49 protein-coding genes (2 of these 49 running past the window's edge) are annotated in these 57,414 nt (G+C 69.4%); 32 read left to right on the plus strand and 17 right to left on the minus strand.

The window, feature by feature from the left end:
- Positions 1-2,522 carry the final stretch of a GEVED domain-containing protein gene (locus ACIQF0_RS29790; RefSeq protein WP_401034670.1) on the plus strand. 4,978 nt of this gene lie to the left of the window's left edge, so 2,522 of the gene's 7,500 nt are visible here — the last part of the coding sequence; the start codon falls outside the window, past its left edge; its stop codon occupies positions 2,520-2,522.
- On the opposite strand, the gene ACIQF0_RS29795 is transcribed toward ACIQF0_RS29790, so the two are convergent.
- A complete protein-coding gene (locus ACIQF0_RS29795) occupies positions 2,519-2,827 on the minus strand; it encodes a DUF4873 domain-containing protein (protein WP_360037555.1) in 309 nt (102 codons plus the stop codon). The genes ACIQF0_RS29790 and ACIQF0_RS29795 overlap by 4 nt on opposite strands.
- Positions 2,827-3,510: a TetR/AcrR family transcriptional regulator gene (locus tag ACIQF0_RS29800; protein ID WP_360037552.1), complete on the minus strand. Its 684-nt coding sequence runs from the start codon at positions 3,508-3,510 to the stop codon at positions 2,827-2,829. Before ACIQF0_RS29800 ends, ACIQF0_RS29795 begins: the two co-directional genes overlap by 1 nt.
- A gap of 61 nt (positions 3,511-3,571) precedes the next feature.
- On the opposite strand from ACIQF0_RS29800, the gene ACIQF0_RS29805 reads away from it, so the two are divergent.
- Positions 3,572-4,459: a diiron oxygenase gene (locus ACIQF0_RS29805; protein ID WP_360037549.1), complete on the plus strand. Its 888-nt coding sequence runs from the start codon at positions 3,572-3,574 to the stop codon at positions 4,457-4,459.
- On the plus strand, positions 4,432-5,217 hold the full coding sequence (locus ACIQF0_RS29810) for an alpha/beta fold hydrolase (RefSeq protein ID WP_401034675.1): 786 nt from the start codon (positions 4,432-4,434) through the stop codon (positions 5,215-5,217). The genes ACIQF0_RS29805 and ACIQF0_RS29810 overlap by 28 nt, the downstream gene beginning before the upstream one ends.
- Before the next feature lie 37 nt (positions 5,218-5,254).
- Here the strand turns inward: ACIQF0_RS29810 and ACIQF0_RS29815 are convergent, their stop codons facing one another.
- Positions 5,255-5,884, minus strand: a complete 630-nt coding sequence (locus ACIQF0_RS29815; RefSeq protein WP_330270896.1) for a TetR/AcrR family transcriptional regulator — start codon at positions 5,882-5,884, stop codon at positions 5,255-5,257.
- A 126-nt stretch (positions 5,885-6,010) separates the two neighbouring features.
- On the opposite strand from ACIQF0_RS29815, the gene ACIQF0_RS29820 reads away from it, so the two are divergent.
- The 11 genes from ACIQF0_RS29820 (at position 6,011) to ACIQF0_RS29870 (ending at position 19,579) form a co-directional block, all read left to right on the plus strand.
- Positions 6,011-6,964: an alpha/beta fold hydrolase gene (locus ACIQF0_RS29820; protein ID WP_360037543.1), complete on the plus strand. Its 954-nt coding sequence runs from the start codon at positions 6,011-6,013 to the stop codon at positions 6,962-6,964.
- Between the two features lie 40 nt (positions 6,965-7,004).
- The gene (locus ACIQF0_RS29825; RefSeq protein WP_360037540.1) at positions 7,005-8,000 is read left to right on the plus strand and encodes a DUF3152 domain-containing protein; all 996 of its coding nucleotides are present in this window, start codon (positions 7,005-7,007) and stop codon (positions 7,998-8,000) included.
- A gap of 79 nt (positions 8,001-8,079) precedes the next feature.
- Positions 8,080-9,252, plus strand: coding sequence for an adenylyltransferase/sulfurtransferase MoeZ (gene moeZ / locus ACIQF0_RS29830; protein ID WP_093602300.1), 1,173 nt, complete (start codon positions 8,080-8,082; stop codon positions 9,250-9,252).
- Between the two features lie 88 nt (positions 9,253-9,340).
- Entirely contained in the window at positions 9,341-10,138 is a 798-nt protein-coding gene (locus ACIQF0_RS29835; RefSeq protein WP_360037537.1) for a TIGR02569 family protein, read from the plus strand.
- A 105-nt stretch (positions 10,139-10,243) separates the two neighbouring features.
- Positions 10,244-12,163 carry a molybdopterin oxidoreductase family protein gene (locus ACIQF0_RS29840; protein WP_401034919.1) on the plus strand — a complete coding sequence of 640 codons (1,920 nt, stop codon included), beginning with the start codon at positions 10,244-10,246 and terminating at the stop codon, positions 12,161-12,163.
- Complete coding sequence (locus ACIQF0_RS29845; protein ID WP_401034680.1) at positions 12,160-13,575, plus strand: FAD-dependent oxidoreductase; 1,416 nt, start codon at positions 12,160-12,162, stop codon at positions 13,573-13,575. Before ACIQF0_RS29840 ends, ACIQF0_RS29845 begins: the two co-directional genes overlap by 4 nt.
- Positions 13,576-13,672: 97 nt before the next feature.
- Positions 13,673-14,977 carry an MFS transporter gene (locus tag ACIQF0_RS29850; protein WP_401034683.1) on the plus strand — a complete coding sequence of 435 codons (1,305 nt, stop codon included), beginning with the start codon at positions 13,673-13,675 and terminating at the stop codon, positions 14,975-14,977.
- Positions 14,978-15,088: 111 nt separating this feature from the next.
- Entirely contained in the window at positions 15,089-17,545 is a 2,457-nt protein-coding gene (nirB, locus tag ACIQF0_RS29855) for a nitrite reductase large subunit NirB (RefSeq protein WP_401034686.1), read from the plus strand.
- Positions 17,542-17,853 (plus strand): nitrite reductase small subunit NirD, encoded by a 312-nt coding sequence (gene nirD, locus ACIQF0_RS29860; protein WP_319980150.1) that lies wholly within the window; start codon positions 17,542-17,544, stop codon positions 17,851-17,853. The genes nirB and nirD overlap by 4 nt, the downstream gene beginning before the upstream one ends.
- Entirely contained in the window at positions 17,850-18,941 is a 1,092-nt protein-coding gene (locus ACIQF0_RS29865; RefSeq protein WP_401034688.1) for a uroporphyrinogen-III synthase, read from the plus strand. Before nirD ends, ACIQF0_RS29865 begins: the two co-directional genes overlap by 4 nt.
- Positions 18,938-19,579 carry a sirohydrochlorin chelatase gene (locus tag ACIQF0_RS29870; RefSeq protein WP_401034691.1) on the plus strand — a complete coding sequence of 214 codons (642 nt, stop codon included), beginning with the start codon at positions 18,938-18,940 and terminating at the stop codon, positions 19,577-19,579. The genes ACIQF0_RS29865 and ACIQF0_RS29870 overlap by 4 nt, the downstream gene beginning before the upstream one ends.
- Positions 19,580-20,198: 619 nt before the next feature.
- Here the strand turns inward: ACIQF0_RS29870 and ACIQF0_RS29875 are convergent.
- Genes ACIQF0_RS29875 through ACIQF0_RS29885 form a run of 3 tightly spaced genes read right to left on the minus strand, consistent with a single transcriptional unit; the run spans position 20,199 to position 22,854 of the window.
- Positions 20,199-20,522, minus strand: coding sequence for an MGMT family protein (locus tag ACIQF0_RS29875; protein WP_319980147.1), 324 nt, complete (start codon positions 20,520-20,522; stop codon positions 20,199-20,201).
- A gap of 13 nt (positions 20,523-20,535) precedes the next feature.
- The gene (locus ACIQF0_RS29880; protein WP_401034694.1) at positions 20,536-21,525 is read right to left on the minus strand and encodes an alpha/beta hydrolase; all 990 of its coding nucleotides are present in this window, start codon (positions 21,523-21,525) and stop codon (positions 20,536-20,538) included.
- A gap of 18 nt (positions 21,526-21,543) precedes the next feature.
- Positions 21,544-22,854, minus strand: coding sequence for a cytochrome P450 (locus ACIQF0_RS29885; protein ID WP_401034696.1), 1,311 nt, complete (start codon positions 22,852-22,854; stop codon positions 21,544-21,546).
- A gap of 181 nt (positions 22,855-23,035) precedes the next feature.
- Here ACIQF0_RS29885 and ACIQF0_RS29890 point away from each other — a divergent pair, with 181 nt between their 5' ends.
- Both ACIQF0_RS29890 and ACIQF0_RS29895 read left to right on the plus strand, forming a co-directional pair.
- Positions 23,036-23,854: an SAM-dependent methyltransferase gene (locus ACIQF0_RS29890; protein ID WP_401034699.1), complete on the plus strand. Its 819-nt coding sequence runs from the start codon at positions 23,036-23,038 to the stop codon at positions 23,852-23,854.
- A 174-nt stretch (positions 23,855-24,028) separates the two neighbouring features.
- A complete protein-coding gene (locus tag ACIQF0_RS29895) occupies positions 24,029-26,041 on the plus strand; it encodes a putative bifunctional diguanylate cyclase/phosphodiesterase (protein ID WP_401034702.1) in 2,013 nt (670 codons plus the stop codon).
- Here the strand turns inward: ACIQF0_RS29895 and ACIQF0_RS29900 are convergent.
- Positions 26,038-27,036 (minus strand): alpha/beta hydrolase, encoded by a 999-nt coding sequence (locus ACIQF0_RS29900; protein WP_401034705.1) that lies wholly within the window; start codon positions 27,034-27,036, stop codon positions 26,038-26,040. The genes ACIQF0_RS29895 and ACIQF0_RS29900 overlap by 4 nt on opposite strands.
- A gap of 17 nt (positions 27,037-27,053) precedes the next feature.
- Complete coding sequence (locus ACIQF0_RS29905) at positions 27,054-28,367, minus strand: cytochrome P450 (protein WP_401034708.1); 1,314 nt, start codon at positions 28,365-28,367, stop codon at positions 27,054-27,056.
- 163 nt (positions 28,368-28,530) lie between these two features.
- On the opposite strand from ACIQF0_RS29905, the gene ACIQF0_RS29910 reads away from it, so the two are divergent.
- Both ACIQF0_RS29910 and ACIQF0_RS29915 read left to right on the plus strand, forming a co-directional pair.
- Positions 28,531-29,346: an SAM-dependent methyltransferase gene (locus ACIQF0_RS29910; RefSeq protein WP_360037497.1), complete on the plus strand. Its 816-nt coding sequence runs from the start codon at positions 28,531-28,533 to the stop codon at positions 29,344-29,346.
- Positions 29,347-29,557: 211 nt separating this feature from the next.
- Positions 29,558-31,567 (plus strand): putative bifunctional diguanylate cyclase/phosphodiesterase, encoded by a 2,010-nt coding sequence (locus ACIQF0_RS29915; RefSeq protein ID WP_401034711.1) that lies wholly within the window; start codon positions 29,558-29,560, stop codon positions 31,565-31,567.
- 42 nt (positions 31,568-31,609) lie between these two features.
- On the opposite strand, the gene ACIQF0_RS29920 is transcribed toward ACIQF0_RS29915, so the two are convergent.
- Positions 31,610-32,557: a chitinase gene (locus tag ACIQF0_RS29920; RefSeq protein WP_401034714.1), complete on the minus strand. Its 948-nt coding sequence runs from the start codon at positions 32,555-32,557 to the stop codon at positions 31,610-31,612.
- A gap of 174 nt (positions 32,558-32,731) precedes the next feature.
- On the opposite strand from ACIQF0_RS29920, the gene ACIQF0_RS29925 reads away from it, so the two are divergent.
- Both ACIQF0_RS29925 and ACIQF0_RS29930 read left to right on the plus strand, forming a co-directional pair.
- Positions 32,732-35,869, plus strand: coding sequence for an ATP-dependent helicase (locus ACIQF0_RS29925; RefSeq protein WP_401034716.1), 3,138 nt, complete (start codon positions 32,732-32,734; stop codon positions 35,867-35,869).
- A 97-nt stretch (positions 35,870-35,966) separates the two neighbouring features.
- The gene (locus tag ACIQF0_RS29930) at positions 35,967-39,326 is read left to right on the plus strand and encodes an ATP-dependent helicase (protein WP_401034719.1); all 3,360 of its coding nucleotides are present in this window, start codon (positions 35,967-35,969) and stop codon (positions 39,324-39,326) included.
- Here ACIQF0_RS29930 and ACIQF0_RS29935 read toward each other — a convergent pair whose 3' ends face one another.
- Complete coding sequence (locus tag ACIQF0_RS29935; RefSeq protein ID WP_177320709.1) at positions 39,327-39,866, minus strand: hypothetical protein; 540 nt, start codon at positions 39,864-39,866, stop codon at positions 39,327-39,329. It lies immediately after the preceding gene.
- A gap of 76 nt (positions 39,867-39,942) precedes the next feature.
- Positions 39,943-40,323: a MauE/DoxX family redox-associated membrane protein gene (locus ACIQF0_RS29940; RefSeq protein ID WP_401034722.1), complete on the minus strand. Its 381-nt coding sequence runs from the start codon at positions 40,321-40,323 to the stop codon at positions 39,943-39,945.
- Positions 40,324-40,385: 62 nt separating this feature from the next.
- Between ACIQF0_RS29940 and ACIQF0_RS29945 the strand changes: the two genes are divergently transcribed.
- From ACIQF0_RS29945 to ACIQF0_RS29955, 3 genes are all read left to right on the plus strand, one after another.
- Positions 40,386-41,810 (plus strand): M20/M25/M40 family metallo-hydrolase, encoded by a 1,425-nt coding sequence (locus ACIQF0_RS29945; protein ID WP_401034724.1) that lies wholly within the window; start codon positions 40,386-40,388, stop codon positions 41,808-41,810.
- Positions 41,807-42,850 carry a potassium channel family protein gene (locus tag ACIQF0_RS29950; protein ID WP_360037474.1) on the plus strand — a complete coding sequence of 348 codons (1,044 nt, stop codon included), beginning with the start codon at positions 41,807-41,809 and terminating at the stop codon, positions 42,848-42,850. The genes ACIQF0_RS29945 and ACIQF0_RS29950 overlap by 4 nt, the downstream gene beginning before the upstream one ends.
- Positions 42,851-42,919: 69 nt before the next feature.
- Positions 42,920-43,567 (plus strand): hypothetical protein, encoded by a 648-nt coding sequence (locus tag ACIQF0_RS29955; protein WP_401034728.1) that lies wholly within the window; start codon positions 42,920-42,922, stop codon positions 43,565-43,567.
- A 54-nt stretch (positions 43,568-43,621) separates the two neighbouring features.
- Here ACIQF0_RS29955 and ACIQF0_RS29960 read toward each other — a convergent pair whose 3' ends face one another.
- The 3 genes from ACIQF0_RS29960 to ACIQF0_RS29970 form a co-directional block, all read right to left on the minus strand.
- Positions 43,622-44,128, minus strand: coding sequence for an RICIN domain-containing protein (locus ACIQF0_RS29960; RefSeq protein WP_401034731.1), 507 nt, complete (start codon positions 44,126-44,128; stop codon positions 43,622-43,624).
- Positions 44,129-44,359: 231 nt separating this feature from the next.
- Entirely contained in the window at positions 44,360-44,815 is a 456-nt protein-coding gene (locus tag ACIQF0_RS29965) for a hypothetical protein (protein WP_401034733.1), read from the minus strand.
- Positions 44,816-44,858: 43 nt separating this feature from the next.
- Positions 44,859-45,437, minus strand: coding sequence for a hypothetical protein (locus ACIQF0_RS29970; protein WP_401034736.1), 579 nt, complete (start codon positions 45,435-45,437; stop codon positions 44,859-44,861).
- Between the two features lie 80 nt (positions 45,438-45,517).
- Between ACIQF0_RS29970 and ACIQF0_RS29975 the strand changes: the two genes are divergently transcribed.
- The 3 genes from ACIQF0_RS29975 to ACIQF0_RS29985 are packed head-to-tail and all read left to right on the plus strand — an operon-like array spanning position 45,518 to position 47,952.
- Positions 45,518-46,186: a response regulator transcription factor gene (locus ACIQF0_RS29975; RefSeq protein ID WP_093602248.1), complete on the plus strand. Its 669-nt coding sequence runs from the start codon at positions 45,518-45,520 to the stop codon at positions 46,184-46,186.
- Positions 46,183-47,460, plus strand: coding sequence for a sensor histidine kinase (locus ACIQF0_RS29980; protein ID WP_401034739.1), 1,278 nt, complete (start codon positions 46,183-46,185; stop codon positions 47,458-47,460). Before ACIQF0_RS29975 ends, ACIQF0_RS29980 begins: the two co-directional genes overlap by 4 nt.
- Positions 47,461-47,472: 12 nt before the next feature.
- Entirely contained in the window at positions 47,473-47,952 is a 480-nt protein-coding gene (locus tag ACIQF0_RS29985) for a hypothetical protein (RefSeq protein WP_401034742.1), read from the plus strand.
- Here ACIQF0_RS29985 and ACIQF0_RS29990 read toward each other — a convergent pair.
- The 3 genes from ACIQF0_RS29990 to ACIQF0_RS30000 all read right to left on the minus strand — a co-directional run bounded on the left by ACIQF0_RS29990 (position 47,949) and on the right by ACIQF0_RS30000 (position 51,303).
- Complete coding sequence (locus ACIQF0_RS29990) at positions 47,949-48,842, minus strand: neutral zinc metallopeptidase (protein WP_401034745.1); 894 nt, start codon at positions 48,840-48,842, stop codon at positions 47,949-47,951. The two genes, ACIQF0_RS29985 and ACIQF0_RS29990, sit on opposite strands and share 4 nt — an antisense overlap.
- A 12-nt stretch (positions 48,843-48,854) precedes the next feature.
- Positions 48,855-50,063 carry a neutral zinc metallopeptidase gene (locus ACIQF0_RS29995; RefSeq protein WP_401034748.1) on the minus strand — a complete coding sequence of 403 codons (1,209 nt, stop codon included), beginning with the start codon at positions 50,061-50,063 and terminating at the stop codon, positions 48,855-48,857.
- Between the two features lie 127 nt (positions 50,064-50,190).
- Positions 50,191-51,303 (minus strand): neutral zinc metallopeptidase, encoded by a 1,113-nt coding sequence (locus ACIQF0_RS30000; protein WP_401034750.1) that lies wholly within the window; start codon positions 51,301-51,303, stop codon positions 50,191-50,193.
- Positions 51,304-51,507: 204 nt separating this feature from the next.
- Here ACIQF0_RS30000 and ACIQF0_RS30005 point away from each other — a divergent pair, with 204 nt between their 5' ends.
- The 6 genes in view from ACIQF0_RS30005 to ACIQF0_RS30030 are tightly spaced (at most 40 nt apart) and all read left to right on the plus strand, a layout consistent with a single transcriptional unit that may run on beyond the window.
- Positions 51,508-53,121: a DUF2207 domain-containing protein gene (locus ACIQF0_RS30005; RefSeq protein WP_401034753.1), complete on the plus strand. Its 1,614-nt coding sequence runs from the start codon at positions 51,508-51,510 to the stop codon at positions 53,119-53,121.
- Between the two features lie 9 nt (positions 53,122-53,130).
- Positions 53,131-54,414: a M16 family metallopeptidase gene (locus ACIQF0_RS30010; protein ID WP_401034756.1), complete on the plus strand. Its 1,284-nt coding sequence runs from the start codon at positions 53,131-53,133 to the stop codon at positions 54,412-54,414.
- A complete protein-coding gene (locus ACIQF0_RS30015) occupies positions 54,411-55,799 on the plus strand; it encodes a M16 family metallopeptidase (protein WP_401034759.1) in 1,389 nt (462 codons plus the stop codon). Before ACIQF0_RS30010 ends, ACIQF0_RS30015 begins: the two co-directional genes overlap by 4 nt.
- The gene (gene nudC, locus ACIQF0_RS30020; RefSeq protein ID WP_401034761.1) at positions 55,796-56,743 is read left to right on the plus strand and encodes an NAD(+) diphosphatase; all 948 of its coding nucleotides are present in this window, start codon (positions 55,796-55,798) and stop codon (positions 56,741-56,743) included. Before ACIQF0_RS30015 ends, nudC begins: the two co-directional genes overlap by 4 nt.
- Positions 56,744-56,783: 40 nt before the next feature.
- Positions 56,784-57,263 carry a YbaB/EbfC family nucleoid-associated protein gene (locus ACIQF0_RS30025; RefSeq protein ID WP_360037436.1) on the plus strand — a complete coding sequence of 160 codons (480 nt, stop codon included), beginning with the start codon at positions 56,784-56,786 and terminating at the stop codon, positions 57,261-57,263.
- Positions 57,260-57,414: the 5' portion of a WXG100 family type VII secretion target gene (locus ACIQF0_RS30030; RefSeq protein WP_401034765.1), read on the plus strand. Its footprint extends 154 nt past the window's final position; 155 of the gene's 309 nt are visible here — the first part of the coding sequence; its start codon is at positions 57,260-57,262; its stop codon lies beyond the right edge, outside the window. Before ACIQF0_RS30025 ends, ACIQF0_RS30030 begins: the two co-directional genes overlap by 4 nt.

The following is a 57,414-nucleotide window of genomic DNA, read 5'->3' on the forward strand; positions in this document are numbered from 1 at the left end:
AGACCGTCCACAGTGGAATCTCGGTCGCCGATGACCTGACCGGGGTGCTGGACGACGCGACCTGGAACGGTGATCAGGCTGCTTCGGCTGGTGCGGTCGCCTTTGCGGCGCCGAAGCTGACGTGGACCGGTGATCTGGCCGTCGGTGCCTCGGTGACGGTCACGTACTCGGTGAAGGTCACGGGTGCGGGGGACAAGCGGCTCAAGAACGTGGTGTCGTCGGAGACTCCCGGCACCGACTGCTCGGAGGGCTGCACGACCGACACCCCGGTCGCGGGCCTGGAGATCGTGAAGAAGGCCGCGCCGGAGAAGCCGGTGCCGGGCGACGTCGTGACGTACACGGTGACGGTCCGCAACACGGGCCAGACGCCGCAGAACGCCTCGTTCGGCGACGACCTGACGGGCGTGCTTGACGACGCGACCTGGAGCGGTGACGAGCAGGCTTCCGTGGGCGAGGTGGCCTACGCGGCGCCGAAGCTGAGTTGGAGCGGTGCTCTGCCGATCGGGTCGCAGGCCGTCATCACGTACTCGGTGAAGGTGACCGCCGCTGGCGACCACCGCCTGAACAACGTCGTCACCTCGGACAACCCCGGCGGCAACTGCCCGCCGGGATCGACGGACCCGAAGTGCTCGACGTCGACTCCGTTGCCGGGAATGGAGGTCAGCAAGTCGGTCGACGTGCAGTCGGCCAAGCCCGGCGACACCGTCACGTACACGGTCAAGGTCGTGAACACCGGCCAGACCGACCTCGCGGGCGCGTCGTTCGTCGACGACCTGAGCAAGGTGCTGGACGACGCGACCTGGGCCGGTACGAGTGCGGGCACGTTCACGTCGCCGAAGCTGACCTGGACCGGTGACCTGCCGGTCGGCGCGACGGTGACCGTGACCTACTCGGTCAAGGTGACCAACCCGGTGCGGGGCGACTTCAGCCTCGACAACGTCGTGACGACCGAGACGCCGGGTGGCAAGTGCGTCGAGTGCGCGACGACCACGCCGATCGCCGGGCTGAAGCTGGTGAAGACAGCGGAGCCGAAGTCGGCCAAGCCGGGCGACGAGGTCAGGTACACGGTGACGATCACCAACACCGGCAAGACGGTCCACAGTGGAATCACGGTCACCGACGATCTGAGCGGTGTGCTGGACGACGCGACCTGGATCGGCACGAGCGCGGGCACCTTCACGTCGCCGAAGCTGACGTGGACCGGTGATCTGGCGGTCGGTGACTCGGTGACCATCACGTACTCGGTGAAGGTGACCGGCGACGGCGACAAGCGGCTGAAGAACGCGGTGTCGTCGGACGTCCCGGACACGGACTGCTCGGAGGGCTGCACCACGGACACCCCGATCGCCGGCTTCCAGATCGTGAAGAAGGCGGACCGGGCCGAGGCCAAGCCGGGCGAGAAGGTCACCTACACGGTCGTCGTCACGAACACCGGCGCCACGATGCTGCGCGACGCCGCGTTCGTCGACGACATGACCGAGGTGCTCGACGACGCCACGTACAACGGCGACGCCGCGTCGACCTCGGGCCTCGCGACCTACGCGGCACCGAAGCTGACGTGGAAGGGCGATCTGGCGGTCGGTGCGTCCGAGACGGTCAGGTACTCGGTGACCGTCACGAGCAAGGGCGACCTGCGGCTCAAGAACGTCGTCACGTCCGACACCCCCGGCTCGAACTGCCGCGACGGCTGCGCGGTCGAGGTGCTGGTGCCGCGGCTGGAGATCCTGAAGAAGGCCGACCGGACCTCCGCTCAGCCCGGCGATCTGGTCGCCTACACCGTGACGGTCACGAACACCGGCCAGACCACCTTGCCGGCGGCGAGCTTCGTCGACGACCTGAGTGGAGTGCTCGACGACGCGTCCTTCGTGGACACGAACGCCGGTGCGTTCGCCAAGCCGAAGCTGACGTGGACCGGCGAGCTGGCGATCGGGGCCACGAAGACGGTGACGTACCGGGTGCGCGTGAACGACCCGCCGACCGGCGACTTCAACCTGCGCAACGTGGTCACGTCGGACACGCCGTCGAACTGCCCCGGCTCGAACTGCGGTACCGAGACCCCGGTGTCGGGCCTGGAGATCGTGAAGAAGGCGGACCGGGCGGACGCCAAGCCGGGCGACCGGATCACCTACACGGTGACCGTCCGGAACACCGGCCAGACGCCGGTCACCGGCTCCTTCACCGACTCGCTGGCCGACGTGCTGAAGGCCGCGACGTGGGGTGGCACCGACGCGGGCACGTTCGCGTCACCGGTGCTGACCTGGTCCGGCGGACTGGCGGTCGGGGCCTCGGCCACCGTGACGTACTGGGTGACCGCGAGCGGCCCCGGTGAGCTGCGGAACGTGGTGACCTCGGACGTGCCGGGCTCGAACTGCCGGCCCGGCGGCTCCGACCCGAGGTGTTCCGCGACCGTGAAGGTGCGGCAGGACCCGCCGATCGCGTGGACCGGTTTCCCGGCCCTGCCACTGGCGGCGTTCGGCCTGGTCCTGCTGCTCGCGGGTGTGCTGATCAGGCGAAGGGCCTAGGCCGGCTCTTCGATCTTGTAAGGCGGAGTGGAGACGCCACCGACCCGGTAACGGCCCCACGGGTCGGGGTCGGTGAGCGTCCCCTCCGCCTCACCGGTGGGGGTGCGCAGCAGTGCGGTCCGCGCGCCTCCTTCGACGCGGCTGGTGACGTCGTCGTGCTTCTTGATCCGCCCGTACCAGTGGTAGCGGCCGTCGATCGGCTGGAAGTAGCCCCGCAGATCGACCTCGACCGCGACTTCTTCTTCTCCGAAGACGAGGGTGGCGGTGCCGGTGTAGCCCTCTTCGTCGTGCTCGTGCTCGCTCATCAGTCCACCAATCTCAGCGGGGTGAGGGGCTTTGCCGGGTCTGCCTGGACGCCCGCCGACCGCAGCAGCCCGTCGATGGCGTGCCAGATCAGCGTCGTGAGGTACTCGCTGAGGTTCGTGCGGGACATGGTCTGGCGGTCGAGCCACCAGTCGCCCGCGTTCTGCACCATGCCGACGAGCGCGTGCGCCCACGGCTCGGCGCCGCCGGAGTCCATCTCGAAGGAACGCAGGTAGTCGCCGAGGATCCTGGCCAGCGTCGACGCGATGAGGTTCTTGTCCTCGGCGACGACGTCCTTCTCGACCGGGCGGTCCACGAAGGACCCCTTGACGACGAACCGGTAGAGGTTCGGGTTCTCCTCGATGACCGACAGGTAGGCGTCGACGATCCCGAGGATGCGGCCGCGGATCGGGCCGTCGGCGATCAGTGCGGGGCCCATCCGGTCCATCAGCAGTTCGGTGGCCTTCTGACCCACTGCCAGGTACAGGTCGGACTTGTCGGTGAAGTGCCGGTACAGCACGGGCTTGCTGACGCCCGCCTCCGCGGCCACGTCCTCCATGCCGACGTCGGGACCCTTCTTGGCCACGGCGGCGATCGTGGCCTCCACGAACTCCGCCCTGCGCTGCTCGCGATGACCCTTCCACCGCTCACGTCGCGCGTCCGGCCCCTTGACAGTGCGTGCCATGTGACGCACGCTACCAGAAGTAACCGTTACCTCAAGTAACACCTACCGGGGAGGGCAACCGATGAGGGTCGCCGATCGGGAGAAGACAGCGGAACGGCTGCTCAAGTCGTCCGCCGAGAAGTTCTACGACCCCGAGGTGGACATCGACTGGTCCGCACCTCTGGTCGACGGTCTCTTCTACATCCCTGAGCAGCGCATTTCGCTCTACGGAACCCCGCTGTACGACACGCTGAGCCAGGAGCAGCGCATCGAGCTGTCGAAGCACGAGCTGGCGTCGATCGCGTCCGTCGGCCTGTGGTTCGAGCTGCTGCTCATGCAGATGCTGGTCAAGATGGTCTACAACACCGACCCGACCACGCGGCACGCCCAGTACGCGCTGACCGAGGTCGCCGACGAATGCCGTCACTCGACGATGTTCGCGCGCCTGGTCGAGCGGATCGGCTGCCCGGCCTACGGGCCCACCAAGCACACGCACCGCATGGGCAAGCTGCTGCCGATCATCGGCTACGGCCCCGCGATGTACGGCTCGATCCTGGTCGCGGAGGAGATCCTCGACCGGTTGCAGCGCGAGGCGATGACCGACGACACCATCCAGCCGCTCGTGCGCATGGTGAACCGGATCCACGTGCTGGAAGAGGCGCGGCACGTGCGGTTTGCGCGCGAGGAGCTGCAGCGCGGCATGTCGGAGCTCAAGGGCTACGAGCTGCCGTACCAGAAGTGGCTGGTCGGGTACGTGTCGATGATGATCACGCGCGCGATCATCAACCCCGCCGCGTACGCCGCCGTCGGGCTGGACGTCCGCGAGGCCCACCGGGTCGCGCTGGGCAACGAGCGCTTCCAGGAGACCATCCGCTGGTCCGGCGAGCGGATCATGACGTTCCTCGACGAGGCCGGACTCGTGGGAAGGCCGGGGATGCGCTCATGGCGTCGCTCGTTCTTGATCGGCTGAACGTCGTCACGTCGGGGACTTCGCCCTCCGACGTGACCGCCGTGCTGCTGCACGGCTGGACCATGGACCTGACCACCTGGGACCGCGTCGCCGCCGCACTGCCAGGCCGGGTGGTGCGCTACGACGTGCGCGGGCACGGGAGGTCCGCCGGAACGGGCACCGGGACCATCTCGGAGCTCGCCGACGACCTGGCCGCCGTGCTGGAGAAGCACGTGCCGACCGGGCGGATCGTGCTCGCCGGCCACTCGCTGGGCGGCATGACGATCATGGCGCTGGCCGAGCAACGGCCAGAGCTGTTCGCGCGCGTGTCGGGGGTGGCGTTGATCGCCACGTCGTGCGGGGATCTTCCCGGGCAGAGCGGCATCGAACGACTTGCTGGGAAGTGGCTGGTCAAGCGGCCCAAGGTCGGGTTCGGGCGGGTGATCACGCCGGGGTTGCGGGTGACGTTCGGGCGGCGTCCGCGCTGGGCCGACGTCCGGGCCGCGGCGGCGATGGCGGGCAACACCACCGGCGAGGCGTTCGTCGGGATCCGGGGCGAGCTCACCCGGCACCAGCGGCGGGAAGCGCTTGCCGTGCTGGCGGACATCCCCGCGGTCGTGATGGCCGGGTCCTGGGACGTGCTCACGCCGATGCGGCACTCGCGGGTGCTGGCCGAGGCGTTGCCGAGCGCGCAGTTCGTGATCTATCCGAAGACCGGGCACATGTTGCCGTTGGAACGGTCGGAGGACGTGGCGAGACGGATAGCCGCGCTGATGTAGAAAAAGGGCCCGCACTCGCGGGCCCTTTTTCATGTCGTCAGTGCTGGAGCGGGAAACCGCCGCCGATGCCGCGCCACGCCAGGTTCGAGATCAGCGCGACCGCGTCTTCCTTCGGCACCCGGCGGTTGTCCGCGAGCCACGAGCGAGCGGTGACCTGGGACAGGCCCACCAGCCCGACGGCCAGCAGGCGGGCGCGTTCGGCGTCCAGGCCCGCGTCCGCGGTGATGGTGTCGGTGATGGCGTCCACCGAGTCGGTGGTGGCGCGCTCGACGGCCGACTGCACGGACGGCTCGGAGCGCAGGTCCGACTCGAACACCATCCGGAACGCCTGGCCCTCGCCGTCCACGAAGTCGTAGAAGGCGGCCACGGCGGCGCGCACGCGGAGCTTGTTGTCCGTGGTGGAGCCGATGGCGGTGCGGACACGGCCGACCAGCTCGTCCACATGGGACTCGAGGAGCGCCATGTAGAGCTCCAGCTTGCCGGGGAAGTGTTGGTACAGCACCGGCTTGGACACGCCCGCGCGCTCGGCGATCTCGTCCATCGCCGCGGCGTGGTAGCCGTTGGCGACGAACACGTCCTGCGCCGCTGCCAGCAGTTGCGCGCGGCGGGCGGTGCGCGGCAGTCGAACGCCCCTGCCTGCGGGTGCGCTCTGCGCCGTCTCCGTCATGGTGCCTCCAGCACGAGTGATCCGGCCGTCGGAGAGGGGTTGCCAGACCGAGGCTGAGCGCAACCTTACTCGCTGGTAGCCCACATCCGGGAACCATCTGAGCGTTCTTTCCCGCATCCTGGTCCGGTGAGCGCCATCATTCCCGCCCCGTTGTCCACGGTCGCGCTGCCGCCGCTGGACAAGACCCAGACGCCGTGGCCCGGCGAGTTTCACCAGGTAGACGACCACGAAGTGCACGTGCGAGTCACTCCTGGCGACGGGCCGCCGGCCGTGTACGTGCACGGACTTGGCGGGTCCGCGACGAACTGGACAGATCTCGCGGCGCAGCTGAAGGACCACGTGAGCGGCTACTCGATCGACCTGCCCGGGTTCGGGCGGTCGGAGCCGATTCCCGGGTACGACTTCAGCCTCGCGACGCACGCCCGCACGGTGATCAAGTACCTGGAAACGCTCTCACAGCCCGTGCACCTGCTCGGCAACTCCATGGGTGGCGCGATCTCGGTCATCACCGCCGCCAGCAGGCCGGATCTCGTGAAGACGCTCACCCTGGTCTCGCCGGCCGTGCCCGACCTCAGGCCGCGCCTCGACCGCATGTCCGATCCGCGGATGGCGCTCGCCGTCCTGCCGATCGTCGGGTCGAAGGTGCGCCGCGAACTCGCGAAGCTGACCGCGCACCAGCGCACGAAGCAGATGCTCGAACTGTGCTTCGCCGACCCGAGCGTGGTGCCCGACCACCGCATCGAGGAGTCGATCGCGGAGAACGAGGAGCGCGCCCGGCAGAAGTGGGCGGGGCAGGCGCTCAACCGCAGCACGTTCGGACTGATGCAGAGCTGGCTCACGCCCGGTCCGAGGTCGCTGTGGCGGCTGCTGCCGTTGGTCAAGGCGCCGACGCTGGTGCTCTGGGGCGAGAACGACCGGCTCGTCAGCGTGCGGAAGGGGCCGCGAACGGCGCGGTCGCTGCCCAAGGGGCGACTGCTGGTGCTTCCCAAGACCGGCCATGTCGCCCAGATGGAGCGGCCCGCCACCGTGGCGAGGGCTGTGCTGGGCATGTGGGAGGCGGTCGACCGACACTCATGGTGATGAACGACGGCCATACGGGGGATGTGGGACCCTGGAACACGTGAATCGCGCCCCCGAGCGAGGACGTACTGCTCCGCCCGCTGACCGCTACCGCCGTGGCGAGCGCCGGACCAGCGCGGAACCGCTCGCGGCCGCCTGGGAACCGGAGGGCACGCAGGCCCTGCGGAGGCCCCCCAGACGCCGCGGCGTGAAGAAGCTCGTCGCCAACTACGGGTGGCGGATCTACGCGATCCCGGTGCTTCTCGTGCTGACCGCGCTGGTGGTGCTCGACACGGTCCAGCCGAAGGCGCCGGGGGCCGCTGACGGCGGCAGCACGAACGCCGCCGAGACCCCGGCCAGCACGCCTGAGGTGCCCGCCACCGAGTTGCCGGCCAAGAAGCCCGACCTGAAGATCCCGACCGCCGAGTTGCCGGCCGGTCCTGACTTCTCGCAGGACGGCGTCGGCACGTTCAAGGTGATCGCCGGCAGCGGTCCGCGCGTCGGCGAGGCGAACGCGCCGAAGTTCCGCAAGTACGCGATCGCCGTCGAGGACGGCGTGAAGCCCGCCGACTTCAACGACGACCCGGCCGCGTTCGCCCGCACGATCGACGGAATCCTGTCCGATCCGCGCAGCTGGGTCGGCACCAAGCAGGTCGCGTTGCAGCGGGTCGAGGCGAACCAGAACCCGGACTTCTTCGTGGCGCTGACCACGACGAAGACGACGCACACGCTCTGCGGCAAGGAGATCCCGTTCGAGACCTCCTGCTGGAACCCGGGAACCAAGCGCGTGATCATCAACGTCGCCCGCTGGGTGCGCGGCGCCATGGTCTACGGCCCTGACCTGGCCGGATACCGCACCTACGTGATCAATCACGAGGTCGGTCACGCCCTGGGCAACGGCCACGCGGCCTGCGGGGAGAACGGCGCGCCCGCCCCCGTGATGATGCAGCAGACCTTCGGAGTCTCGAACGACTTCGTGTCACAGCTCAACGCGGGTCAGGACGTTGTTCCCGCTGATGGCAAGGTCTGCACGCCGAACGCGTTTCCCGCAGGCTGAGACAGCTTTCCAACGGGGAAGAGTCGAGGCAGGGTAGACGTTGTCTCGGACACGGAGACATTCGTCGAGGAGGACCAGCATGGCGCTTCCGCCGCTCGTTGAGCCAGCCGCGGAGCTGACCAAGGAAGAAGTCGCGCGCTACAGCCGGCACCTGATCATCCCGGACGTCGGGGTGGACGGGCAGAAGCGGCTGAAGAACGCGAAGGTGCTCGTCGTCGGCGCGGGCGGCCTGGGCAGCCCGGCACTGCTGTACCTGGCCGCGGCCGGGGTCGGCACGCTCGGCGTCGTCGACTTCGACGTCGTGGACGAGTCGAACCTGCAACGCCAGGTGATTCACGGCCAGTCCGATGTCGGCCGCCCCAAGGCGGAGTCGGCACGCGACTCGGTCGCCGAGATCAACCCGTTCGTCAAGGTGATCCTGCACCAGACGCACCTCAACTCCGAGAACGCGCTGGAGATCTTCCGCGACTACGACCTGATCCTCGACGGCACCGACAACTTCGCCACCAGGTACCTGGTGAACGACGCCGCGGTGCTGCTGGGCAAGCCGTACGTGTGGGGTTCGATCTTCCGGTTCGAGGGCCAGGTCAGCGTCTTCTGGGAGGACGCCCCGGACGGCCAGGGCCTCAACTACCGCGACCTCTACCCGGAGCCGCCGCCCCCCGGCATGGTCCCGTCGTGCGCCGAGGGCGGCGTGCTGGGCGTGCTGTGCGCGTCGATCGGCTCGATCATGGTGACCGAGGCGATCAAGCTGCTCACGGGCATCGGCGACCCGCTGCTGGGCCGCCTGATGGTCTACGACGCGCTGGAGATGAGCTACCGGACCATCAAGATCCGCAAGGACCCGGAGTCGCCGAAGATCACCGAGCTGATCGACTACGAGGCGTTCTGCGGTGTCGTGTCCACGGACGCGCAGCAGGCGGCCGCGGGCAACACGATCACGCCTCTGGAGCTCAAGCACAAGCAGGAGTCCGGCGAGGACTTCCTGCTGGTGGACGTGCGTGAGCCGCACGAGTTCGAGATCGTGCGGATCCCCGGTTCGGTGCTGATCCCGAAGGACAAGATCCTGTCCGGGGAGGCGTTCTCCGAGCTGCCGCAGGACAAGCCGCTGGTGCTGCACTGCAAGTCCGGTGCTCGTTCGGCGGAGGCGCTCGCGGCGCTGCACAAGGCGGGCTTCAAGGACGCCGTGCACGTCGGTGGCGGTGTGCTGGCCTGGGCTCGCGAGGTCGACCCCAGCCTGCCAACGTACTAACGGCTATGGGCTGTTCGGGTGGTGGCGCGACATCACGGCGTGTCGGGGTCCACCACCCGGACGGTCTATGCAGGTAGCGTGCCCGACCGTGACCCGGTCCCCCGAACCGCCCCCAGCGCACGTGCGTGCGGCGTTCGGGGCACGTGACGCCGAGCCAGAGCTCATCGACGGCGGCCCCGCCTGGCGCTGCGGCGACGCCACGATCAGGCCCGCGCCCAGGCCCGCCGAGGCCACCTGGATCGCCAAGACCCTCGACGGTCTGGACGTCCACCACCTGCGCATCGGCAGACCCCTGCGTTCCACGGACGGCAGGTACGTCGTCGGTGGCTGGTCCGCCACCAAGTTCCTGGCCGGCCGGGCAGAGGCGCGTCACGACGAGGTCATCGCCGTCGCCCAGCGCCTGCACCAGGCCACGGCCGAACTGCCCAAGCCCCGCTTCCTCGACGCGCGCACCGACGTGTTCGCCGTCGCCGACCGCAAGGCGTGGGGCGAGGAGGACGTGCCGCTCGACGCCGACCTCGGCGGCAGGCTGTTCGACCTGCTCAAGGACGCGCAGAAGCCCCTCAACCTCAAATCGCAGGTCGTGCACGGCGACCTGTTCGGCAACGTGCTGTTCGCGGGCAACGCGCCGCCGGCCGTCATCGACTTCACCGCCTACTGGCGTCCTGCCGAGTGGGCCGCCGCCGTGATCGCGGTGGACGCCGTCGCCTGGGGTGGCGCGGACTCCGGCCTGTTCCACCGGTGGAGTCACCAGGCCGAGTGGGAACAGGCGCTCGTGCGCGCGATGCTGTTCCGGCTGGCCGTGCACGCGCTGCACCCGTTGTCAACGCCACAGTCGTTTGCGGGCTTGGAACGAGCTGCTCACCAGGTGACGGCACTGCTCTGAGCGGGCCATTTTCCACCGACGAAACATTGGGGAGCATCGGGTTAACGCGGGCTTCTTAGCGTCAGCGGCGTGACCCATTGCCCCTACTGCGCGCTGCAGTGCTCCATGAGCGTCATCGACGGCCAGGTGGCACCTGGTCCCGGTGGGCTGTGCCAGAAGGGCTGGACGGCGGGGGAACTGCTGCGCCATCCCGGCCGGCTCACCACGCCTCTTCTGCACGGTCAGCCGGTGTCCTGGGACGAGGCGCTGGACTTCGTCGCGGCGCGGATCTCCGGCTACGAACCCGACGAGGTCGCCGTGTTCGGTGGCGGCGGGCTGACGAACGAGAAGGCGTACGCGCTCGGGAAGTTCGCGCGCGTCGCGTTGAAGACCTCGCAGATCGACTACAACGGCCGGTTCTGCATGTCGTCGGCCGCCGCCGCGGGCAACAGGGCGTTCGGGCTGGACCGAGGCCTGCCGTTCCCCATGACCGACCTGCGCGGCGCGGACACGGTGTTGCTGGCGGGCTCGAACCCGGCCGAGACCATGCCGCCGTTCCTGCGACACCTGGAGGGCGCGCGGCTGATCGTCATCGACCCGCGCCGCACACCGACCGCGGAGCGCGCGACGTTGCACCTGCAGCCCGCGCCGGGCACGGACTTGGCGCTGGCACTGGGATTGCTGCACACGGCGGTCATCGAGGGCGTGATTGACAAGGAGTACATCACCTCCAGGACCTCGGGTTTCGACGAAGCCTGGCGGGTGGCGGCGGGGTGGTGGCCCGAGCGCGTCGAACGCGTGACGGGTGTTTCGGCCGCTGACCAACGCGCCGCCGTGCACATGCTGGCAGGGCGGTCGTACGTGCTGACCGGGCGCGGCACCGAGCAGCACGCGTCCGGCACCGACACCGTCTCGGCGTGGATCAACCTGGCGCTGGCGCTGGGACTTCCCGGCCGCGCCGGCTCCGGGTACGGCTGCCTGACCGGGCAGGGCAACGGCCAGGGCGGGCGCGAGCACGGGCAGAAGGCCGACCAGCTGCCCGGCTACCGCAAGATCGACGATCCCGTTGCACGGCAGCACATCATGGACGTCTGGGACGTGTCGTGGCTGCCCGGTCCCGGGCGCAGCGCGTACGAACTGCTGGTGGCGGACGACATCAGGGCGATGCTGGTGTTCGGCAGCAACCCGGTGGTGTCGGCACCGCGCGCGTCCGGTGTCGTCGATCGCTTCAAGGCTCTGGACCTGTTGGTGGTGGCGGACTTCGTGATGTCGGAGACCGCCGCGATGGCGGACGTCGTGTTCCCGGTGACGCAGTGGGCAGAGGAAGACGGCACGATGACCAACCTCGAAGGCCGGATCATCAGGCGCCGCAAGGCACTCGACCCACCTCCCGGCGTCCGCAGCGACCTGGAGCTGTTGCACGGACTGGCTTCGCGGCTCGGCGTCGGGTCGAAGTTCCCCGTCGCGCCCGTCGAGGTCTTCGAAGAACTGCGACGGGCGTCCGCCGGCGGTCTGTCCGACTACTCCGGCATCACCTACGAGCGGCTGGAGTCCGAGCAGCTGCACTGGCCGGTGCCGTCGGCGGATCATCCTGGTACGCCAAGGCTCTTCCTCGACGAGTTCGCGCATCCCGACGGGCTGGCGCGGTTCATCCCCGTCGACCACCGCGGCCCCGCAGAGCCGCCGGACGCGGAGTTCCCGTTGCAGGCCACCACCGGACGGGTGTTGCAGCACTACCAGTCGGGAGCGCAGACGCGGCTGATCGGCGAGCTGCTCGCGGCCGTTCCCGAGATGTACGTGGAAGTGCATCCCGACACGGCGTCGCGGGCGGGGCTTGCCGCTGGCGAGTCCGCGCACGTCGTGTCCCGGCGGGGAACGGTGACGGCGGTCGTCCGGTGCGTGCCGAGCATGCGTGCCGACGCGGTGTTCCTGCCGTTCCACTTTCCCGGTGACGGCCGGGCGAACCTGCTCACCAACCCCGCGCTCGATCCCACGAGCCGGATGCCCGAGTTCAAGGTCTGCGCTGTGCGATTGGAGCCGGCATGAGGCGAGTGGTGATCGTCGGGTACGGCATGGCAGGGGCGCGGCTGGCGGACGAGTTGCGCCGGCGGGACTCCGAGATCTCCATCACGGTCGTGGGTGCGGAACCGCACGCCGCGTACAACCGGGTGCTGCTGTCGACCGTCGTGGCGGGCTCGATGACGCCGCAGTCGACGCGGCTGCACGACGACAGGTGGGCCGCGGAGCACGACATCGACCTGCGGCTGGGGACCCAGGTCCGCGAGATCGACCGCGTCGGCCGGACGGTCGACGGAATTCCTTACGACTCACTGGTCATCGCCACCGGCAGCGTGCCCTGGGTGCCGCCCGCCGAGGGTTTGGTGGAGGACGGCAAGCTCGCTCCCGGTGTCGTCGCCTTCCGCACCCTCGACGACTGCGCCGAGATCGAGGCCAAGGCCCACAAGGGCGCTCCCGTCGCGGTGCTCGGCGGCGGCCTGCTCGGCATCGAGGCCGCGCGTGGCCTGGCCGGACGTGGTTGCCTGGTCACCGTCGTGCATCCCGTCGGCCATCTGATGGAACGCCAGCTCGACCCCGGTGCCGGCAGCGTTCTCGCCCGCACGCTCGGCAAGCTCGGCATCGAGTTCCGGCTGAACGCGATGGCCGCCAAGTACCTTCCCGGCGACGGCCTGATCCTCGACGACGGCACCCACGTTCCCGCCGAACTCGTCGTGGTGTCGGCGGGAGTGCGCGCCGAGACGTCGTTGGCGGTGAAGGCGGGACTGACCGTCGATCGCGGCATCGTCGTGGACGACGCGTTGCGCACCAGTGACCCGCGGATCCACGCGATCGGGGACTGCGCCCAGCACCCCGGCACGGTGTCGGGGCTGGTGCAGCCCGCGTGGGACCAGGCTGCCGTGCTGGCGGACCGGCTGACCGGCGCGAACCCGGCCGCTCGTTACCGGGGGACTTCCGTTGTCACGCGGTTGAAAGCGCGCGACGTCGACCTGGCAGCATTGGGCGAAGTACACACCGACATCGATTGCCCGGACTCCGAAGTACTGTGCTTCCAGGAACCCTCGCGCGGCCGGTACGCGAAGCTCGTGCTGCGCGACGACCGGGTGGCGGGCGCGATCGTGCTCGGCGCACCGGACGCGGCCGCCACGATCACCCAGCTCTACGACCGCGGCATCCCCGCGCCGACCGACCGTCTGGCGTTGTTGCTGGGCAGGGCGCTGCCCGCCGAGGCCGCGTCACCCGCCGATCTGCCGTCCAGCGCGGTGATCTGCCGGTGCAACACCGTCTCCAAAGGACAGATCGTGTCGGCCTGGCGGGCAGGCGCGGAGTCGTTGCCGCAGCTCGCGGAGGCCACTCGCGCGACGACCGGCTGCGGTGGGTGCAAGGACGCGGTGTGCGGGTTGATCGACTGGCTCGGGGCCTCACAGCCCGCCCCGGCGTGATGTGCGGTGGAGTTGCCGCCGCCGTCATCGGCCAGAACCCCCTGGTAATGAGCGGTTCCTAGGTTTCCCGGCAACGCCGACCCCGCGGAGGACTTCAATGAGCTGGATCGACCACTGGGAGCCGGAGAAGCCCGAGTTCTGGGAGAGCAAGGGGAAGCGGATCGCCCGCAAGAACCTCGCGTTCTCCATTCTCGCGGAGAACCTCGGTTTCAGCGTCTGGGTGCTGATGAGCATCGTCGTCGTGAGCCTCGGCTCCGTCGGCTTCACCTTCAGCGTCGGCCAGCAGTTCTGGCTGCTGATCGTGCCGAACCTGGTCGGTGCCGCGCTGCGGGTGCCGTACACGTTCGCGGTGCCGCGCTTCGGCGGCCGGGTGTGGACGACCATCAGCGCCGGGTTGCTGCTGATCCCGTGCGCGATGCTCGCCTACGCGGTGTCGACGCCGGGCACGCCCTACTGGTTCTTCCTTCTCACCTCGGCCGCGATGGGGCTCGGTGGCGGCAACTTCTCGTCGTCGATGGCGAACATCTCGTTCTTCTACCCCGAAGGCAAGAAGGGCCTGGCGCTCGGCCTGAACGCGGCCGGCGGCAACCTCGGTGTCGCGATCACGCAGCTCATCGTGCCGATCGTGATCACCATCGGGACCGGGATCCACCTCGCCTACGCGGCGCTGATCTGGATGCCGTTCATCGTGCTGGCCACGGCGTGCGCGTGGTTCTTCATGGACAGCCTCACCCAGGCCAAGCCGGACGGGCAGTCGTACAAACTCGCCCTGTCGAACCCGCACACCTGGGTGATGTCGTTCCTCTACATCGGCACCTTCGGGTCCTTCATCGGGTTCTCGTTCGCGTTCCCGTCGCTGATCAAGATCAGTTTCGTGGACTACAAGGGCTGGGTGGCGCTCGCGTTCCTCGGCGCGTTGATCGGCTCGGTGGCCCGGCCGCTCGGCGGCTGGCTCGCGGACCGGATCGGCGGCGCGAAGGTGACGCTCGGGACGTTCGTCGGGCTCGGGGTGGGCACGGTCGGTGTGATCCTCAGCGTCGACCTGCGGAACTTCGCGCTGTTCTTCGGTTCGTTCATCGCGCTGTTCGTGCTGGCCGGGGTGGGCAACGGCTCGACCTACCGGATGATCCCGGCGATCTTCCGCACCCAGTCGGACTGCGACAAGTCGGCCAAGCGGCAGGCCGCCGCCGTCGTCGGCATCGCGGGGGCGATCGGCGCGGCCGGTGGGGTGCTGGTGAACCTCGTCTTCAAGTTCTCGCTCGAGGGGGCTTCGAAGAGCCTGACGCCCGCGCTGACCGCTTTCCTGGTCTTCTACGGGCTCTGCGTCGGCACCACGTGGTGGTTCTACCTGCGGCGCAACGTGTTCGCGGCACGTCCTTCGCTCGCCTACGCCGGCGTGTGACGCACAACGCTCTGAACTGCGAAGAGAGTTTCCTTTAACACCCGCGAAATGTCGCGGACCTTGGGATGACACGCCGCCCGGTGAGCATACCGGGCGAAGGAGGGATGCCCGATGACCCAGACCCTGGTCGTGATCGGCAACGGCATGGTCGGCCACCGGCTCGTTGAGATCCTCCGTGACTCGTCGTGGCGGATCGTGGTCTTCGGTGAGGAGACCCGCCCCGCCTACGACCGGGTCGCACTGTCGTCCTATGTGGACAGCTGGAACTTCGCCGATCTGGAGCTCACGCCGCTGAGCGGCTGCGAGATCCGGCTCGGCGAGAAGGTCGTGTCCGTCGACCGGGAACGTCGTGTCGTGGTCGGTGCGTCCGGTGTCGAGGTCACGTACGACGCGCTGGTGCTGGCCACCGGTTCGGTGCCGTTCGTGCCGCCCGTTCCGGGTCGCGACCTGCCCGGTTGCCACGTGTACCGGACGGTGGACGACCTGGACGACATCCGGGCGACGATCGAGGCCGCCGACCGGCCTGGACGGCACTCCGGCATGGTGCTCGGCGGTGGCCTGCTCGGGCTCGAAGCGGCCAACGCGTTGCGCGGCATGGGAGTCTCGCCGCACGTCGTGGAGATGGCGCCGCGACTGATGCCGATCCAGGTCGACGAGGGCGGTGCCGGGCTGCTGAAGCGGCTGGTCGAGAAGCTCGACCTGACCGTGCACACCGGCACTTCGGCTTCCTCGATCGAACGCGACGGTACGCGGTTGATCGCCAAGCTGGCCAACGGTGTCGAGCTGGACCTCGACGTCGTCGTGTTCAGCGCGGGTATCCGGCCGCGCACCGATCTGGAGCTGGGGCTGGAGCTGGGGCCGCGCGGCGGCTACCTGGTCGACGCCGCCTGCCGGACGGCCGATCCGCGGGTGTTCGCGATCGGCGAGTGCGCTTCGGTCGAGGGTATGACGTACGGGCTCGTGGCTCCCGGCTACGCGATGGCGGAGGCCGTCGCGGACCAGCTCGGCGGAGGCTCCAGGGTGTTCCCCGGTGCGGACATGTCGACGAAGCTGAAGCTGCTCGGGGTGGACGTGGCGTCGTTCGGTGACGCGCACGCTGCCACTGAAGGTGCGCTGGAAGTCGTGGTCAACAACGCGGTGGCCGGCACCTACAGCAAGCTCGTGGTGTCGGACGACGCCAAGACCCTGCTGGGTGGCGTGCTCGTCGGTGACGCGTCGTCCTACTTGTCGCTGCGGCCGTTGGTGGGCAAGGAAGTTCCGGCGGCACTGCTGCAGCCGGGCGGGGCTGTCGACGTCGAGATGCCCGCGGACGCGCAGGTTTGCTCGTGTCACGCGGTGACCAAACAGACGATCACCGACGCGATTCAGTCCGGTGTCGCCTGCGATGTCGCGGAGCTCAAGGCGTGCACCAAGGCGGGCACGGGTTGTGGCTCGTGCGTGCCGATGCTCAAGAAGCTGCTGACCGACTGCGGTGTCGAGCAGTCCAAAGCGCTGTGCGAGCACTTCACGTACTCGCGGGCGGAGCTGTTCGAGATCGTCCGTGCCACCCGGATCACCACCTTCAGCGACCTGGTCGCGAAGCACGGCAGCGGCCGTGGCTGCGACATCTGCAAGCCGGCGGTGGCGTCGATCCTGGCATCGCTGAACAACGGGCACATCCTCGGCGAGGCTCAGGTCTCGTTGCAGGACACCAATGACAGGTTCCTGGCGAACATGCAGCGCAACGGCACGTACTCAGTCGTGCCGCGCATCCCCGGCGGCGAGATCACACCGGAGAAGCTGATCGTCATCGGCGAGGTGGCGCGCGACTACGGGCTCTACACGAAGATCACCGGCGGCCAGCGCATCGACCTGTTCGGCGCGACTGTCGACCAGCTGCCGTTGATCTGGCGCCGGTTGGTGGACGCGGGCTTCGAGTCCGGGCACGCGTACGGCAAGGCGTTGCGCACGGTGAAGTCCTGCGTCGGCACGACCTGGTGCCGTTACGGCGTGCAGGACTCGGTCGGGCTCGCCATCGCGCTGGAGCTGCGCTACCGGGGCCTCCGGTCGCCGCACAAGCTCAAGTCGGCCGTCTCCGGCTGCGCCCGCGAGTGCGCCGAAGCCCGCAGCAAGGACTTCGGTGTGATCGCCACCGAGAACGGCTGGAACCTCTACGTCGGCGGCAACGGTGGCTTCACGCCCCGGCACGCGGACCTGCTGGTGTCCGATGTGGATACAGCGGAGCTGATTCGGATCATCGACCGGTTCCTGATGTTCTACATCCGCACGGCGGACCGGCTGCAGCGCACCTCGGTGTGGTTGGAGGGGCTCGACGGCGGGCTCGACCACCTGCGCGAGGTCGTCGTCGACGACGAGCTCGGCATCTGCGAGGAGCTGGAAGCGGCGATGGCGGAGCACGTCTCCGACTACGCCGACGAGTGGCGCGGGGTGCTCGAGGACCCGGAGAAGCTCGCTCGCTTCACGTCGTTCGTCAACGCGCCCGGCACTCCTGATCCCACGATCGAGTTCCGTTCCGAGCGTGGTCAGCGCGTCCCCGTTCAACTCGGCATCCCGGAGGTCGTCAGGTGATCGTCTGTGACTTTGGTGTGTTGCGTCCGGAACAGGGTGTCGCGGCGTTGCTGCCGGACGGCTCTCAAGTGGCGGTGTTCCTGACCGCTGATGGCTCCGTGCACGCGTTGGACAACATCGACCCGTTCAGCGGGGCCGCGGTGTTGTCACGGGGCATCGTGGGCGACCGCGGTGGCGTTCCCGTCGTGGTGTCACCGGTCTACAAGCAGGCGTTCGAGCTGGCGACCGGCAAGTGCCTGGACCAGCCTTCCGTTTCCGTCGCCGTGCATGAAGTGCGAGTGCGCGACGGCGTCGTGGAGCTGACATGACGGGGCCGTTGGCGGGCTTCACCATCGGCGTCACGGCGGCTCGTCGTGCCGACGAGCTCATCGCCATGCTGGAGCGCAAGGGTGCGTCGGTGTTGCACGGTGCGGCTTTGCGGATTGTTCCGTTGCCTGACGACGCCACTTTGCACGCCGCGACGTTGGAGCTGGTGGCTTCGCCTGTCGATGTTGTCGTGGCCACCACGGCCATCGGGTTCCGCGGATGGTTCGAGGCTGCTGAGGGGTGGGGGCTGGCTGGGCGGTTGCACCGTGCGTTGGAAGGCGCTGTGGTGTTGCCTCGTGGGCCCAAGGCCAAGGGGGCGGTTCGGGCTGCCGGGCTGGTTGAGGCCTGGTCGCCTTCGTCCGAGTCGAACGCCGAGTTGTTGCAGTACCTGTTGCGGATGGGGGTGTCCGGTAAGCGCGTCGCTGTTCAGTTGCACGGTGAGCCGTTGCCGGATTTTGTGAACACCCTTGCCGCTGCTGGGGCTGAGGTCGTCGAGATTCCTGTCTATCGGTGGGAGCCGCCGGCGGATTTGGGGCCGTTGCAGCGGTTGATCGAGGCTGTGGTCGCCGGGCAGGTGGATGCTTTGACGTTCACGTCGGCGCCTGCGGCTTCGTCTGTCCTGCGGACGGCTCCCGATTACGGGGCTTTGGTTTCTGCGTTGCGCCGGGATGTTCTGGTGGTCGGGGTTGGTGCGATCACCGCTGGGCCGTTGGTTGCCGCCGGGATTCCTGTTGTGCAGCCTGCTCGGTCTCGGATCGGGTCGATGGTTCGGGAGTTGGCGTTGGAGTTGCCTTCTCGTGCGTTGCGGTTGCGGATCGCTTCTCTGGACATGGAGATGCGGGCGCAGGCTGTGGTGATCGACGGTGAGTTGCGGCCTGTTGCTCCGGCGCCGATGGCTGTGTTGCGGACGTTGGTCGCTGCTCGCGGGCGGGTGGTTTCACGGCAGGATCTGTTGGCTGCCTTGCCTTCTGGTGGGGAGGAGCACGCTGTGGAGACTGCGATCGGGCGGTTGCGGACTGCTTTGGGGTCGCCGCAGATGGTGTGCACTGTGGTGAAGCGTGGTTATCGGCTTGCGATGGAGCCCGCGTGAGACTTGTGCTGGCGTTTCACGGGACGCGCGATCCGCGTGGGATTGCGGTGTGTGCGGAGATTGCGAGACAGGTCCGTTCCTGCGTGGACGTTCCTGTGGAGGTTGCGTTCGCGGACGTGGTGCAGCCCGATGTCCGGTCCGTTGTGGACGGGCCTTGCGTTGTGGTGCCGGTGTTCTTGGCTGCCGGCTATCACGTTCGTGTTGACATTCCCGCGCAGATCGGGCGTCGGCCCGGGGTGGTGCTGACGTCGCCGCTGGGGCTGGACGCGGTGCCGGCCGTGCGCGATCGGTTGCGGGAGGCAGGTGTCCGCCGCGGCGACGCAGTTGTGCTCGCCGCGGCGGGATCGTCTGATGCGCGGGCGTTGGCGACTGTGCGTGCCGCGGCTGCGTTGATCGGGGCTTCCGCCGTTGGGTACGTGGCGACCGCGACGCCCCGCGTGCCCGACGTCGTTGCCGGGCTGCGGGGGCGCCGCGTGGCCGTTGCCTCGTGGCTCTTGGCACCTGGGGCATTCCACGGGTCGCTCGCCGAGTGCGGTGCGGATGTGGTTTCCGAACCGGTCGGGGCGCATCCTCTTGTGGTCGATGCTTTGTTGCGCAAGTACTGCGAGGCTCGGGCGGTTGTGCTGCGAACAGCATGAGGGCGGATGGTCAACGACCTCAATGGAACTGTTCCATTGGGTGGTTTGACAGGGGTTGAGTTTCGCTGGCGGGGCCGGGCGGGTCTCGATGTGTGCGGGCCGTTGCGTTCCAGCGGGGTTGGTCGCGTTCCTGACGTTCCGTCGCCTTGCGAGGGTGGGCGCGCGGGTAGTGACGAAGTGCGGGGTTGCGATTGGGGCTTGACCTTGAGCCTCTAGCTGGGTGCGTAGTCGGCCTCAAAGACCGGGGTGAAGAGCGCCCCGGCCGAGCCCAGACAGGGTGGCACCCAGCCCCTCAAGGTCAAGCCCCAATCGCCATGAGCGGGGTGCACCGCTACCCGGCGCTCTAGGTTCAGACGGCTCGCTTCGCATCGCCACGCCCGGCTTCGTACGTGGTTGCCTTGCGTTGGTGGGCGACTGTTGGCACCGCGCGCCGGGCCTTCGTCGAGGTCGCCTTGCGTTGGCGAGTGCGGGTGACACCGCGCGAGGCGGGTTGCGTGGCGGGCCTCGGCCGTGCGGGTCGGCTTGCGTTGGCTTGTCACGTTCCAGCGGAGGGGGCGCGCTGCGTGCGAGTTGTCGCCTTGCGAGGGTGGTCGCTCAGGCAGTGGGCGTGCCTTGTCGCCTACCAGAGGCCCGGTACCTCGGGCTCTTCCTTGCGGGCGTCCTCCCAGCGGTACTCCCGCAGGTTCACCTTGCCGTCGAGGTTCGGGACGCCCTCCTCGTGCAGCATTTGGAGTTGCGTGTCGCGGAGGTGTTGGGCGCAGGTGCCGTCTGCCTTGAGCACGCGTTGCCACGGCAGGTCGTGGCCGTCCTCGTTGAGGATTCGGCCCACCAGCCGTGGCGACGGCGCCTTTGCGAGATCTGCGATGTCGCCGTAGGTGGCTACTCGTCCGCGTGGGATCGCCTTGATGAACTCGCGGACTCGCTCGTGGATCTCTTCGTCCATGCGGCGATTCTAGCTAGATGCCCCTGGACCAACTGGCTACGGCGGCGAGGTAGTCCGGGGCGTTCGGGGCGTAGTTGATGGAGTGGCCGTAGCCGTTGAGGATGTAGGTGTCGAGGCGGGGGACCGCTGGGAAGAACGGGGCCTCGTCTGCCTTCAGGGCGGCTGGGGAGGAGCAGTCGCTGCCCATCAGGGGGACGCCCGCGCTGCAGAAGTGGGTGTCGTTGCCGACGACGATCATGACTGGGACGTTGATCCTGCTTGAGATCGGGATGATGACCGTGTTGAGCAGGATCGTGTCCACGGCTTCTGTTACGGCGAAGACGTCCTTGGTGGCCTCGTCGAACGAGATCGCGCCTGCGATCAGCGGGCCCGGTTTGTGGAACGAGTTGTAGCGGGTGTCGGGCATCGTCGTGAGGTAGCCGAGGTCCAGGCCCGCCGGGATCATGTTGGCGAGCACCGGGACTACGGTTATGTAGTTCATCTTGTGCGTGAAGCCGGTGACGAGGACGCCGTCCACGTCGCGGTTCGTGCCTGCTTCGATCAGCGCCATCGCGGAGCCGATGGAGTGGCCGGCGACGATCACCTTGGTGAAGCGGGGTTTCAGGGTGTCGATGACCTGGTGGACGGCGCTGGCCTGGGTCGAGGCCGTCACGAAGGCGCTGAGGGGCTTGGAGCTCCTGCCGGTGCCGATTCGGTCCAGGGCGAGGGTGGCGAAGCCCGCGTTGTTCTGGGACTGCGTGAACGAGTGGGTCGACGGTTCGAAGCCGACGTCCCAGTAGGTGCGGTCGTAGGTGCCGCCTGGGATCAGGACCTGCACGGTGGTGGCGCCCGCCGGGACGCAGAGCCTGCCCGCCATGGTCTCCTGCGAGGTCACCAGTGGGGTGAGGCCGATTCGCACGGGGTAGGCGACGTCCTGGCAGGACGTGGCGGCGTGGGCTTGGAGCGGGGCTAACAAGGTTCCGGTGGCCAGCAGAGCCGCGGCGGTGAGCCTGCGGAAACGCATGGGAGAACTACCTTCCGGCTAGTTGCGGGGGACGGCCTTCATGAGCAGGCCGTTGGGGTACGGCGCGGAGGTGAACTTCACGCGCGCCGGACGGGTCGGGACCAGGCGCCAGCGTTGCGCGATGGTCGCGAGGGTGATGACGATCTCGGTCTGGGCGAAGGTGTTGCCGAGGCACTGGCGGTTGCCGCCGCCGAACGGGATGAACGCGCCGCGCGGTAAGGAGGCGGTGAACTCCGGGGTCCAGCGGTCGGGCCAGAAGCGTTCCGGGGAGGGGAAGTAGCGCTCGTCGTGGTGCAACGCGTGGGGGCTGACGATCACCTCTGCGCCCGCGGGTAACGACGCGTCGCCCAGCTGGACTTCGGTCAGCGTTCGGCGCATCACGAACCAGATCGGGTACTTGCGCAGCGTTTCCTGCACGATCTGGGCGGTGTGGTGCAGAGACTTGACGTCGGCGAACGTCACCGGGCGGTCGCCCACGACCTCGTCGACCTCGGCGTGCAGGCGGCGTTCGATCTCCTGGTCGTTGCCGACCTCGTACAAAGCCCAGGCCAGCGCGATCGCGGTGGTCTCGATGCCTGCCGTCAGCAGGGTCAGGACCTCGTCGTACGTTTGCTGGTCGGTCATGCGGGTGCCGTCTTCTTCCGCCAGCAGCAGCATGGAGAGGACGTCGCCGTTGTCGGTGCCGTCCGCGCGCCAGCTCTCGATCACCTGCAGCACAACGGCTTTCATGCGGGCGATGGCCGCGTCGAACTCCCTGTTGCCCGGAAGCGGGAGTTTCTCGACGAAAGTCGGGGAGAGCGCGCGGATCATCCCCTGCTGGATGACCGTGAAGATGGACCGGCGGACCTCCGCGACCGCTCGTTTGCCGATCTCCGTCGAGAAGAGCGTCTCGCCGACGATCGTGACCGCGAGCTCCTGCATGTCGTTCTCGATCGTGCGGATCTCGCCTGGTTGCCAGCGCGCAGCCAGCGAAGCAGCAGCACGAGCCATCGTCGAGGCATACGCTTCAATCCGTTCCCGGTGGAAGGCCGGCTGCATCATCCGGCGCTGGCGCAGGTGGTACTCGCCGTTCGACAGCAGCAGGCCCGTCCCGAGATACGGCTGGAACTTGTCGAACATGGCGCCCTTGCGGAACTTCGATCCTTGCGACACAAGCACTTCGTGAGTCAGCGAAGGACTCGTGACGAAGTGCGCGTGCAGTGGGCCGAGGTCGAGACGCACCACGTCGCCGTGTTCGTGCAACGCGTCGGTGAACTTGGCGCGGTGGGCGAGCATGGACGGGGTGTGCCCGAGCAACGGCCAGCGGCGGGGAGCCACCGGGACGGGCATTCGGACTCCTGAGGAGTTGGGCCGAATGGGGACGGACCACCCTAGGAGCCGTTTGGGGTAAGACGACAGTGCCTGAACGGGTGGTTCCCCATCACTCTGATGGTTCAGTGCGCACGCCGCTCGGGTGACTAAGCTCGTGCGTCATCCCGCACCGCCACGAACGACCGAAGAGGTGTTCACCGTGGCAGAAACCCAGAACTGGGTGCCACTCGGCATCGACACGAACGTCCCGAGCATGGCCCGCGTCTACGACTACATCCTCGGTGGCGCCCACAACTTCGCCGCGGACCGGCAGGTCGGTTCCCAGATCGAGACCCTGGTCCCAGGGCTGCGCCACGTCGCCAGGGTCAACCGAAGATTCCTCGGCCGTGCCGTGAACTTCATGGTGGACCAGGGGATTCGCCAGTTCCTCGACATCGGTTCCGGCATCCCGACCGTCGCCAACGTGCACGAGGTCGCGCAGGAACGCGACCCGGCCGCGCGCGTCGTCTACGTCGACAAGGACCCCATCGCCGTCGCGCACAGCGAATTGATGTTGGCTGACAACAGGAACGCCGCCGTGGTGCACGCCGACATGCGCGACCCGGAGGCCGTGCTGTCGAGTCCCGAGGTGAGGCGGTTGCTGCGCCGCGACGAACCGGTCGGGCTGTTGATGCTGCTCATGATGCACTGGGTGCCCGACGAAGACGGTCCGGAGAAGCTCGTCGCCCATTACCGCGACGCGCTGCCCGCGGGCAGCTTCCTGGCGCTGACGCACGTGGCGAGGGACCAGATCGACGACAACGTCGACCAGGCCGCCGCGGTGGTGAACAGCAGCAAGAGCGCCGACCAGATGCACATGCGCACGCACGCGCAGGTCAGCGCGTTGTTCGACGGCTTTTCCCTGGTGGAGCCCGGTCTGGTCGGGTGCGGGGAGTGGCGCCCGTTCGGACCTGGGGATTTCGCCGACGAGGCGTCGATGAACATGTTCTTGTACGCTGGGGTCGGTCGTAAGGACTGAAACCACGCTGTAGTGTCGGAGGATCACACGGTTGGCGCAATGGGCGCCGACTGCCGGTGGGTAAACTGCCGGACACTCTCCAACCCATACAGGGCAACGGGAATGACGAATCCAAGCCGAAGACCCGATGCCGCTCCACCCACGGACACCGCCGCCGTCCGAGCGCGAGAAGCCTTGTCGCGCAAGTGGAGCTACCTGCTCAGCAGTGTCGTCGTAGTCGCGCTGAGCAGGGATGAGCTGGACGCCGAACTGGGCGCCCAGCTCGACGCATTGTGCGCGGCGCTGCACAGCGAACCGTTCGACCCTGCTCCGTTCGAGGAGGTGGGCGAGCGGCTCGTGGCTCTCGGCTACGTGAACGAGCCCGGCCTCAAGCGCACCGTCGACGTCCTCGGCAAAGGCTTGCTGGCGCTGGAGGAGTTCAGCGCGAGCGACCAGCACACCGTCCGCGTGGTCGGCGGAATCGGCGCGCTGACGTGCGGCTTCACCGCGGCGCGGGCGCGCTCGATCCTGGACCAGCAGGAGAGCATGCAGCGGTCGCTGCTCAAGGCCGCCCATGACGCGCAACGGGATCAGCGCCAGAGCGAGGCGAAGTTCGAGGGCATCGCGTCCTCGTCCACCAACGGCGTCCTGATCGTCGGCCTCGACGGGCGCCTCGCGTGGGGCAACGACTCGATCGCTGTGATCATCGGACGTCCGCCGGAGCCGGGCACCCGTCTCGTCGAGCTCATCGCGCCGACGTCGATCGTCGTGTTCCGCGAGATGATGGAACGGGTTCTGTCCGAACGCGACGAGTTCGAGCGGGAACCGATGCACCTCGTGCGCGGTGACGGCGAGTTCGCCAAGGTGACGCTCACGGCGTCGCTGCTGCGGGACGACGAGGGCAAGCCCAGCCACGTCCTGGTGATGGCGGACGACGACACGGAACTGGCGCTGCTGCAGGGAGAACTGCGCCGCCAGTCGCTGCACGACGTGCTGACCGGGCTGCCGAACCGGCAGTTCTTCACCACCCACCTGGAAACCGTGCTGCGCAGGGCCGACCCCGAGTTCGGCGTGACCATCTTCCACCTGGACCTCGACGCGTTCGGCCTGGTGTGCAACAGCCTCGGCGCACGGGTGGGCGAACACCTCCTCCAGCACGTCGCGCGCAGGCTGCGGGCCGTGCTGTCGCACGAGAAGACCATGATCGCGCGGTTCGACGGCGACGAGTTCGGCGTCGTCGTGGAGAACACCGCGCTGACCCCGGACATCGCGACCACGATGGCGGCCGTCAACGCCGACCTGGGCGAACCGACCTATGTGGACGGTCACGGCCTGGCGGTGTCGGTGAGCGCGGGCGTGGTGCACCGGCCGTTGCCCGACGTCGACCCGGTGGAATTGCTGCGCACGGCCGATCTGGCGTTGCGGCAGGCCAAGCGCGACCGCCGCGGGCAGTGGGAGTTGTTCCACACCAGCGAGGACGCCGACGGACGGCGGGACGCCGCGCTGGCCGTGGTGATGCCCGGAGCGTGGGAACAGGGCGACATCGGCGTGGTCTACCGGCCCGTGCGCGAACTGGCGACCGGCGACCTGGCCGGCGTCGAAGCCTTGCTGCACTGGGATCTTTCGGACCGCTGCGCCGCACTCGCGGACGAGAGCGGCCTCATCCTGCCGATGGGCGAGTGGCTGATCAGGATCGCGGCCGGCCAGGCGCAGTGGTGGCGACAGCGCGGCGAGCTCGACCAGCAGTTCGGCGTGCGGCTCACGCACCACCAGTCGACCGACGCGGACCTGGTGTCACGGGTGGCGAAGGTGCTGGAGGAGACGGGGATGCCGCGCGGCAGGCTGACGCTGAGCATGCCGGTCGGCGTGCTGGGCGTGGCCAGCGCGGCGGACAGCCTGAGCACGCTGGCGGACATGGGCGTGCGGATCGCGCTCGACGACTTCGGCCTCGGCCCGCGCGACCTCGCGTGGCTCTCGGAACTGCCGGTGGTGTCCGTGCTCGTGCCACAGGATTTGGTGCGCAGGCAGGATCCCCGTTCCGCCGCACTGGTTCCCGCCGTGCGCGAACTCGGCGTCAACCTGTGCGTCGACGGCATCGAGACCGCCGAGCAGGCCAAGTGGTGGACGGAAATGGGCGCCGACCTCGCGATCGGCGCCCACCTCGGTTCCCCGCTCGACGCGGGAGAGTTCCTGCAGAAGCTGGTCTAGATGCCGCGCTGCCAGGCGGTGACGGTGTCGTGGTAGCGCAGGGCGGTCGCGGTGTCGAAGTTGAAGACGTGCCCGTACCCGTTGACGACGAAGCCGTCCACCCGAGGTGCCTTGGGGTAGAACGGTTTCTCGGACCTGACCAGCGCGTCGGACGACGAGCAGTCGGCGCCGAGCGGCGGGGTGCCGCAGAAGTAGTCGGCCGAGGTCTGGATGGTCAGTACCGGCACGTCGATGAGGGCGCTCACCGGCAGCACGAGGTTGGACATCAGGGCCGTGGTGACGAACTCACCGGCCGAGACGACGTCCTTCGTGGCCTCGTCGAGGTCCACCACCGCGGGCACGTTCGGGCCCGGCGCGTGGAACATGGTGTAGCGACTTCCCGGCACCGTCGTCAGGTAGCCGACGTCGAGACCGCGCAGGCTCAGCTTCGCGTCGAGCGGGGCGGGGATCAGGTTGGTCAGCGCGGGCACGGCCCTGACGTAGTCCCACTGGTGCGTCATGCCGGTGATCAGGACGCCGTCGACGTCGCGGTACCTGCCCGCCTCGGCCATCGCGATGGCCGAGCCGATCGAGTGCCCGCCCACGAGCACCTTGGTGAACCGCGGCCGCAGGTTCTGGATTACCTGGTGCACCGCTTCTGCCTGGTTCGGGACGTCCACGAGGATGCTGAGCGGCTTGGTGCTCTTACCGGAGCCGATCCGGTCCACGACCATGGTCGCGACGCCCGCGCCGTTCATCGCCCGCGTGACCGAACGGGTCTCGCCGTCGACCGGGATGTCCCAGTACCCGCCGGTGTACGTGCCGCCGGGGACGAGCACCTGAACCGTCTTCGCTCCCTGCGGAACGCAGAGCCTGCCGTACATCGTCTGCCGGATGAGCCCGAACTGAACGGGCGTGTACACGTCCTCGCAAGTGGTCTGCGCAGCGCTTGCCGGCGTGGGTACCGGTATGAACGCGGCGAGCAGCACGGCGGCACAGAGCCGACGGAAACGCATGGGGGAACAACCTCCAGCTAGCGGGGGACGACCTTCATCATCAGGTCGTTGGGGTAGGCCGCATTGGTGAACTTGGTGCGCACGGGCCGGTCGGGGACCAGCCGGTAGCGCGAGCAGACCGTCGCCACCACGATGGCGATCTCGGTCAGGGCGAAGTGGTTTCCGATGCACTGGTGGACGCCGCCGCCGAACGGGACGTACGCGCCCTTCGGCAGCAGCGCGGCGTGTTCGGGCGTCCAGCGGTCCGGGTCGAAGCGCTCGGGGTCCGGGAAGTGCGCCGGGTCGTGGTGCATCGTGTACGGGCTGAGGATCACCTCGGTGCCCGGAGGAAGAACAGCGCCGCCGAGTTCGACCTCCTCGGCCGTGCGGCGCATGACGAGCCAGAGCGGGTACTTGCGCAGGACCTCGTGCGCCACCTGGCCGAGGTAGGTCAGCTTCGGCACGTCGTCGATCGTCACCGGACGCCCGGCGAGCACGTCGTCGATCTCCGCCACGACCCGCTTCTCGACCTCGGGGTTGGCGGCGATCTCGTGGAAGATCCAGGACAGTGCCAGCGCGGTGGTCTCGATCCCCGCGGTCAGCAGCGTGACGACCTCGTCGAAGACCTGCTCGTCGGTCATCGGTTCGCCGGTCTCGGGATCCCTGGCGGCCAGCAACGTCGTCAGCAGGTCGCCGTGGTCGGTCTCGTCGTCGCGACGGCTCTCGATGACCTCGTGCACGATCGCGCGCATCCGGGCGATGGCCTCGTCGAACTCGCGGTTGGCCGGGATGGGCAGCTTCTCGACGAACCCCGGCGAGAGCGCGCGCAGGATGCCGTTCTTGATGATCACGAAGACCGACCGGCGGGCCTCGTCGATCGCCTTGCGGCCGATCTCGGCGGAGAACAGCGACTCGCCGACGATCGTGACGGCGAGACCCTGCATGTCGGCCTCCAGCTGCCGCACCTCGCCGGGCCGCCAGCCGTCCAGCAGGTCGAGTGCCGCGCGGGACATGATCTTCGCGTAACCCGCGATCCGGTCGCGGTGGAACGCGGGCTGCATCATCCGGCGCTGGCGCAGGTGGAACGCGCCGCTCGACACCGCCAGCCCGTTCCCGACGAACGCGCGGAACTTGTCGTACATCCGCCCTTTGTGGAACTTCGGCGCGTCGGTGACCAGCACCTGATGCGTCAACTTCGGGCTGGCGACGAAATAGGTCCGCATCGGGCCTAAGTGGACTTCGACGAGATCACCCTGACCTCGCAGATTCCCGGTGAATGCGAATCTTTTCCTGAGCATGGGCAACGAATGGCCGAGAAATGGCAGCCTGCCGGGTGCCACCGGGACGGACATCATCGCTCCTCGCGAGGTGGAAAGAGATCGAGCCACCCTATGAGTCGTTCGGGGCAGAGTGACAGTGCCCGATCGGGTGGCGTGCGTTCACACTTGCGGCGTAGTCGAGTGCGCTTTGTGCATGACTAAGCTAGTGCGTCCGCAACCTGAAGAGGTGGTCAGCGTGTCCAGCGAGCAGAACTGGATTCCACAGAGCGTGGATGTTTCCGTGCCCAGTGCGGCACGGGTCTACGACTACCTGCTCGGGGGCGCGCACAACTTCGCGGTCGACCGCGTCATGGGGGACAAGGCCGAGCAGATGATGCCGCACTCCCGCAGCGCGGCCAGGCTCAACCGGGCCTTCCTGCGCCGCGCGGTGCGCTTCATGACCGACCAGGGCGTGCGCCAGTTCCTGGACATCGGGTCCGGCATCCCGACCGTGGCCAACGTGCACGAGGTCGCGCAGGAGGAGGCGCCTGAGTGCCGCGTCCTGTACGTGGACCGCGATCCCGTCGCCGTGGCGCACGGCGAGCTGATCGTCGCGGGCAACGACCGGGTGGGCGTGCTGCAGGCCGACATGCGCGATCCGGAGAGCATCCTGAACAGCGGTGAGCTGAACCGGCTGCTCGACCTCGACCAGCCGGTCGGCCTGCTGATGCTGTTCATGGTGCACTGGGTGCCGAACGAGGCCGATCCGCAGAGCCTGCTCAAGCGCTACCGGGAGGCCCTGCCCAGCGGGAGCTACCTGGCGATCTCGCACATGGCGGGCGACCACGTCAACGACGAGGCCAGGGCCGTGACCGACAGGATGAGCAAGTCGGGCGGCGGCGACGTCACCTATCGCGACCGCGCCGAGATCGAGTCCTTCTTCGGTGATTTCGACCTGGTCGAGCCCGGACTGGTCAAGTACGCCGAATGGCGACCCTCCGGACCCGGTGACATCTCGGACGATCCGGCGGTCAACAGGATCGCGTTCGCCGGCGTCGGACGGAAGCCATAACGATTATCGATGGTGTGAAGTTGATTCACGCGGCCGGTTGAGGCGTGACCGACTGTGCGTGGGTAAACTGCCGGGACCTTCTGAGTCATTGCGAGGCTGTCCTCGAATGTCCAACCCGGGTCGAATATCTGGTGTAACGCCCTCGTCGCAGGACAATGCGCGGGCGCGGATGACGCTTGCCCGGAAATGGTCGTATCGCCTGCTCAGTGCGGTGGCGATTCCGCTGGGGCGAGAAGATCTGGACGAGGAACTGCGCATCCGCCTGGACGCGTTGTGCTCGATGCTGCACGAAGAGCCGTTCATGACTACCCCGATCGAGGCAGCCGGCGCCGAATTGGCGACGCTCGGTCACCTCGGGAAGTTCGGGCTGCGGTGCACGAGTGAGGTGCTCGGCAAGGGGCTGCTCGCGCTGCCGGAGTTCCAGCCGGTGCAGCTCTACGCGGAACGGATCGCGCTCGCGATGGGCGCGCTCGGCGCCGGCTTCACCGCGGCCAACGCCGAGTCGGTGCTCGCGCAGCAGGAGAGCATGCAGCGCTCGTTGCTCAAGGCGGTCCGCGACGCGAACTGGAACCTCAAGGAGAGCGAGGCCCGGTTCAACGAGGTGGTCACGTCGTCCACCAACGGCGTGCTGATCGTCGACCTCGACGGACGGCTGCTGAAGGTGAACGCGGCCATCGGCCAGATCCTCGGGCACACCTCGGACGAGCTCACCGGCGTCCCGCTGCTCGACCTGATCGAGCCGGCCTTCACCGAGATGCTGCGGGAGGCGATGACCGACCTCGCCGCCGGTGCCGTCGACCGCGTCCGGCAGTCGCAACGGTTGCTGCGCAAGGACGGCGAGTCCGCACGGGTGACGTTGACGGCGTCGCTGCTGCGCGGTGCCGACGACGAGCCGATGCACTTCGTCGTGGTGGTCGAGGACGGCACCGAACTGGCGTTGCTGCAGAGCGAGCTCAAGCGGCAGGCGCTGCACGACGTGCTGACCGGGCTGCCGAACCGCCAGTTCTTCACCACCCAGCTGGAGATCGCGCTGCGCAGGGCCGATCCCGAGCACGGCATCACGGTCCTGCACCTCGACCTCGACGCGTTCGGCATGGTGTGCAACAGCTTCGGCGGCCGGGTCGCCGAACGGCTGCTGCAGCACGTCGCCCAGCGCCTTCGGGTGCTGATGGCCGGCGAGAAGGCCATGATCGCCCGGTTCGACGGCGACGAGTTCGCGCTCCTGGTGGAGAACAACGCGAACACGCCGTCCATCGGCACGATCATGAAGAGCATCAACGCGGACCTGAACGAACCGACCTATGTGGACGGTCACGGCCTCGCGGTGTCGGTGAGCGCCGGGGTCGTGCACCGGCCGGCGAGCGACATGGAGCCGGTCGACCTGCTGCGCGCGGCGGACACGGCGCTGCGCAGGGCCAAGGTGCGCAGGCGCGGCCAGTGGGAGGTCTTCCACGCGGGTCAGGACGCCGACGAACGCCGTGACCACGCGATGGCCGTGACCATGCCGGGCGCGTGGGAGAACGGCGAGATCACCGTGCGGTACCGGCCGATCGTGCGGCTGGCCGGCGGCGTGGTCACCGGCGTCGAGGCCGGACTGCGCTGGGACCGGCCGGAGTCCGGCGTGCTGGACCACGACCGGGTCGCGGGCCTCGCCGAGCAGACCGGGCTGGTGCTGCCGCTCGGAGAGTGGCTGTTCCGCGTCGCCGCCGGTCAGTCGGTGTGGTGGCGGCAGCGCGGCCAGTTCGACCGGCTGCTGGCCGTCCGTCTCACCGCGCACCAGTCCGCCGACGCGGACCTGGTCTCGCGCGTGGTCGACGTGCTGGAGGAGACCGGTCTGACGGTCGACGGCGTGGCGATCGGCATGCCCGCCGGGGTGCTGTCGCTGACCGACGCCGCGGACAACCTGGCGACGCTCGCGGGCATGGGCGTCCACATCGTGCTCGACGACTTCGGCCTGGGGCCGCTGGATCCGGCGGTCGTGGCCGACCTGCCGGTGAAGTCGGTGCGGGTGGCGCGGGATCTGGTGGAGCGCCGCTCTCCGTACGTCGCGGCGCTGCTGCCGTTGGTGCGGGAGGCCGGTGTGGCGGTCGTGGTCGACGGGATCGGCAGCGCGGAGCAGGCCCAGTGGTGGCTCGACGCCGGTGCGGACTTCGCGACCGGCGACCACTTCGGGGTGGCCCGGGAGCCTGGTGAGTTCGTGGAGGGTTTGGAACTCCGGTGACCGGACGGGGTCGGGGTCACGTCCGGCCACCGGAGAAGTTCTCTAACCAGTGAAACCGGCCAGCGCCTTGGTGAATTCGTAGGTCTGCTGGTTGATGCCGCTGCATGAGGAGCTCATTGCCCCGCAGTTACCGCGGTCCCGGTTCACGGCCCAGAACGAGACGCGCGCCAGGTGCTTGGAGTTCGCCCAGCCCACGATGTCGCGGAAGTTCTGCGGGGTGACGGTCTCGCCGGTGTCGGTCTTGCCGTTCATCGACGACAGGCCGCTGCGCCGGTACGCCGCGTCGTCCGTGAGGCCGAACGTCGACTTGACGTGGTTCTTCAGGCCGTCGACGGCGCTCTTGGTGTACGCGAACATGTCACCGCCGGTGCCCCAGTCGAACGGCATGACGGCCCACGTGTCGATCGGCGCGCCGAGTTCCTTGGCCCGCGTGATCAGGCGCTTGCCCCACGAGTTCGGGCCGGTGCGGTCGGTCGGCATGGTGATGACCGTCTTCACGCCGGGGTTGTTCTGCTTGATGATCTTCAGCGCGCCGAGCACCCGGTCCTGCGTGGTGTTGTTCTCGAACTCGGCCGCCTCGATGTCGATGTCGATCGCCTTGAGCGCGTAGGCGTCGATCACCTTCTGGTATGCGCCCGCGAGTGCGCTCACGGAGGTGCAGGACTGGCCGAGCTTGTTGCCGGACCAGCCGCCGATCGACGGCACCGCGTCGCCGCCGGCCGCGCGGATGTTGTTGATCAGGGTCTTGTCCGACCCGGTCAGCGAGCGGTTGCCGTCCCACTGCGGGTTGCACGTGCCGTTGCTCAGGATGAACGCGAGCGTGAACGACTTGATGCCCGTCTGCTGCATCACCGTGGCGGGGTTGGGCTGACCGCCCCACTGGTAGAGGTAGGGGGCCGCGAGCACGGGGTTGACGGCCGCCTGTGCGGTCGTGGGCAGCATGATCGCCGCGCACGTGGCAGCGACAGCGCCGACGAGGAACCGCTTCATCAGTCCTCCAAAGACTGCTCGGTCCAGGGCGGCGGAGCTGGCAGTGAGGGGGCTCACAACGTCTTCAAAAATGGACTAGACCACCACTATCTGTCAAGAAGGTAGACGAAATCGGTCGTGGCCTGTCCGGCAGGCTTTGACGATCTTGTCGGTGCCGCGTGGTGCAATCGGGTCGTGGCACTTCCACCCCAGCTGGTCCGCCGGAAGCCGGAGACGCGCCCGCGTCCCCGGTGGGACGCCGCTGCCCAGCGGGTCTTCGAGCACGAGGGCTTCGTCCGGGTGCTCGGCGGCCCCGGCACCGGCAAGACGACGCTGCTCGCCGAACTGGCCGCGCACGTCGTGCTGGAGCACGGGGCCGATCCCGAGAACGTGCTCGTGCTGACGGCGAACAGGCGCGCGTCGGTGGCGTTGCGCGCGCAGATCACGCAGTTGCTGACGGGGCACCTGTCGGCGATTCGCGAGCCGTTGGTGCGGACCGTGCACTCCTACGCGTTCGCGGTGCTGCGCAACCAGGCGGTGCTGCTCGACGAGCCGCCGCCGCGGTTGCTGTCCGGGCCGGACCAGGACGCGATGGTGCGCGAACTGCTCGCCGGCGACGTCGAGCTGGGCGCGTTGAAGTGGCCGGAGCGGTTGCGGCCGGCCCTGGAACTGCCGGGGTTCGCGCACGAGCTGCGGGATCTGCTGCTGCGGGCGGCGGAACGCGGTCTCGGGCCGGAGGACCTGATCGAGCTCGGCGAGCAGCACGGGCGGGACGAGTGGGTGGCCGCCGGGCGGTTCGGGGCGCAGTACGAGGCGGTGAACCTGTTGTCCGGCATGGACTCCGCGACGGCGTACGCCCCCGCCTACGACGCGGCGGAGCTGGTGTCGTCGGCCTACGCGGCGTTCGTGAACGACGAGGACCTGCTGTTCGGCGAACGGCGGCGCGTGCGGTACCTGCTGGTCGACGACGCGCAGCACCTCGACCCGATGCAGTACTCGCTGATCCGCTCGCTCGGGTCGGGGGCCGCGCGGTTCGTGCTGGCCGGTGATCCGGACCAGGCGATCTTCACGTTCCGCGGCGCCGACCCGGAGATCCTGCGGGACGTCGACGGCGAGACCGTGGTGCTGCGGCAGTCGCACCGGATGATGCCCGAGGTCCGGGACGCGGTGGCGCGGCTGGCCGCCCGGCTGCCCGGTGCCTCTCCGTCGCGGGTGGTGGAGCCGGTCGAGGGCGAGGGGTCCGTGCAGGTGCGGTTGCTCGCGTCGTCCGCGCAGGAGGCGACGTGGGTGGCGGACCAGTTGCGGCGCTCGCACCTGGCCGACGAGGTGCCGTGGTCGCAGATGGCCGTGGTGGTGCGGTCGGCGACGTTGTCGTTGCCGGTGCTGCAACGGGCTTTGCTCGCCGCGGGTGTGCCGGTGTCCGTGGCGTCGGACGAGTTGCCGTTGGCGCAGCAGCCTTCCGTGCGTCCGTTGCTGGCTTTGGTCCGTGCCGCGGCTGCGCCGGGAACGTTGGACGAGGACACGGCCGCGATGTTGCTGTCGTCGTCCTACGGCGGTGCGGATCCGTTGGCGCTGCGGCGGTTGCGGCGTGGTCTGCGGCGGCTGGAGATGGCCGCGGGCGGCGACCGGCCGAGCGGTGAACTGCTGGTCGAGGTCGTGGAGACCGCGGACCGGCTGGCGGCCCTGGAGGACGCGGAGTCGTTGCCCGCGCGGCGGATCGGGCACCTGCTGGCGTTGGCGCGCAAGGCGATCGAGGCGGGGAAGTCCGTCGAGGTCGTGCTGTGGGACCTGTGGACGGCGACCGGCCTGCAGGACCGGTGGGTGGCGCAGTCGTCCCGGCGCGGCATGCCGGGCATGCAGGCGGACCGCGACCTCGACGCGATCGTGGCGTTGTTCGAGGCGGCCGCGAAGTACGTCGACCGGCTGCCGGGTTCGGGGGTCGCCGGGTTCGCGGACTACCTGGAGTCGCAACGGATCGTGGGCGACACGCTGGCCGCCTCCGCCCCGACCGGGGAGGCGGTGTCCGTGCTGACGGCGCACTCGGCGGCCGGGCGCGAGTGGGAGGTCGTCGCGGTGCCCGGCGTGCAGGAGGGCAGCTGGCCGGACCTGCGGCTGCGCGGCACGGTGCTGGGCGTCGAACGCATGGTGGACGTGCTGGCCGGACTGGAGCCCTCGGTGTCGGCGGTGGCGCCGATCCTGGCGGAGGAACGCCGGTTGCTGCTGGTCGCGGCCTCGCGGGCCCGTTCGAAGCTGTTGATCAGCGCCGTGCGGGGTGAGGACGAGCAGCCGTCGCGGTTCCTGGACGAGATCGAGTCGTCCGCTGAGGACGAACGGAAGCTGCACCGGCCGCAGCGCGGTCTGGTGCTGGGCGAACTGGTCGGCGAACTGCGCCGGGTGGTGTGTTCGGACACCGAGGACGTCGACCGCCGTTTCCGGGCCGCCGAGCAACTGGCCAGGCTGGCCGAGGCCGGTGTGCCCGGTGCGCACCCGGAGTCCTGGTACGGCCTGGCGGAGGTGTCGATCGATGCTCCACTGTGGACGGAGGACCAGAAGGTCAGCGTGACGCCGTCGACCATCGAGGTGATCACGAAGTGCCCGCTGCGCTGGGTCGTGGAGCGGCACGGCGGCCAGGACCCGGCCGAGCTCGCCTCGGTCACGGGCACCCTGGTCCACGCGCTGGCGCAGGCCGCGGCCTCGGGAGCGGACTCGGCGCAGCTGAGGGTGAAGCTGGACGAGGCGTGGGCCGCGGTGGACGCCGGTGCCCCGTGGTTCTCCCGCCGCGAACGCCTGCGGGTGGAGAAGATGCTCGACACGTTCCTCGCGTGGCTGACCATGAGCCGCAGCCAGCTCACGCAGGTCGCGGTCGAGGAGGAGATGGTCGTCGAGGTGCCCAAGCGCGACGGCGGGCCGTGGTTGCAGGTCAGGGGCCGGGTCGACCGTCTCGAACACGACGAGGACGGCCGCCCCGTCGTGATCGACCTCAAGACCGGCAAGAGCCCGGTGTCGCGGGAGGCGTCGCAGGAACACCCGCAGCTGGCCGTCTACCAGCTGGCGTCGTCGCTGGGCGGCTTCACCCACATCGGACTGGGAACCGAGCCAGGTGGTGCCCGCCTGCTCTACGTGGCGAAGGAGGACAAGAAGACAGGAGCTGTCGAACGCACCCAGGCGCCGCTGGACGAGCAGGGCGTGCGGGCGTGGCTGGAGGTCGTGCAGGGTGCCGCGGAGTCGGTGCTCGGGCCGCAGTACACGGCTCGGGAGAACGCGGACTGCGATCGTTGCCCGGCGCGCACGACGTGCCCGGTGCACCCCTCCGGGCGGCAGGTCAGTGAGTAAGTACTGTTGACCTGCGCGTTTCTCGTTCTCGAACTGTCGGCGAACACACCGTCCCGGGTGGTGCGGCCCCGTCCGGCCCGGGTAGGAAGATGTACTGGTGACCGTCAGCCCGTTTGAGATCGCGGAGGCGCTCGGGCTGAACAAGCCGACACCCGAGCAGGCCGAGGTGATCGCCGCACCCGCGCAGCCCGCGCTGGTGATCGCGGGCGCCGGAGCGGGCAAGACCGAGACCATGGCCGCGCGGGTCGTCTGGCTGGTCGCGAACGGGCTCGTGCTGCCCGACCGCGTGCTCGGCCTGACGTTCACGCGCAAGGCCGCGCGCCAGCTCGCGGACCGCGTGCGGGCCCGGCTGCGCAGGCTCGCGGGATCGTCCCTGTTGGACGAACTCGATCCCAGCGGCGAGCGCAAGATGGCCGTGCTGACCGGCGAGCCCGTCGTGCTGACGTACCACGCCTACGCGGGGCGCCTGGTGACCGAGCACGGGCTCCGGCTGCCGGTGGAGCCCGGCGTGCGGCTGCTGACGCAGACGGCGTCGTGGCAGCTCGCGCACCGGGTCGTGTCGACGTGGGCGAAGGACCTGGACACGGACAAGGTGCCGGCGACGGTCACCGGGTACCTGTTGTCGCTGGCCGGTGAGCTGGGCGAGCACCTGGTGACGCCCGAGGCGTTGGAGGCGCACGCCCTCGAGCTGTGCGCGTTGATCGAGAACGCTCCGCGCGCGCCTCGCCAGCGGGACGCGTTGCCGGAGAAGCTGAAGGAAATCGTTGCGGCGCAACGGTTGCGGGTCGCGATGTTGCCGTTGCTGGACGCGTACCAGCAGCGCAAGCGCAAAGAGGCCGCGTTGGACTTCGCGGACCAGATGTCGCTGGCGGCGCAGCTGGCCTCGTTCGAGGAGGTGTCCGCCGGGGAACGTGAGCGGTACGGCGCCGTGCTGCTGGACGAGTACCAGGACACCGGGCACGCGCAGCGCGTGCTGCTGCGGTCGTTGTTCGGTGAGGGCGAGCCGATGCCGGTGACGTCGGTGGGCGACCCGGCGCAGGCCATCTACGGCTGGCGCGGGGCGTCCGCGGCGAACCTGCCGCGCTTCGCCGACGACTTCCCGCCGACGCGGAAGTTCGGGCTGCTGACCAGTTTCCGCAACCCGCCCGAGGTCCTGGAACTGGCGAACGCCGTGTCGTTGCCGCTGCGCGAGGCCGGTCTGGACGTCGACGAACTGCGGGCCCGGCCGGGCGCGGGCCCTGGCGACGTCCGGCTCGCCCTGCACACCGACATCCGCGCCGAGCTCGACTGGATGGCGGACAACGTCGCCGCGCAGTGGGAGGCGCACCTCGACGCCGAGGGTGTCCCGCCGACCGCGGCCGTGCTGGTGCGCCGCCGTTCGGACATGGCCGCCATCGCCGCCGCGCTGCGGGAACGCGGCCTGCCGGTCGAGGTCGTCGGCCTCGGCGGCCTGCTGGACGAACCCGAGGTGCGCGACCTGGTGTCGGCACTGCGAGTGCTCGTCGATCCTCTGGCCGGTACCGCCGCCGCCCGCCTGCTGACCGGCTCGCGCTGGCGGTTGGCCGCCGTCGACCTGGCCGCGCTGTGGTCGCGGGCCCGCGAACTGGCGGGCGTCGCACCGCGACAGTCCGTTGTGGACGATCCGCTGATGGTCCTGGCGGACGCGCTGCCCGGCGAACACGCCGAACAGGCCGGTCTCGCCGACGCGCTGGACGATCCCGGCGACCCCGACGCCTACTCCACCGACGGCTACCGGCGGATCCGGCGGCTCGGCGGCGAGCTGGCGACGTTGCGGCGCAGGCTCGACCAGCCGCTGTCCGAACTGGTGGCCGACGTGGAACGCACGCTGCTGCTCGACATCGAGTCGATGTCCCGCCAGGGCATGGTCGGCCGCGCCCACCTCGACGCGTTCTCCGACGTCGTGACGGACTTCGCCGCCGCCTCCCCGTCCGCGACGCTCCCGTCGCTGCTCGACTACCTCTACACCGCCGAACATGCGGAAGACGGCCTGGAACCCGGCGAGGTGGAGGTCTCCGAGGACCGCGTGCAGATCCTGACCGTCCACTCGGCGAAGGGCCTGGAGTGGCGGATCGTCGCGTTGCCGCACCTGGTCCGCGACGTGTTCCCGGGCCGCAAGAAGTCCTCGTGCTGGCTCAAGTCCGTGACCGAGCTCCCGGCTCCACTGCGCGGCGACTCGGCCGACCTGCCGAAGTTGAAGCTGTCCGCCGGCTACAACCGCAAGGAGGTCGACGAGGCGCTGACGATCCACGCGGAGGAGTTCGAGGAGCGCCGCCTGGTCGAGGAACGCCGGCTCTTCTACGTGGGCGTGACCCGGGCCGAACACAGCCTGCTGATGTCGGGCCACTGGTGGGCGGAGGCCGGCGACAAGCCGAAGGGCCCGTCGGTGTTCCTGCGGGAGATGCACGAGGTCCTGCAACGCGACACCGCCCCCGGCGACATCTCCGTCTGGACCCCGGAACCCGACGCCGACACCCCGAACCCGCTGGCCGAGGACGTCAAGACCTCGCAGTGGCCGGCCGACCCGCTGGGCAGGCGCCGCGACGCCGTGGTCGAAGGCGCCACGATGGTCCTGGCGGCTCTGGACGCCCTGCGCAACGCCCCACCGGCACCCCTGCCGCTGATCTTCGACGAGCCCGCCGCCGAACTCGTCGACGAGGACTACCCGCCGCCCACCGACGAGCCCCCGGACGACGACTTCCCGCCGGAGCCGGAGCCGCTCCCCGACGACGTGGTCCCGGACGACCCGGAAATGCCTCTCGACGAGGACCCGGAAGGCTGGGCCCGCGACGTCGACGTGCTGCTGGCCGAACGCGCGGCCTCGCAGAACCGCCGCGAACAGGTGGCCCTCCCCGACCACCTCTCGGTCTCCCAGCTCGTGGAGCTGGCCAAGGACCCGGACCTGCTGGCCCGCCGCCTGCGCCGCCCGCTCCCGTTCCCGCCGAACCCGCTGGCCCGCCGGGGCACCGCCTTCCACACGTGGCTGGAGAACCGCTTCGGAGCCACCCGCCTGCTCGACATCGACGAACTCCCGGGAGCCGGCGACGCCGACGCGGCTCCGGACGCCGACCTGGACCGTCTGAAGGAGTCGTTCCTGGCCAGCGCCTGGGCGGACCGCACCCCGCACGACGTGGAGGTGCCGTTCGAGGCGGAGTTCGACGGCATCTCGGTGCGCGGCCGCATGGACGCCGTGTACCGCGACCCGGACGGCTGGACCGTCGTCGACTGGAAGACCGGCGCCGTCCCGGACTCGGACGCCCTGCCCGCGCTGTCGGTGCAGCTCGCCGCGTACCGGCTGGCCTGGGCGGCTCTGGTCGGCGCGCCGTTGGAACAGGTGCGGGCCGCTTTCCACTACGTGCGGCACGACCACACGGTGCGGCCTGCGGACCTGTTGGAGGAGCAGGGCCTGAAGGACCTGATCCGGTCCGTGGAGTCGTGATCAGGCCTGAGGGCTGCTGCTGGCGGGAGCGTGCGAGGCCTTCAGCACCCGCTCGTACAGCACCTCGAGCAGCCACCGCCCGAACAGCGACGGCCCGAACTCCGGCGAGCGGTCCTCCGGCGGCACCATGAGGTCGGCGGTGGTGTCGTCGCCCACGACGACGCCGATGCCGTAGTAGTCGAGTTCGATGTACGACCAGGCCTGGGACTCTTCGGTGCGGGGGAGCATCACCGCGCACGGGGCCAGGGTCAGGAGGGTGCCGCACGACTGGAGGGCGCGGTCCGTGGTGGACTCGCTGACCAATACGCCGACCAGTTCGACCGCGGCCACCGGGAGGCGGTCGTGCGCGTCCGGCTCGAACCACGAGCGGAACCACGACGGGTCGGCTCTCGGGGGCCAGCCGTTCTCGGTTCTCCACTCGTGCACTTCGGGCAGCAAGCGCACCACCGCGGACACCTGCTGGCCCAGGACGGCGACGTCGGGTACGACGACTCCGTCCCAGCCGAGCGCGGTTGCGGCGCGTTCAAGGAGCGATTGCACAGGGCGCATCCTAAGGTTCCTCGCGCGGAAAATGACAGCGTTTGCGGGACACTTGGTTAAGGATTACCCAGGGTGGTCATGGAGAGCGTTTCGCGACTTTCCACGCCCATGCGACGAGCGGGATCTGCAGCGGCAGGCGACCGTAGGCGATGGCACGGGCTTTGGGGGATTTGTCCCGGAAATCCAGAGCCATTTTCACGTTCGCCGGAAACACGGCCACGAACAGCGCGGTGGCCGCGAAGGCGCCCAGACGGCGCGTTCGGGGAGTGGCCACGGCGGCTGCCACGGCCAGTTCGGCCACGCCGGACGCGTACGTCCACTGCCGCGGGGTGCCGGGCAACGAGCGGGGGACGATCGCGTCGTAGTACTTCGGCCTGGTGAAGTGGGTTGCTCCAGCCAGACCGAGCAGTGCGGCGAGCGCCAGCGCCGACCGCGCTCGGGAACGGGTTGGTTCCATGGCGTCACCCTGTCATGCCTACGCCGCGTAGGCGAGGTGGGGCTGGCCTATTCTCCACGGGCGTGGCAGGTGATTCTCGTCATTCCGAACGCGCCGCTGTCGCCGCGCTGACCGATTCCTTCGTCGCCGGGCTCTGCGACTGGATCACGATTCCGAGCATCGGGGTGGATCCCCGGCATCACGTTGACGTGCGGAGATCTGCCGAATGGCTCGCCGGTCAACTGCGAGCGGACGGGTGGCCCGAGGTCGCGGTCTGGGGTGAGGGGCCCGCGCTTCCCGCCGTGTTCGCGTGCTGGCCCGCAGCCGATCCGGACGCACCGACCGTGCTCGTCTACGGGCACCACGACGTGCAGCCGGTCGATCCGATCGAGCGGTGGGAGCATCCGCCGTTCGAGCCCGTGATCAGCGGCGACGAGATCAGGGGGCGGGGTGCGAGCGACGACAAGGGACAGGTCGCGATGCACCTGCTCGCGGTGAAAGCACATCTGGCCGCCACCGGACAGAATGCGCCGAGCGTCACGCTGAAACTCTTCGTCGAGGGTGAGGAGGAATCGGGTTCTCCGCATCTGCGAAAGCTGCTCGAAGATCACCACGACGAACTCGGTTGCGATCTTGTGGTGTTCACGGACACCGCATTGCACGAACGCGACGCACCGACGGTCAACACCGGGCAACGGGGTGTTCTCGGCGGTGAGATCACGTTCTTCGGCGGCACCGATGACGTCCATTCCGGGCGTGCGGGCGGCGCGATTCCGAACCCCGTCACGGCACTCGCGAAACTCGTCGCCGCGCTACACGACGACGACAACCGGATCCAGCTCGAAGGCTTCTACGACGACGTCCGGGAACCGACCGACCGCGAACGCGAGGACTACGCGGCGCTGCCGTTCGACGAGCGGAAGTGGCTGGCGCACAACGGAGGCGGCGCCCAGGCGACGCACGGCGAGACCGGCTACAGCACGTTCGAACGGATCTGGGTGCGGCCCACCGCCGAGATCAACGGCATCAGCGGCGGCTACACCGGCCCCGGCCTGAAGACGATCATCCCGGCGTCCGCCACGGCGAAGATCAGCTTCCGCCTCGTGCCCGACCAGCAGCCGGACGAGGTCGCGGAACAGCTCAAGCGGTTCGTCGCCCTGCACACACCGAACGGCATCACCGCCGAGGTCACCTTCCGGGGCGAGGGCGTCCCGCCGTACGCGATCAGTCCGGACGACCCGGCGAACGCGGCGGTCAAGGAGGCGATGGAACTCGCCTTCGACCAGTCCGTGAGGTTCGCGCGGGCCGGCGGATCGGGACCCGCCGCGGTGCTGCGGGAGCGCCTCGGGGTGCCCCTCGTCTACCTCGGCGCGACCTTGCCGGATGATCGCGTCCACGCGCCGAACGAGCGCGTAGTGGTGCCGTTGCTCCTCAAAGGCGCGGAGGCGGCCGCTCACCTGTGGCGGATGCTTGCGAAAGCAGAAATCGCGAAGAGGTTGTCCCGATGAGCCTGTCTGAGGAAGCGTCGCACTCGCTCGTCGGCGTGATCAGGATGCCGGACCAGGCGCAGAGCCCTGCCCGCGCGATCCTCAAGCGCGTCGTCGGAGCGATGGCGGCGTTGCTGCTCGCGGTGCTGATCGTCTACTTGGACCGCGACGGCTACCGCGACGTCAACGAGGACGGCGTCTCGTTGCTCGACTCGTTCTACTACGCGACGGTGTCTCTCTCGACGACCGGCTACGGCGACATCACGCCCGCGTCGTCGTCGGCGCGGCTGGTCAACGTCCTGGTCATCACGCCGTTGCGGGTCCTGTTCCTGATCGTGCTGGTCGGCACGACACTCGAAGTTCTCACCGAGCGCTCCCGTCAGGCGTTGCGCATTCAAAAGTGGAGGCGGGTTGTGCGGGACCACGTGGTGGTCGTCGGTTACGGCACGAAGGGACGTTCAGCGGTCGCCGCGCTGCTCGGTGACGGGACCGAGCCGGGCTCGATCGTCGTCGTCGACACCGTGCAGGAGTCGCTCGACGCGGCGTCCGCCATCGGGCTCGTGACCGTGCATGGGTCCGGTACCCGCAACGACGTGCTGAGGGTCGCCGGTGCGGCCCGTGCGCGTGCGATCGTCGTCGCCCCGAACCGGGACGACACGGCGGTGCTGGTGACGTTGACGGCCCGCGAACTCGCCCCCAAGGCGCAGATCGTCGCGTCGGTGCGGGAGCGGGAGAACGAGCACCTGCTCAGGCAGTCCGGCGCCGACTCGGTGGTCGTGTCGTCGGAGACGGCCGGTCGCCTGCTCGGCATGGCCACCGCGACGCCGTCCGTCGTGGCGATGGTCGAGGACCTGCTCACGCCCGACGCGGGCCTCGCGATCGCCGAGCGCGACGTCGAGAAGAGCGAGATCGGCGGGTCGCCGCGGCACCTGTCCGACATCGTGCTCGGTGTGGTGCGGGGCAAGACGTTGTTCCGGGTGGACGCTCCGGAGGCGGACGCGATCGAGCCGGGGGACCGGCTGCTCTACGTCAAGAAGGTGACTCCGCCAGGAGAAGAGTGAATCGGCGCTGCACGCGTAGTCCAATGAGGGGCTCCCCGGCACAGGGGAGCCATACCCCTCGGAGGAAGTATGGATCTGCCGCTGGTCCTGATCGTGATCGGCCTCGTCGTGCTGGTCGTGGTCGTGGTGCTCTCGATCGCGTCCACCGGGAGGGAGAGCGAGAGGGTCAGCTCCGCCACTGCGGCCATCCGTTTCCTCGAGCGCCGGGTGGGCGCACCGGGGTGGACGAAGGTGTCCGACCAGGAGGACATGCCGGCTGGGCGGATGAGCGGCCTGCCCGGGTTGGGGCGGGGCGGCACCGTGGCGGGAGTCCACGAGGGGCGTGCCGTCCGGGTCGCCGCCTTCTCCTCGACGACGTCCGGCGGGCTCGGCACCACCGGGTACTCCCACACCACGAGAACCGTCCCGGCGCTCGTGGTGGTGCTGGACGCACCGGAACTCACCGGCGACCTGCGAATGGACCCGCCTCGACCTGGCGCGGCCTACGAGATCTCGGGCGACCTGGCGCCTCTCGTGTCGGGAGACACCGAGCGGAAGGTCCTCGCCCAGCTGAGGTCGTACGAGCCACCCGCCGTGGACATCGCCGACGGCGTCGCCTGTTTCACCTTCACCGACGTGGACCTCGCCGAGCAGATCGACGACGTGGCCGCCATGGCGTGCGACGTGGTCGGCATCCTCGCGGACGTCAGGAAACCGGCTCACCCGGTCGAGGAGTAGCGAGCACGCACCGGTACCCCGCCTCGGCGTCGCCGAGACGGGGTACGTGACGCACTAGATCACGGCCACCCAGGCCTGGTCTGCGAATTGCGCGCAGTCGAACTGCACCAACGGGGCGTTGTCGCTGTTTCCGCGAACAACCAGGCACTTGCCGCTGTTGAGGTTCTTCACGTGAGACCAGTTGGGGTCACCGGGGTACGACGGGAAATACCAGTACTGGTCAGCGAAGTCCAGGCACTGGTTCTGGACGACAGGGGCGTTGTTGTCCGCACCTCGGACGAGCAGACACTTGCCACTGTTCAGGTTGCGGATCTGGTACAGATCCCCGCCCTTGCTGACGAGGATCCACTTCTGGTCGGCGAAGTCCAGGCACTGGTTCTGGACGACGGACGTGTTGTCGGCCCCGCCCCTGACCAGTGCGCACTTGCCGCTGTTCTTGTTCAACAGCCAGAAGCCGGCGAGGGCCTTGGTCGCACCGGCCTTCTCCGACAACGAACTCAGTGGTTCCGCGTTGGCCGGCTGAAAGGTGCCGACCAACGCGAGAAGTACTCCGAAAAACACGGTCGCGATCCGAATCCTTGCACGCTTCAAAGAGTCCCCCAGACTGAAAAAGGCGTGACAAAAGAAGTGATCGAGAACAGTGACGGCAGCTCACGAAAATCAGGGGGCGCAGTATTCGCTGCGTTACGAACTGCTCTCAACCCCAGTGGACCTCGGTGCCCCCCAGGCCAGGTCCGCAGCTCACGTTATTGTGAAATCACAAAGCGTGAAATAGCCCAAACGATCTAATCGTCAAGAAGTCAGCTCTGCTCGGCGAGGAGTGGACAGCACGGCCGGCGCGCGCAGAGGCGCGTAGCGGAAGAGAAAGGCGTAGAAGCCGCCTGCCAGCGCCGCCATGCACAGCAGCAGCGCGGTGAGGCGGCGCCCGACCGGAAGTCCGACCGGGACGGAGGCGGCGGAGGACACCATCTCGCCGCCGGTGTTGATGATCTCGACCGTCTCGCCCTTGGTGTGGCCGCAGCCGTCGAGCTTGGCCTGCTTCTTCTGGCCGTCGGCATCCCACTCGACCGTGTCCATGCCCTGGCCGCACGAACCGCTCTCGACGACGGTCGCGGCCACGGGTCTGGGGGGTTCCTCGGCGCCCAGCACCTTGGCCGGCGCCAAAAGGGCGATCGCGACCCCGATCCCGACCAGTCCGACGACCAGCAGGATGAACACCCATCTGTCCGGGCTTCGCGGAACCGCCACACTGCGATGTTCGCAGACGCGGCGGCCCGCGTGGAGCCCAGGTTTACTTCGGCAGCTGACGCAGCTGGTCGACCTTGACGGTCTTGCCGTCCGACACGGTTCCGGTCACGGCGACGAGGTCACCGTTCTTCGGCTTCTCGCTCACCGACGACAGGTCGAGCGCCGTCTGCAGTCCGTCGACCTGCACCAACGTGGCGTTGTTGCCGTTGACGTCCTTGACGGTGCCGCGCACCTGCGCCTTGGCCAGCGCCACGTTCAGCGCCTTGCCGTCCTTCACGCGCACGGTCACGCGCTGGTCGGCCTTGAGACCGGCGATGTCACCACCGCGCAGCTTCGTCGCGCTGTCAGTGGTCAACGACACCTCGCTGCCGTCGTCCTTGGTGATCGTGAGCTTGCCGGTCTCGACCGACTTGACCCGTCCGACGACCAGGGTGCTGTCCTTGAGCTTGGCCTTGTCCGGGCGTCCGCCCTTGCCGGGACCGCCGGGACCGCCGGGGTGGCGTTCCGCGAACGCCGCGGCCGGGCCGTCCGGGCCCTCGGCCGCCGTCGCGACAGCAATGCCGCCGACGGTCAGGCCGACGGCCGCGACGATGGCGCCGGCCCACGCTGATTTCTTCGACATGGGCCCCAGGGTGCGCGCGCAATCTGAGCGCAAGCTGAAGGCGAGTCGCCCGAAGTCCCGATGATCAGCAGAATGGTGAGGTGTCCGCCAGGGTGTTGGTGATCGAGGACGCCGAGGCGATCGGCGCCGCGGTGTCTTCCGCGCTGCGTGAGTCCGGGTACGAGGTGCAGCACCGGCTGGACGGGCGTCAGCTGGAGGCCGACCTCGGCCGCTTCCGTCCCGACCTGGTCGTGCTCGACGTGATGCTGCCCGGCCGCGACGGCTTCCAGTTGCTCGAGGTCATCCGCCGCTCGTCCGGCGCCGGCGTGGTCATGCTGACCGCGCGCGACGGCGTCCCCGACCGGCTGCGCGGACTGTCCGGCGGCGCTGACGACTACGTGGGCAAGCCGTTCGTGCTGGCAGAGCTCGTGGCACGGGTGTCGGCGGTGCTGCGGCGGCTGGGCAGGACGCCGTCGACCGTGCAGGTCGGCGACCTGGTCGTGGACGCCGACGCGGGTGTCGTCATGCGCGCCGACCAGCCGATCGAACTGACCGCGACCGAACTGCGGCTGCTGGTGTACCTGGCCGCCCAACGCGGGCGTGTGGTGTCCAAGACGCAGATTCTCACGGCCGTGTGGGGCTACGAGGACTACGACCCGAACCTGGTCGAGGTCCACGTCAGCGCCGTACGCCGCAAGATCGAGGAACACGGCACACGGCTCGTGCACACCGTGCGTGGCCTTGGGTACGTGCTGCGGGCCGAGGAATGAACCTCCGCACAGTCTCGCTGCGCAGGCGCGTCGCGGTGTCGGTGCTGCTGGTGCTGTTCCTCGTGCTGGTGGCGCTGGTGATCTCCGTCGACCGGACGTTCGCCGGACAGTCCTCCAAGGACGTCGACGGAGTGCTGAACAGCACCGAGGCCCGCGCGGTCGAGATGCTGAAGAACGGCAGGCGTCCGGCCGAGATCGTCGGCGTGCTGACGAAGCGGAACATCCACGTCACCATCGAGCTGCCCAACGGCACGACCGTCGGCAGCGCGCCCGACGAGGGCCAGTTCACCCGCCAGGTCCGCAACGTCGGCCGCAACAAGGTCACCCTCTACGCCGACACCGAGGCGATCTCGCAGGCGCAGCACCGGTTGCGGAAGTTGCTGGTGCTGCTGGGACTCGGGGCGATCGCCCTCACCGGTCTGCTGATCGTCGTGGTGGTGCGGCGGGCGTTGGCGCCGCTCGACGCCATGACCTCGCTGGCCCAGGCCATCGCCGCCGGGCATCGAGGCGGACGGTTGAACCCGTCGAGGACCGACACCGAACTGGGGCGGACCGCGGCCGCGTTCGACGGGATGCTCGACTCGCTGGAGGGCTCCGAACAGCGGACCAGGCGGTTCGTCGCCGACGCCGCCCACGAGCTGCGGACGCCGATCACCGGCGTGCAGGCTGTGGCCGAGGCGCTGGTGCAGGCCCCCGTCGACTCGCCTGACCGGGACCAGATGTCGTTCCTGCTGGTCAGGGAGGCGCGTCGGGCCGGGCGGCTGGTCGACGACCTGCTCGCGCTGGCCCAGCTGGACGCCGGGTACGAGATGCAGCGGGAGTCGGTGGACCTGCTGGGGCTGGCCGAGGCGGAGGTGGCGCGAACCCGGTTCGTGGCGCCCGACTTCGACATCGCCGCTGAAGGGGTGCCGGCCGCTGTCGTCGGTGATGGGCAACGGCTTGCGCAGGTGCTGGCGAACCTGGTGGACAACGCCCGGCAGGCGACCGGTCCACAGGGGACCGTCCGGATCCGGGTCGACCTGACCGGGTTCACGGTGTCCGACAACGGGCCCGGTGTGCCCGAGGCAGAGCGGGAACGGATCTTCGACCGGCTGGTCCGGCTCGATGACGCCCGCGACCGGCGCTCGGGCGGATCCGGCCTCGGACTCGCCATCGCCCGAGGGGTGATCAGGGCGCACAGCGGGGACCTGACCTGTGAGCCGTCCGAGCAGGGCGCGGTCTTCCGCGTGACACTGCCCGCGATCAATCCAGTCGCTCAGCCGAGCCACGTTTGATCTCATCGGCGCGTGGACGTCGACGTGGTGGTGCAGTGGGTGAGGACCGAGTGGACCAAGAAGTCCCGTGGTCAGCCAGGGGCGACCCGGCGCAACGCCACTCCGGTCGGGTTCGCGTTGCCGCACCTGCTGCCCGCGGTGCACGAGGTGCGGCTGGGGGAGCGGTACGACTTCGAGCCTCACTGGTCGAAGGAGAGCAGCGAGATCGACCGGATCGCGCTGACCCTTCGCGAGGACGACGAAGTGCTGTCCGTGCAGTTGCAGGACACCCTGCGCGCTTCGCCACGGCGGTGGAACCGGCCTTCCCCGGTCCGGCTGGCGCGCGGCGAGTGGCTCCGCTGGCAGATCAACCACCGGTGGTCGGGCGGCTGCTGCGGCGGGTGGAGCTACGAGCTGACCACGTTGAACCTCGTCTACGGATCGCCGAGCGACGCGAAGGTGTTCCTGGGAACGCCCACGCGTCACGTCGACGAGCAGACCTACCTGAGCTAGGAGACCTCGGCCGGAGCCGCCGCGAACGTGTTGCAGGCGTCCGTCGAGTTCGTCCTGAAGCCCGCGGACGCCCACTGCGCCTGGTTCTTGGCGGAGCCGTGAGCGTTGTTCTCGGGCTTTTCCTCCACGGCGAACTGGAAGTCCTCCTGCGCCTGACGCGCGAGGCTCGCCGTCACGGAACCGCGTCCGGCCGCCGACGTCAGGAACATGCCCGCGAAGCAGTTCGCCTGCAGCTCGATCCGGCGGGACATCTCCAGGCCCGCCGGCGACTTCTCGCCCGCGTCGGTGATCTTCAGGTCCGCCGCGCGCAGCAGGCCCGTCAGCGCCTGGACGTGGTGGCCGTACTCGTGGGCGAGCGTGGCCAGGTGGGTGGCGGGGGCGTCACCGCCGCCGTTGTCCCGCAGGCGGGCCGTGGGCATGTAGATCGTGCGGTTGCGGCCGCAGTAGTAGGCCACCGCGTGGTCCGACTCCGGGGCCGCGCCGCACGGGCCGTCCTTCAACTCCGGTGAGGCGTCGAGGGTCGGCTTGTCGAACGGCAGGTTCGCCGTCGTCAGCAATGGGCCCCAGGCGGCGTCCAGGCACTCGACGCCCGCCGCGTAGTAGGCGGCCAGCGCGCCGTCCGCGACGCCGAAGGGCGGCATCGCGCAGGTGACCTGGGGCAGCGCGACCGGCTTGACCAGGAACGGGTGGTCGGCCAGCCGGTAGACCGCTCGCGGCCGGATCGGGGTCGACGGCTCGGTCGACGGCGACGTGGCCGGGCGCGACCCCGCCAGCGCGTGACCCGTCACGAGTCTCGGGCGACTCAGTTGACCGATCCCGAGGACGAACGCGACCACCAGCACGAACACTCCCGCGAGCACGACCGGGTTGTTCTTGGCTGGTTGGGTCACGTTCTCCCCTTCCTAGGAGACAGAACCCGGGTCGGCTGCCCAGGTGTTGCACTCTGAAGCCTTGTTCGACTTGTAGCCCCGGTCGACCCAGGACGCGTTGTTCCCCGGTGAGCCGTGGTCCTTCGTCGGGTAGATGTCGTAGTCGCCCCGGTTGCCCGCGTCGGTCAGGGCCACCCGGATCACGTCTATCGGTATCGCGCCGTGGGACAAAGGGGCCAGCGACATGCCGCCGAAGCAGGTGGCTTGCAGCTCCATCCGGCGGTTCAGGTCGAGGCCCTTCGGAGTATCCCATCCGCCCGCGTCGTACTGCGCGCGGTCCGATGCTTTCAGCATTCCGGTGAGCCACTGGATGTGGTGGCCGTACTCGTGGGCGAGCTGGCCCAGGTACTTGCCGGGGTGGTTCGGGTTGTTCGGGTTGCGCTCGGCGGCGTAGGCGTTCGCCGTCCAGTAGATGCCGCCCTGGCAGTACCGCGCCGTCTGGTCCGGCCGGACGGTGCCGCACGGGTACTGCGCGCTCTCGGTGATGATGTGCAGCTCAACGGGCTGGTACGGCAGGTTCGCGGCCTGCAGCGCCGGCTTCCACATGCTCTCGATGCACGGCAGCGCGGCGCGCAGGAACTTGTCCTGGCCCGCCGGCGAGTAGTCCATCGCCGGGAGGTTGCAGCCCGAGATCGTGTTCGCGCCGAACCCCGGCTTGAGGAACGGGTGGTCGGCCAGCGCGTAGACGGCCTTCGGGCCCGCCGGGGTCGCCGGAGCAGAAGGCGTGCGGGACGCGGACGTGCGCGTCGGGGCGGACGTCTCCGTCGGCGTGTCCGTCGTGGTCGGCAGGCTGAACGTCGGGCTCTGCGTCGTGTACGCCGAGTAGCCCGTGTCCTTGACCTTGTTGTTCAGGGTCGCCGCGAACACACCGACCGCGCCCAGGCCGAGGATCACGACGCCGCCCAGGATCAGGGCGATCATCGGGCCGTTGTTCTTGCGGCGCGGCGGCATGCCGGGATACGGCCCGTATCCGGGCGGCGGCGGGCCCCACGACGGCTGCGGCGGCGGCATGACCGGGCCAGGTGGCGGCGGGCCGTAGTAGCCGGGAGGCGGGCCCTGCGGTGGCGGCGGGCCGTAGGGAGGCGGTGGGCCTTGCGGCGGACGCTGTCCGAGCGGTGCGGGCATCGGCGGCGGGCCGACCGGGCGCGGTGGCGGCCAGGTGCCCGGCGGTGGTTGCGTCATCGCCTGAGGTCCCCCCAATGGTCATCCTGGGTCGGGTACGAGCATATGCGGACCGAGATCGCGCGTCCCCCGACCGGGCTGTCACGTCCCGTCCACGTACTTGAGACGCGCGGGCCGGGGGATCGGTTCATGAGACGTCCCCGGAGCTCGCCGCCCAGGTGTTGCAGGCCTTGATGTCGTTCTGCTTGTGGCCGTGCATCACCCAACGCTCGTTGTTGGGCGCGCTGCCGTGATCAGGCCTGCGGTCGTAGTCGCCGCGTTTGCCGGAATCGCTCAGGCCGGTGTTCACGACCTCGATCGGCACGACGTTCTTGTGCGAGAACGGCGCGAGCGTCATGCCGCCCAGGCAGGTGGCCTGCAGTTCCAGCCTCCGGTTGAGCTCGAGGCCCTTCGGCGTGTCGAACCCGCCCACGTCGTACTGGGCCTGGTCGGCGGCGCGCATCATGCCGGTCAGCCACTGGATGTGGTGGCCGTACTCGTGACTGAGCTGGCCGAGGTAGACGCCGGGGTGCCGGACCGTCGAGCCGCCCTCGTTCGCGTAGAAGCCGCCGGGCCAGTAGATGACCCCGCGGCAGAACATCGCCGTCGAGTTGGCCTGGCGCGAACCGCACGGCGTCTGCACGCTTCCCGTGAACACCTGCAGCTCAGCCGGCTGGTACGGCAGGTTGGCCGCCTTCAGCGCCGGCTGCCAGGCCTTCTCGATGCACGGCAGCGCCGCCGTGAGGAACCGCTGCTCGCCCGCCGGGTTGTAGTCCATCTGCGGCAACGGGCACGACGCGAAGTCGTTCGCGCCGATCCCGGTGGCGAAGATCGGGTGGTCGGCGAGCTTGTAGATCGCCTTCGGGCCCACCGGGGTCTGCTGCGTGCTCGACGTCCGCGTCGACGAGGTGCGCGTGGACTCCGTCGTCGTGGTGGCCGTCGTAGTCGTGGTCGGGGACGTGTAGGTCGGGCTGTACGTCGTGTAGTTCGAGTAGCCCGTGTCCCTCACCTTGTTGTTCAGGGTCGCCGCGAAGACGCCGATCGCGCCGAGGCCGAGGATCACCACGCCGCCGAGCACGAGCGCCACGACGGGGCCGTTGTTCTTGCGCGGCGGCATTCCCGGGTACGGCCCGTACCCAGGAGGAGGCGGGCCCCAGCCCGGCCGCGGCCCCGGCATGGCCGGACGCGGCGGCATCATCGGGCGGGGCGGCGGAAGCGGTGCGCGTCCGGGCGGCGGGCCGTACGGAGGCGGCGGGCGCATGCCGTACGGGGGAGGTCCCTGAACTGGGCGGGGAGGCATCGGCGGCCCGTACGGCGGTGGTGCGGGCACGGGAGGTGGGCCTACCGGGCGTGGCGGTGGCCATTGCCCAGGTGGCGGTGGTTGCGTCATCGCCGAAGATCCCCCAGATGGCGTCTGTACGAAAGTCCGCCGGAGCATATGAGGACTCCGCTACAGTCCGCAGCCGTGTTGAAGAACTGGGGAGCGGCGATCTTCGTCGCCGTCGCGCTGACGTCCACCACGGCTGCCGGCGCGCTCGCGCAGCCGCTTCCCGGCACCGTCAGCACCGAGGTGCGGATGAAGCTGGAGCGCGACGCCAGGCTGTCCGTCACCGAGACCGTCCAGGTGCCCGACGGCAAGACCGTCAAGCGGACCGTCCCCTTGCGACTCGCGGTCGGCAACGAGCTGGAGCGCCAGTACCAGGTCACCGACGCCAAGGTCGAGGGCAAGGGCAGCACCTCCACGAGCGACGACAGCTTCTCCGTCACGCTCGAGGGCGGCCAGTCCGTCCTGACCTACACGGTCGTCGGCACGGTCGCCCCCGTCGGTGACGTGCTGGAGGTCCGCTGGCAGGTCGCGGGCGGCTGGGACACCGAACTGGACAAGGTCGCCGTCTCGTTCTCCGCACCCGACTCCCCGACGTCGGTCAACTGCCTCGCGGGCCCCGTCGGCTCGTCCCAGCCGTGCACCAGCGCCGACCTCGCGGACGGCAAGGGCGTGCGCGCGCAGGAGATCAAGCTCGGCGCCGGCGAACGCGTCGACGTCGCGATCGGACTGTCCGCCGGGGTCGTGCCGCCCAACGCCGTCGTGGTCGAGCAGTCCGGCCTGGCGGCCGCGTTCGCGCTGACGCCGGTCAGCGGTGCCGCGCTCGGCGGGCTGCTCGTGCTGCTGCTCGGCGGTGTCGCCCTGCTCTGGTACCTGCGCGGCCGGGACGCGGCGGCGCTCGCGAGCGAGGTCGGCGCGGTCACCGTGCTGGTCCGCGACCAGGGCGGCCGGGTCGCGTTCGCCTCGCCCGACGGCGTGCTGCCCGGCCAGGTCGGCACGGTCGTCGACGAGCACGTGGACGTCGTCGACGTGACCGCCACGGTCATCGACCTCGCCGTCCGCAACTACCTGTGGATCACCGAGGTCGAGGGCCACGACTGGCAGATCGTGCGCCGCAACCCGGTCGACGACTCGTTGTCCGGCTACGAGAAGGCCGTCTGCGAAGCCCTTCTGCCTCAGGGCGTGGACGCGGTGAGCGTGTCGGAGCTGCGCGGCCGGCAGATCGATCTCGCGGCGGTTCGCGAGCAGCTCTACGCGGACGTCGTGGAGAAGCGCTGGTTCGTGCGCCGCCCGGACGCCGAGCGGAACCTGTTCTGGTGGGCCGGCATCGTGATCGCCGTGCTCGGCGTGGCCGCCACGGTCGTGCTGGCGCTGACGATCGGCAACGCGCTGTTCGGGCTCGTGGTCGCGGTCGGTGGTGTCGCACTGGCGTTCGGCGCCAGGTCGATGCCCGCCCGCACCAAGCGCGGCAGCGAGTTGCTGGAGCACGTCCGCGGCCTGCGCGGCTACCTCCACGGCGTGAAGCCGGAGGACGTGCCCGAGGCCGACCGCGAACTGGTGTTCTCCCGGTCCCTGCCGTACGCGGTGGTGCTCGGCGAGACCGAGCGCTGGCTCACGACGTTCGGGCAGCAGGACCTGTACTGGTATGGCAATGCCTCGGACTTCAGGCGCAGCTTCCCCGCGTTCCTGGGGGCCCTCGACGGCGTGCTCGCCCAGGCGGGCCACCTGCGATCGCTCCGGACGCCGAACCCGTAGTCTTGCGCCATGGCCTCACCCGAACTGCACAGGTTCACGTTGCCCAACGGCCTGCGGGTGGTGCTCGCCCCCGACGCCAGCGCACCGGTCGTTGGCGTCAGCGTGCACTACGACGTCGGCTTCCGTTCCGAGCCGGAGGGGCGCACCGGGTTCGCGCACCTCTTCGAGCATCTGATGTTCCAGGGCAGCGAGAGCCTGGAGAAGCTGGCCCACTTCCGGCACGTGCAGTCGTCGGGCGGCACGTTCAACGGGTCCACGCACCCCGACTACACCGACTACTACCAGGTGCTGCCGAGCGCGGCGCTGGAGCGGGCGCTGTTCCTCGAAGCGGACCGCATGCGCGCCCCGAAGCTCACCGACGAGAACCTCCGCAACCAGATCGACGTGGTGAAGGAGGAGATCCGGCTCAACGTGCTGAACCGCCCGTACGGCGGGTTCCCCTGGATCCTCCTGCCCGCCGTGCTGTTCACCACGTTCGCCAACGCGCACAACGGCTACGGCGACTTCGTCGACCTGGAGAGCGCGACGGTCGACGACTGCGCGGAGTTCTTCGACACCTACTACAGCCCGGCGAACGCGGTGCTGACGGTGGCGGGCGACCTCGACGTCGAGACCACGAAGACGTTGGTGGAGAAGCACTTCGGCGACGTGCCCGCGCGGCCGCGGCCGGAGCGTCCCTCGTTCGCCGAGCCCGGCCCGCAGGGTGAGGTGCGGCACGAGCACGGCGACGCGCTGGCCCCGCTGCCCGCGATCGCGATCGGCTACCGCGTGCCGGACCCCGTCACCGACATCGACGGCTACCTCTCCTACCTCGTGCTCGCCGGCGTGCTGGCGGACGGCGACGGCTCGCGCCTGCAGCAGCGCCTGGTGCACCGCGAGGGCATCGTGATCGACCTGAACGCCGGCTGCGGCCTGTTCGGGCCGCTGGAAGCCCGCGACCCCGACACGTTCAGCATCACCGCGATCCACGCCGCCGACGTCTCCGCGGACCAGGTCATCGCGGCCATCGACGAGGAACTGCAGAAGCTCGCGCAGGAGCCGCCGTCGGCCGAGGAGCTCGCGAAGGTCACCGCCCGCTGGGCGTCGACCATGCACAAGGAGCACGACCGGCTCACGAACCGCACGCTGGGCCTCGGCTCCGCGGAGCTGCTGTTCGGCCGCGCCGAGCTGATCTACGAACTGCCCGAGCGGATCGCCTCGGTGACCGTGGACGAGGTGTCGGCCGCCGCCAAGGCGCTGCGTCCCGACTCCCGCGCCCTTCTCTTCGTCAAGCCCACCGGAGGAGCCCAGTGACCTCGGCCAAGACCCACCGCACTGCCGAGGAGATCGGACGCACGTCGACCGGCCCGCGTCCGCTGCCGGAACTGGGCTCGCAGAAGGTGTCCGCCGAGCTGTCCACTGTGGACACGACGCTGCCGAACGGCCTGCGGGTCATCGCGGTCCAGCGCGCCACGGTGCCGATGGTCGAGGTGCGGCTGCGCGTCCCGTTCGCGGACCCGGCCGGCACCAGCACCGGTTCCCAGCACTCGGCGGTGGCCGAGATCCTCGCGAACACCGTGCTGACGGGCACCGAGAAGCGTTCGCGCGTGCAGATCGACACCGAGCTGGCGTTGGTCGGCGGCGAGCTCGACGCCGTGGTCGACCCGGAGCGCCTGAGCTTCACCGGCAACGCCCTGGCCAGCGGCCTCGGCACCGTGCTGGAGGTGCTGGCGGACGTCCTGACGAACGCCTCGTACCCGGCCGACGAGGTGGAGCGCGAGCGCGGCCGTCTCGTCGAGCGCATCACGATCGCCCGGTCGCAGCCGAGCGTCATCGCGCGTGAGGCGTTGCAGAAGATCCTGTACGGCGACCACCCGTACGCCAAGGAGATGCCGGAGGCCGACGAGGTCGCCGCCGTCTCCCGCGAAGACGTGGTGGCGTTGCACGGCAAGGGCCTGCTGCCGCGCGGTTCCGTGCTGGTCGTCGTCGGCGACGTCGACCCGGCCGCCGCCGTGGCCCAGATCGGTGAGGCCCTGGAGGCGTGGCAGGGCGACGGCGAGGCCGTCCAGCTGCCGCCGCTGCCCGCGGTGTCCGGTGGCGACGTGGTGCTCGTGCACCGCGCCGGTGCCGTGCAGTCGCAGATCCGCCTTGCCGCGCAGTCGATCCCGCGCACCGACGAGCGCTACCCGGCACTGCAGCTCGCGAACCTGGTCTACGGCGGGTTCTTCTCGTCGCGGCTGGTCGAGAACATCCGCGAGGACAAGGGCTACACCTACAGCGCCCGTTCGCACCCCGAGTTCACCGTGCACGGCGCGACGCTGCTGATCGACGCCGACACGGCGTCCGACGTGACGGCCGCGGCGCTGCTGGAGACCCGCTACGAACTGGCGCGGCTGGGCCTCGTGCCGCCGTCGGAGTCCGAAGTGGACACCGCGCGCAGCTACGCCGTCGGCACGCTGCTGACGTCGACGTCCTCGCAGTCCGGTCTGGCGTCGTTCCTGGTGAACCTCGTCGGCCTGGGCCTCGGCCTCGACTGGCTCGTCGCGCACCCGCAGCGCCTCGCGGCCGTCACGCCGGAGCAGGTGGCCGCGGCCGCGCTGGAGTTCTTCGCACCTGGCAACTTCACCGGCGTGCTCGTCGGTGACGCCGACCAGCTCAAGCCGAAGCTCTCCGCACTGGGTGGGGTCTCGTTCCAGTGAGTTTCGAACTAGTCGGTCTGCCCGCGCTGTCGCGGTTCGGGGTCGACCGGTGCGAGCCGTTGCGCGGCGACGAGGAGAAGCTCGCCGCGCTCTGGCCCAAGGCACGGATGCTCGTCGTGGACACGCGCGGCCGCACGCTGGTCGCCGATCGCGGCACGCGGGTGGCCGACCGCCCGGCTCTCGAGTTCGGCGACCAGCCGCCCGTGAACGCCGTCCTGCTGGGTCAGCAGGACGGCGTGGCCTGGTTCGCCGTGCTGATGCCCGCCGTCGACGAGGGCGAGGTCCCCGCCACCCGTGTCTGGGGCCCGCCGGAGCTCACGGACGAGCCGCAGTGGCTGGACCTCAGGCAGGCCGGCGCCACCCTGGACGACACGTCGGCCGGTCTTTTCACGACGGCCGCCGCGTTGTTCCAGTGGCACCGGCTCGGCAAGTACTGCGCCAAGTGCGGCGCCAGGACGGTGCTGGAGAAGTCCGGCTGGACCTCGGTCTGTTCCGGTTGTGAGCGGGAGGAGTACCCGCGCACCGACGCCGCGGTGATCTGTCTCGTGCACGACGGCGCGGACCAGGTGCTCGTCGCCCGCGGTCCGGAGTGGCCGGAAGGCCGGTTCTCCGTGCTGGCCGGGTTCGTCGAGGCCGGCGAGTCGCTCGAGGCCTGTGTGGCGCGGGAGATCTCCGAGGAGGTCGGCGTCGCGGTCCGCGACATCCGGTACCTCGGGTCGCAGCCGTGGCCGTTCCCCCGGTCGTTGATGATCGGGTTCGAGGCCGTGGCCGACCCCGCCGAACCGCTGCGGCTGGCCGAAGGCGAGATCGCCGAGGCCAAGTGGGTCTCGCGGGCCGACGTGCGCAAGGCGATCGACGAACCGGGCAGCGTTCCCGGACTCGGGCTCGCCGGTGGCGCGTCGATCGCGTTCCGGATGCTGCAGAGCTGGTCGCGCTCGGTGTAGTGGGGTTGCGCCGATCGGCCTGTTCCGGTTCGGTCTACGCATGACCAATCCGGAGCTCGAGGCGCGCAACGCCGCTCTGCGCGGCCAGGTCGACTCGATGCTGGCAAGCCTCGAACAGCAGACCGCACAACTGAAGCAGGCGCAGGCCGAGGCGATGTCCAAGGTCGGCCGCGCCAGTTCGCCCGACGGCCTGGTCGAGGTGACGGTCAACGCCGGTGGCATCGTCACCGGCGTCACCTTCGCCCCGGCCGCGTTCGACCGCAGCACACCGGAGAAGCTCGGCCAGAGCGTCGTCGCGACGATCCAGCAGGCCGCCCTCAACGCCCGAGCGCAGGCCGACGCCGTGCTCACCCCGTTCACCGAGGGCCTCCCCGACCTGCCCGACTTCTTCCCGGGCATGCCGTCGATCAAGGACCTCATCCCGGCCCCGCCGCCGGTCGTGCCGCCGGCACCGCAGGCACCGCGCAACGACGACGAGCCGCCGGAGTCCTTCATGGACCGCCGCGGGAGCAACTGGTGACCGGCTTCGAGGTGGACCCGACGGCGCTGCGCTCGCAGTCGCCGAAGTTCTCGGTGGCGGGCGACAAGCTGCAGACCGCCTGGGAGACGCTGCGGGGCGTCCTCGACGCCAACAACGGCTGCTGGGGCGGCGATGAAGCCGGGCAGGAGTT

The sequence above is a fragment of the Lentzea sp. NPDC092896 genome (assembly GCF_044754905.1).
Classification (GTDB): domain Bacteria; phylum Actinomycetota; class Actinomycetes; order Mycobacteriales; family Pseudonocardiaceae; genus Lentzea.

What these genes read in the sequence shown, in the direction of transcription:
- ACIQF0_RS29805 (WP_360037549.1), top strand. Translation starts at nt 3,572, where the DNA reads ATGAGGGTCGCCGATCGGGAGAAGACAGCGGAACGGCTGCTCAAGTCG.
- ACIQF0_RS29905 (WP_401034708.1), bottom strand. Translation starts at nt 28,367, where the DNA reads ATGTCCGTCCCGGTGGCACCCGGCAGGCTGCCATTTCTCGGCCATTCG.
- ACIQF0_RS29995 (WP_401034748.1), bottom strand. Translation starts at nt 50,063, where the DNA reads ATGACGCAACCACCGCCGGGCACCTGGCCGCCACCGCGCCCGGTCGGC.
- ACIQF0_RS29980 (WP_401034739.1), top strand. Translation starts at nt 46,183, where the DNA reads ATGAACCTCCGCACAGTCTCGCTGCGCAGGCGCGTCGCGGTGTCGGTG.
- ACIQF0_RS29920 (WP_401034714.1), bottom strand. Translation starts at nt 32,557, where the DNA reads ATGAAGCGGTTCCTCGTCGGCGCTGTCGCTGCCACGTGCGCGGCGATC.
- ACIQF0_RS29950 (WP_360037474.1), top strand. Translation starts at nt 41,807, where the DNA reads ATGAGCCTGTCTGAGGAAGCGTCGCACTCGCTCGTCGGCGTGATCAGG.
- ACIQF0_RS30000 (WP_401034750.1), bottom strand. Translation starts at nt 51,303, where the DNA reads ATGCGCCCGCCGCCTCCGTACGGCCCGCCGCCCGGACGCGCACCGCTT.
- ACIQF0_RS29795 (WP_360037555.1), bottom strand. Translation starts at nt 2,827, where the DNA reads ATGAGCGAGCACGAGCACGACGAAGAGGGCTACACCGGCACCGCCACC.
- ACIQF0_RS29940 (WP_401034722.1), bottom strand. Translation starts at nt 40,323, where the DNA reads ATGGAACCAACCCGTTCCCGAGCGCGGTCGGCGCTGGCGCTCGCCGCA.
- moeZ (WP_093602300.1), top strand. Translation starts at nt 8,080, where the DNA reads ATGGCGCTTCCGCCGCTCGTTGAGCCAGCCGCGGAGCTGACCAAGGAA.
- ACIQF0_RS29850 (WP_401034683.1), top strand. Translation starts at nt 13,673, where the DNA reads ATGAGCTGGATCGACCACTGGGAGCCGGAGAAGCCCGAGTTCTGGGAG.
- ACIQF0_RS30010 (WP_401034756.1), top strand. Translation starts at nt 53,131, where the DNA reads ATGGCCTCACCCGAACTGCACAGGTTCACGTTGCCCAACGGCCTGCGG.
- ACIQF0_RS29875 (WP_319980147.1), bottom strand. Translation starts at nt 20,522, where the DNA reads ATGGACGAAGAGATCCACGAGCGAGTCCGCGAGTTCATCAAGGCGATC.
- ACIQF0_RS29955 (WP_401034728.1), top strand. Translation starts at nt 42,920, where the DNA reads ATGGATCTGCCGCTGGTCCTGATCGTGATCGGCCTCGTCGTGCTGGTC.
- ACIQF0_RS29840 (WP_401034919.1), top strand. Translation starts at nt 10,244, where the DNA reads ATGAGCGTCATCGACGGCCAGGTGGCACCTGGTCCCGGTGGGCTGTGC.
- ACIQF0_RS29880 (WP_401034694.1), bottom strand. Translation starts at nt 21,525, where the DNA reads ATGCGTTTCCGCAGGCTCACCGCCGCGGCTCTGCTGGCCACCGGAACC.
- ACIQF0_RS29970 (WP_401034736.1), bottom strand. Translation starts at nt 45,437, where the DNA reads ATGTCGAAGAAATCAGCGTGGGCCGGCGCCATCGTCGCGGCCGTCGGC.
- ACIQF0_RS29800 (WP_360037552.1), bottom strand. Translation starts at nt 3,510, where the DNA reads ATGGCACGCACTGTCAAGGGGCCGGACGCGCGACGTGAGCGGTGGAAG.
- ACIQF0_RS29900 (WP_401034705.1), bottom strand. Translation starts at nt 27,036, where the DNA reads ATGCGTTTCCGTCGGCTCTGTGCCGCCGTGCTGCTCGCCGCGTTCATA.
- ACIQF0_RS29885 (WP_401034696.1), bottom strand. Translation starts at nt 22,854, where the DNA reads ATGCCCGTCCCGGTGGCTCCCCGCCGCTGGCCGTTGCTCGGGCACACC.
- nirB (WP_401034686.1), top strand. Translation starts at nt 15,089, where the DNA reads ATGACCCAGACCCTGGTCGTGATCGGCAACGGCATGGTCGGCCACCGG.
- ACIQF0_RS29810 (WP_401034675.1), top strand. Translation starts at nt 4,432, where the DNA reads ATGGCGTCGCTCGTTCTTGATCGGCTGAACGTCGTCACGTCGGGGACT.
- ACIQF0_RS30025 (WP_360037436.1), top strand. Translation starts at nt 56,784, where the DNA reads ATGACCAATCCGGAGCTCGAGGCGCGCAACGCCGCTCTGCGCGGCCAG.
- ACIQF0_RS29865 (WP_401034688.1), top strand. Translation starts at nt 17,850, where the DNA reads ATGACGGGGCCGTTGGCGGGCTTCACCATCGGCGTCACGGCGGCTCGT.
- ACIQF0_RS29815 (WP_330270896.1), bottom strand. Translation starts at nt 5,884, where the DNA reads ATGACGGAGACGGCGCAGAGCGCACCCGCAGGCAGGGGCGTTCGACTG.
- ACIQF0_RS29845 (WP_401034680.1), top strand. Translation starts at nt 12,160, where the DNA reads ATGAGGCGAGTGGTGATCGTCGGGTACGGCATGGCAGGGGCGCGGCTG.